The following is a 57671-nucleotide window of genomic DNA, read 5'->3' on the forward strand; positions in this document are numbered from 1 at the left end:
TATATTTGAAAACAGGATTAAACTATGAAAAATCTAATCCTGTAATTTTTAACTTACACACTTGATGGGAAAGTGTCGTTTTTATCAATTTTGTCAATCCTGCATTGGCAGGAATGATAAGCATTAGCGATTTATTTATTTACTAAAACAAATTCTCCTTTTTCTATTAAAGGAATAGCTTGCTTGTACTTAACCACTTTTTCTTCACCACTCATTACATTTTTAATAGTAACTCTTTCGTTTCTACCAATTTTTGGTTGTTCTCTAACCACAGTTTCCACTGGTTCCTGTTGTTGCTGACGCGAATTTTGAATGGCTTGTTCAGTAGTGTTTTGAACATCAGCTTTGCTGGTGTTTAATTGCTCTCTTTTTTGTTGACGAGCTTCAGAAATTTGATTCGATTGTTGAGGTAATTCCCCTTTAAATAAGAACGATAATACTTCTTTATTAATTTGATCTACAGTTAATTTAAACAATTCAAAAGCTTCGAATTTATAAATTAATAAAGGATCTTTTTGTTCGTAAGATGCATTTTGAACAGATTGTTTCAACTCATCCATTTTACGTAAATGCTCTTTCCAGTTTTCATCAATAATCGCTAAAGTGATGTTCTTTTCAAAGTCAGTTATTAAAGATTTCCCTTCACTTTCGTATGCTTCTTTTAAGTTGGTAACTACTTGTAAAGATTTAATTCCGTCAGTAAAAGGTACTACAATTCGTTCATATCTATCTCCTTCATTTTCGTAAACATCTTTAATAACAGGTAGTGCTAAAACAGCATTTCTTTCAATTTTTGCTTTGTAATGTTCTGTAACAATATCGTACAATTTGTCTGTTAATTCTTTTTCAGATATTTTATTGAACTCATCCTCAGAAAAAGGAGAAGTCATCGAAGAAAATTTGATCAATTCAAACTCAAAATTCTGAAAATCTTTGGCGGCTTTATTACTGTTGATGATCGATTCGCAAGTATCATAAATCATATTTGCAATATCTACTTGTAAGCGTTTACCATCTAAAGCATTACGTCTTCTTTTGTAAACAAACTCACGTTGAGAGTTCATAATATCATCATACTCTAACAAACGTTTTCTAATACCAAAGTTGTTTTCTTCAACTTTTTTCTGAGCTCTTTCAATAGATTTGGTAATCATAGAATGTTGAATAACTTCACCTTCTTGTAAGCCCATTCTATCCATCATTTTGGCAATTCTATCAGAACCAAACAAACGCATTAAGTTATCGTCTAAAGCTACGTAAAATTGAGAAGAACCAACATCACCTTGTCTTCCTGCACGACCTCTTAACTGTCTGTCTACACGTCTAGAATCGTGTCTTTCTGTACCAATAATCGCTAAACCACCAGCTTCTTTTACTTCTTTAGATAGTTTAATATCTGTTCCACGACCAGCCATGTTTGTTGCAATAGTTACTACACCAGGTTTACCAGCTTCTGCAACAACATCTGCTTCACGTTTGTGTAATTTTGCATTTAAAATATTATGAGGAATTTTACGCATTTGTAACATTCTACCCAATAATTCTGATATTTCTACAGAAGTTGTACCAACTAAAACTGGTCTTTTTTGTTCAACTAATTTTACAACATCTTCAATAACGGCATTGTATTTTTCGCGAGCAGTTTTGTATACTAAATCTTCTTTATCTTCTCTTGCAATTGGTTTATTTGTCGGAATTTCTACAACATCTAATTTATAGATTTCCCATAATTCACCAGCTTCTGTAATCGCAGTTCCTGTCATACCAGAAAGTTTACGATACATTCTAAAATAATTTTGTAAAGTTACAGTTGCAAAGGTTTGTGTAGCATCTTCAATTTTACAATTTTCTTTTGCTTCTATGGCTTGATGTAATCCGTCTGAATAACGACGACCATCCATAATACGACCTGTTTGCTCGTCTACAATCATTACTTTATTATCCATTACCACATATTCCACATCTTTTTCAAAAACAGTATATGCTTTTAAAAGTTGATTCATAGTATGGATTCGCTCGCTTTTTATGCTAAATTCTTTGTATAATTCTTCTTTCTGAGCTGCTTTTTCTTCTTTGCTTTTCTCAGAATTATCAATTTCTCCAATTTTTACGCCAATATCTGGTAATACAAAAAAGGTATCGTTGTTCGTTTTTTCTGATAGATGTGCAATTCCTTTATCAGTTAAATCAATTTGATTATTTTTTTCTTCTACAACAAACCATAAATCTTCATCTATTTCTGGCATCAACTTGTTGTTGTCTGCCATATATGTATTTTCCGTTTTTTGTAAAATCTGCTTAATACCTTCTTGCGATAAAAATTTGATTAAAGCTTTGTTTTTAGGTAAACCTCTGTAAACTCTTAATAATAAAAAGCCTCCTTCTTTTTCGTTACCTTCTGCTAATAATTTTTTCGCTTCAGCTAAAACTCCAACCAAATGCTTTTTTTGCAAACTAACTAAATCAGCAACTAAAGGTTTTAAATCGTTGAACTCGTGTCTGTCTCCTTGAGGAACAGGACCAGATATAATTAAAGGTGTTCTTGCATCATCAATTAAAACAGAATCAACTTCATCAATAATTGCATAATTGGGTGCTCTTTGTACTAAATCGTCTTTAGAACTCGCCATATTATCACGTAAATAATCGAAACCAAATTCGTTATTTGTACCATAAGTAATGTCTGCATTGTAGGCTTTTCTACGTGCATCTGAGTTTGGTTGATGAAAATCGATACAATCTGTAGACAAACCATGAAACTCGAAAATAGGAGCCATCCAAGCTCTATCACGTTTTGCTAAATAATCATTTACGGTAACAACGTGAACTCCATTACCAGTTAAAGCATTCAAATACACAGGTAAGGTAGAAACCAATGTTTTACCTTCTCCTGTCATCATTTCTGCAATTTTACCTTGGTGTAAAACAGAACCACCAATTAATTGTACATCATAATGAATCATGTCCCAAGTAACAGGTTTACCTGCTGCATCCCAAGAATTTGCCCAATACGCTTTATCGCCTTCTAAAGAAATGTGTTCGTTTTCTGCAGACAATTCTCTATCAAAAGGTGTTGCTGTAACTTCTATTTCTTCGTTTTCTACAAAACGTTTTGCAGTTTCTTTAATTACTGCAAAAGCTTCTGGCATAATTTCAGCTAAAGTAGCTTCAGAAATGGTATATGCTTCGTCTTTTAAAGCATCTATTTCTGTATAAATATCTTCTTGTCTGTCTATATCTGCATCTTTAGCTTCTTGTTCTAATGCAGTAATTTTATCGTCTAATGCTGCAGTAGCTGCTTTAATTTTGTCTTTAAAGGCTTGTGTTTTTGCTCTTAATTCATCGTGAGAAAGTTGAGAAAGTGCAGTTTCAAACTTCTTTACGTTTTCTACAATTGGTTGTAAAATTTTTAAATCTTTTTGCTGCTTGTCTCCTACAAAAAGTTTAATTACTGAATCTAAAATACCCATTTATTTGTATGTTTTTTAGTTATTTAGAATAACTATGTTTGTTTAGTTAAATTTTAATTTTATCAATCAGAAAAGTATATTCTTGATTAAAAACAAAAAAAAAGCCTCTTTAGAGACTTTTTATATTATTTTGTTTTATTTAGTATTCATCCTCATTCCAAAGATAATCATCTTCTGTGGGATAATCTGGCCAAATTTCTATGATAGAGTCGTAAGCATCACCTTCATCTTCAATGTCTTGTAAGTTTTCTACAACTTCTAAAGGAGCTCCAGTTCTAATTGCGTAATCTATTAACTCGTCTTTGGTTGCTGGCCAAGGTGCATCTGCTAAATAGGATGCTAATTCTAATGTCCAATACATTTCTTACTGTTTAATTTTGTGCAAAAATAATTTTTTTACGGAATTATGCAAGTCTTTTTTAAGAAATATACAATGAAGTTAATGTTAATTTTTATTACTAGCTGTTAGTCAGTATTTTGTATTTGTAATAAAAGTTAAAAATACTTCAATAATCGATAAAAAAAGAACTTAGTTATTGTTTTGTAGGAATCCATTTAATTTCCTCTACTGATAAGTCTTTAGACAACTTTCGTGCCAACACAAAAAGAAAGTCAGAAAGTCTGTTTAAGTATTTTAAGATGTCATTATTAATAATTTCTTGATCGTTTAACTCAACAGAAAGGCGTTCTGCTCGTCTGCAAACACACCTAGCAACGTGACAGAATGACACTGCTTGATGACCACCAGGTAAAATAAAATGGGTCATTTGTGGGAGTGTTGCATCCATTTTATCAATCTCCTTTTCTAAAAACTGTATCGAATTTTCATCAACTTTAGGAATATTTAAACGCTCTTTGCCCGATTTTAAAGTTTCTTTTTCTGGAGGTGTAGCCAACATAGCACCAAGCGTAAACAAATCGTTCTGAATTTTTAACAAAATTTCTTTAATTGTATCACTTATTTCTTGGTCTTTTATTAATCCAATATAAGAGTTCAATTCATCTACAGTTCCGTAACTTTCTATGCGTAAATTGTATTTTTTTACTCTAGAACCACCAAAAAGTGCTGTTGTTCCAGAATCGCCCGTTTTTGTATATATTTTCATTTAGAATGCGTTTCAAAATTTAAAGTAGCTAAGTTACAAAGTTTATCTTGTAGTAGTTTGTTAAACTCGTATTCTAAAATGTTCTTTGGCTTGTGCTGTTCTAAAAAATATCAATCCGAAATAAAATAAATCAATAGTTACAATGCCTTCTGTATTTGATATAAATTGGTGCCAATCTTCTAAAGAGGTTTTTGTTTGATGAAGATGATCCACCAAAATAATATGTTTAGCATCAAAGCCAGTGGTGTTTATTTTTTTTAATTCTTTTGTTTTGTTGATGTACAATAATTTATAAGTATTCCTTTTTTTTGAGAACTGAACAACATCAAAATCAATAGTAGCAATCTTAAAATAAATTAGAATTTTAGATAGTATTCTTTTTTGTTTTTTTGATAATTCTTTGAGTTGAGGATAAGCATCAAAAGAAACTATTTTTGTTTTTTTTTGATACAATCCTTTAGTAACAAAAGAAAATACAAACGGAGAGTGAACTCCATGTTGATTTGTAGATTTTAATAGAAATTTAAGGTAAGATAAAGTAGTAAAAAACATTATATTTTAAGTGATGTTACACGAAATTAGTTTTATAAATTGATTAAATTCGCCTGAACAAACATACATAAATCTAATGATATGATTCCAGAAAATGAATATGCACCTTACTACAAACAATACATTTTGCCTATAGGAAAAAATGGCAAATCTTTACTCGATAATTTGTACGATACTCAAAAAGAGTTCGAAAATACCTTGAGATATGTACCCAAAGAAAAAGGAGATTTTGCCTATGCAGAAGGCAAATGGACGTTAAAAGAATTGGTGCAACATGTTATAGACACAGAACGTGTTTTTTGTTATAGAGCTTTAAGTTTTGCAAGAGGAGATAACACTGTTTTGCCTGGTTTTGATGAGAATTTTTTTGTTGATAATTCTGGTGCAAATAAAAGAGAGTATTATGATTTGTTAGACGAAATGGATGCTTTAAGAATCAGTACAATTCATCTTTTTGAAAGTTTTTCTGATGATATGTTGTTAAAAATTGGTGAAGCTTCTGGTAACAAAATGTCTGTTAGAGCTTTAGGATTTCTTTTTTCTGGACATCAAATGCATCATTTAAATATAGTTAATGAAAGATATTTGTAAGTTTGCAGAAATAATTTGATAAAATGGATTTACCAAAATTTTTATTGGCAGATAATAGCCAATTTCCTGAAGATATTTTTGTATTGCATACAGAATTTCCACGTTTTATGATTAATCTAAAAGATGATGAAGTAGAGTGGTTCGAAGATTTAACTGGAGAAAACGAAGAAGATATTGCCACAGAACTGGCAGATTTAATGGATAAAGTTGGTGAGTTTTACGATGCTGAAATGAAGTTATACGAATAAAAAAAATGCCTAAATTAGTATTTAAACTAATATTAGGCACCAACTAACCAACCAGTTGTTTATTCTTTAAGCTTTTAATTTTACAGGTATTCTGTAAATCTCACCTTTTTTTGTTCCTTTTACTTTTACTTTTTTGTAGTTTAATTTTGTTTTTACAAAAGAACTAAACTCATCTACTTTAGAGTCTACAGAAACAATAACTACTTCATTGTCGTTGTTAATCATAAAAGCGATTTCAGCAGAAGTTGTGTCTTCTAATTCTACTTGAATTTCAGTACCTAACATAGAAACAATTTCGGTTCTTAATTTGTTAGAGATTTTTGATTTTGCTTTACCTTTTTCTGTTTCTGTAGCAGTTGCAGAAAAAGTGGTTGCTAAACTAATTGCAATAATGGCGATAATAGATTTTAAATTTTTCATTTTAAGTGTGTTAAGTTAAACGATACATAGAAAAGACGCTCTATCTTTAAAAACGTTTCACTAAAAAAATGACTTTAATAAACTCTTAACATATTTTGCGGGTTCTTAACAATTTTTAACTAAAATATTAAGAATTACTAAAAATAGATATAATATAACGTGTAAGTTGTTGCAATAAGAAACCTATTTATACTTCCAAATTTTTTTGATTTTGTTTTTATCCCTCATAATTTTTGTACCTAATAAACCTTCCCATAAAAATAAACCTGAAATTTTTTCAATTTTACTTGTTGGTACCTGAAAGGTTTCTAAAGCTTCATCTGTTGCTTTGTTTGGTATAATAAAAGACCAAATATGTAAAGTGCCTCTGTGATTTTCAGTTAGTATTGATTTAAAATAGGAGTGAGGTATAGGTAATGTTACACCAGTTTCTTTTTTAGATTCGATAACTTTAACCTCAGTATCAAACAAAAAAAGAGGGCCAGAAATAACATAGGTTTCTAAAATGTTTTTATTACTGTCTAAAACACGAACGGCATTTTCTAAACGTTTCCAAATTCCTTTATTAAAAGAAGGTACTTGAGGCGTCATATTCGATAATAAAAAAGTTTCGCTATTTTGAATTTGGGTTTCAAACTGATTTGCGCTAGCTACTAAATGGCCTCTGTTATAACCTGAATTTACATAATCTGCCAAATCTGCTCTAAACATTTCTGGAATTCTGTAATCGGGTCTAAAATTATCTATTCGTTCTATATCTGTTCTGTCTTTGTCTATAATTTCTAAAGCCCATTTTGCTTGTCTAAAATAATAGGAGTAACCTAAAACATAATGACGATTGTATAAAATTTGATCTGCAGCAGGCACTCCATATCTAGTTTCGCGTTTTAAATTTGCTTGAGTTATCATAGCTAAAGTTTTAACAATTAGTTAGATGACCAATATAATTTTAATAAATGAAACTAAAAACAGGAAAAACCTTATTTCTTTGCTTTTTCTACCAATTCTAGTTTTTCAAGAGAAGTTTTGGTAGTAAAAATTCCATAATTGATGGTTACGCTCTTCTTGTCTATTTTATCTATGGTTCCTACAGAATTAGAGTCAATAATTCTAACTCTGTCATTAATTTGGTAAACATATTCAGATTTTTCTTTGGCTATTTTAGCGGCTTCAATCTTTTTTTCTTTTCTAACTTCTACAACCTTTTCTAAAACCTCTTTTTCTACTTTTTTAATGGTTTCTTGCACTTGTTTAGCAACAACTTTAGCTTTTTGTTTTTGCGCTTTGGTTTTGGGTTTTATAGGGTTTTTCTTAATATGTTTTACTTTTTCGTCTGCAACCCATTTGTTAAAATTAGCATTGAGCTCTTTTTTGTTATTGGTCTGAAAGTATTTGTTAAGCAATTCATTTGTTTTTCTACCAAGAGAAAGCATTTTCTGGTTTTGATCGTATAATTCTTGAAAACCCGCCAATTTATCTTGAATTTTTTGCTCTTTTTCTTGTAAACTGTCTAAATGTTCTTGTCCTTTAGATTTTTGTTTTTCTAAGTTATCAGAATTTTTCTGTAGTCTATTTCTTTCTTTTTGTAGTTTAGAAATGGTTTTATCTAAACGTACTTTTTCGGTTTCTACTCTCTTTTTTGCTTTGTTGATTAAACTAAAAGGAATTCCGTTTTTCTGAGCAACTTCAAAAGTAAAAGAACTACCTGCTTGGCCTATAAATAATTTGTATAAAGGCTCTAAAGTACGTTCATCAAACTGCATATTGGCATTGGTAACATTCTCTAATTCGTTGGCTAAAACTTTTAAATTTGAATAGTGAGTTGTTATAATTCCGAATGCTTTTTTATGATAAAATTCTTCTAAGAAAATTTCGGCTAAAGCACCACCTAATTCTGGGTCTGAACCTGTACCAAATTCATCGATTAAAAACAAAGTATTGGCATTACATTTTCGTAAAAAATAACGCATGTTTTTAAGACGATAACTATAAGTACTTAACTGGTTTTCAATAGATTGATTGTCTCCAATATCTGTTAAAACTGTATCAAAAATATAGGTTTCACTGCGTTCATCCACAGGAATTAAAATTCCACTTTGCACCATTATTTGCAATAACCCAATGGTTTTAAGCGTAATACTTTTTCCACCAGCATTTGGTCCTGAAATAACAATAATTTGTTGCTTTTCGTCTAATTTTATAGTCTGCGCAACTGTTTTAAGATTTTGTTCTTTATTTTTTTTCCATAAAACAGGATGATATGCATTCTTAAAAAATATTTTTTTATTGTTCGATATTTTTGGAAGAATAGCATTCATTTCTAATGCATATTTGGCTTTGGCACCAATGGCATCTGTATGAATTAAAAATTGAATATATTCATTTAACAACGAAACAAAAGGACGAATTGTTGTAGCTAAAGCACGTAATATTTTTACAATTTCTTGTTTTTCTTCGTACACTAAGTTTTGATATTCTCTGCTGTACGCCAATGTTGCTTGTGGTGCAATATAAACGATGCTACCAGATTTAGAAGATCCTAATAAACTACCAGCAACTTTTCTTCTGTGCATTGCAGAAACTGCTAAAACTCTTTGATTGTCTACAATGGTTTCTTTAATATCATCTAAATAACCAGCAGCAATAGATTTGGTTAATGCAGATGTAAAACTAGCTCCAATTTTACCACGAACATTGTTAATGTCTCTACGAATTTGTTTTAATACAGGTGATGCATTATTTTTTACTTCACCAGAAATATCAATAATTTTCTTTATTTCATCATCTATAAAAGTGGTGAATTCTATTTCTTGTGATAAAGCATAGAAAGTTGGAAACTGAATCTGGAATTTCTTAAAAAACTTAATCAGTTCATTTACAGTTAGTGATGTTGTAGCTATCTTTAAAAAAGCGTCTGTTTCTATAAAACTATTTTCTATGGCCAATCGTTTTACACTTTCTATAATATTGTCAAAACCATGATTAGGAACTCTATTTTCGCTTTCGAAAGAAGATAAATATTCGTCTACCAAATGCAGTTCTTTAAATAATTCTTTTCGATTTTGAATCGGTTTAGTTTCAAAGATTTTTTCTTTACCTAAACTAGAAATACAAAATTCTGATACGTGTAATAAAACCGTAGAAAATTCTAAATCTTGGAGTGTTTTCTCTGAAATGTTAGTTCTCAATATTGTATTTTTGAATTCTTTTTTAAATGCGCTTATCACTAATAATAACAGCAAAAATAGGAACTATGGAAGTAAAAATAGCTGATTCTTGGAAAAATATCTTACAAGTAGAATTTGAAAAGCCTTACTTTAAAGAATTAACAGATTTTGTAAAATCTGAGTATAAAAATTATACTTGTTATCCAAAAGCAAACGACATTTTTGCTGCTTTTAATTATTGCGATTTTCAGAATTTAAAAGTGGTTATTATTGGTCAAGATCCATATCATGGGCCAAATCAAGCCAATGGATTGTGTTTTTCTGTGCAAGACAATGTAAAACATCCACCTTCTTTAGTTAATATTTTTAAAGAAATTTCTTCGGATTTAAGTGAAGAATATCCACAAAGTGGTAATTTAGAAAAATGGGCAAAACAAGGAATTTTGTTATTAAATGCAACACTTACTGTTAGAGCGCACAAAGCTGGCAGTCATCAAAAAAAAGGATGGGAAACTTTTACAGATGCTGTTATTCAACAAATTTCTGATCAAAAAGAAAACGTCATTTTTTTACTTTGGGGCGGCTATGCCAAGAAAAAAATAAAACTGATAGACACCAAAAAACATCAAATTTTAACCTCAGGTCATCCATCTCCATTAAGTGCTAATAGAGGATATTGGTTTGGTAATCAGCATTTTTCTAAAACGAATCAGATTTTAGAAAAGCTAGAAAAAACTAAAATATTATGGTAGGTAAAATTGTCTGATTGTAATAAGGCAATAAAATAGCTTCTAAAAGATCTTCTGTTGTGTCTTCATAATCTACGTTGATAATAGTATCAGAATGAATCCATTTTGCAATTTTTGTAATCCTTTTTTTGCTCAATTTTTTTAAAACAGGTACTCCCATTTCTTTTAAAGCTAGTGCATTACATTTTTGTTCGTACTGATTTTTCATCGGAATTACCATTAATTTTTTTCTTAAAAATAATGCTTCAGAAGGAGTTTCGAAACCAGCACCACAAAGCACGCCACTAGAAGAAGCCATACTTTTTATAAAATCGAACTCGTTAATTGGATAAATCGTAATGTTTTTTCTAAAAATTAAACTGGTAGTTTCTTTAGAAAAAATGTGCCATTTTACAATAGGTATTTGAGATAAAATTTTAGCAATTTTATCGTGATTATAAGAAGGCAAGTATACTGTAAAGTGCCCTTTGTCTGTTGTTTTTTTATGACGAATTTTTTTTCTGATAATTGGGGTAAATGTAGCAGGACTATAGGTTTTAAAATGAAAACCAAATTTAACTCTTGCTGGGGCATAGTGTTTTAAAATCAGTTTTTCTACAAAGTGTTTGCTGTATTTTGGAGCAGCTTTGTCTGAAACCGCATTTTGATGACTTAAAGAAACTATGTTAACATTATTCATTTTTGCAGCCCAAGCAGAAACTGGCTCAAAATCATTTAAAACCAAATCGTATTGTTTTATAGGTAGATTTTTAATTTCATTTAAAAATCTAGAAAGCTTCATTTTTTTATAGCTCGCCCAAAAATCGATTCCGCCTTTTTTGCCAAAAGTATAATTTAATCCGTGCAATTTGTATTTAATAGGATGACCTAATTCTAGTGCATTTTCGTTACCACTAATTAAAATATCTAAATCTCCTTTTTCTTGTAGAATAGGTATAATTTCTTTGGCTCTAGTTATATGCCCATTTCCTGTACCCTGTATTGCATATAGTATTTTCATTGAAATAATTTATGTTTTTCTAATATCGAATTCTTTTAACAACTCATTAAAAAGTATGTCGTTTTCTTTTTCTTTATTTTTTTTCTTATCTTTTTTTGTTTCGGTAATCTCAAAACCTAGGGCAATAGAATCTGTAGCATATTCGTACAAACTCCATGTTTTATTGTTGTATTCTAAAGCAGTTAGGTTTTCGATCCAATCACCAGAATTTAAATAGACAGTTTCGCCTTTATGGTTTTTTATTTTTCTTATTTCTGGTTGATGAATATGACCACAAACCACATAATCGTAAGCATTGTCTATGGCAATATCTGAAGCAGTTTTCTCAAAATCATTGATAAATTTTACAGCACTTTTTACACTGTTTTTTATTTTTTTTGAGAGTGATAATTTTCCATAACCTAAAAGTTTGCTTACCCAATTGATAAAAGTATTGATAACAATAAGTAAATCGTAACCTTTACCACCTAATTTTGCCAACCATTTAGAGTGTTTCATAGTTACATCAAAAACATCACCATGAAAAATCCAGGCTTTTTTGCCATCGAGATTTAAAATTAATTTATTTAAAATTTTGAAATTCCCAAGTTGAAAACCTCTAAATTTTCTAAGCATTTCATCATGATTACCAGTAATGTAAAATACTTGCGTTTCTTTAGATAATAATGATGTTATGTGTTTGATAACATTCATGTGCGATTTAGGGAAAAACCGTTTTTTAAATTGCCAAATATCAATAATATCTCCATTAAGAATAAGTGTTTTTGGCTGAATGGTTTTTAAGTAGTTTAAAACTTCTTTTGCTCGGCAACCATAGGTTCCTAAATGGATATCAGAAATTACAACTAATTCTACTTTACGTTTTTTAGTTTTTTTCATTTTAAGAAGATCGTTACAGAAGCTTGGCCAACTATTTTTAGAAGAGATAACAAGTTTTTAGCTTGATATTTAATATACATAGAATTTATTTGCTCTTGGTTTAAACAAATATAAAAGTGCAATGTATTTTTAGGGTAAAATTAAAATGAATAAAAAGTAATTTTAACCTTATGATAAGGTTTGGTAAAAGTTAATAAATTATTAATTACTAGTTATTTACGAATTGGTATTAAATAAATAAATCCACTTTTAAAGTGGATTTATTGAATTTGAAATTAAGAAACAAGTTTATTTAAGTTAAATCTACTTGCTGTAATGTTGTTTGGTTACTTATAATATTGTCTGCTAAACCACAAGAGCTAGAAGTGCTTCTGCAAGAAGAAAAACAAATAATTCCTAAAATACAAATTACAATAAATACTGCTTTTTTCATTTCTTTTCTATTTTCGATTCTAAATGTACATATTTTTTATGAAATCTCCTGAATTTTTCTTCTTATCAATAACGTTAAACTTTACCATTTTATTTTGAATACGGGTAATTAAGTTTTTTGTTATTGGTTTACCAGCATTCCATTCTGTTATTTTTAACCAACTTTGGATGTCTTCTAATTGTTGCTCATATCTAATAGACAGGGTTTTATCTATATTTTTAATTTTTTTAAAGTCTTTGGTTTCGTTATTTATGATGTCTAATACCTTTTTAACTTCATTAAAATTATTTTCTAAAACTTCGTTTCTTACAGCAATTACAAAACAAGGCCAAGGAGTAGGGCAGTTGTCTATTCTTCTAAAAGTACCATTATCTACAAAAGGTTTTGTGGTAAAATGTTCCCACATAAAATAATCGGCTTCTCCATTTGTAAGAGCTTCAATACCACCATCTAAATTTTTAATTACTTTAAATTTAAGTTTAGAAATGTCCCAACCTTGGTTGTATGCATTTACAATTGCCATTAAATGAGAACCAGAGCCAAACCTACTTATTGCAATAGTTGCATGTTCTAAATCTTCTATTTTTTTAAATGATGAATTAGCCCCAACATGAATACCCCAAATTAAAGGAGTTTTTACAAATGTTTGTACAATTTTAGAAGGATTACCATCTGAAATATCTTTAATAATACCTTCTGTTAAAACTATAGCAATATCTACAGAACCATCTCTTAAGGCTTTGCACATTTGACCTGTGCCACCATAAAAATCTTGCCAACGCAAATTTATATTGTGCTTATTGTATTCTTTGTTTTTAAGTGTTATGTACCAAGGATAATTAAAATGCTCAGGAACTCCACCAACTTTTAAGTCAGTCATTTAATCAACTAATTTATCTAATGTGTATTCTATTAAATCTGCAACAACTTTTTTAGGGTTTTTACTAAAAGTACCATTGGCTCTATTTGCAATAATTGCATTCATAGATAATGCTTTATGCCCAAGTAATTTAGATAAACCATAGATAGCAGAAGTTTCCATTTCTAGGTTTGTAATTCTGTTGCCATTAAAATTAAAACTATCAATTTTATGGTTTAAATCATTGTCTTGTAAAGCCAATCTTAAGATTCTACCTTGAGGACCATAAAAACCACCAGCAGTTGCAGTAATACCAGTAAACGTTTTATCAGAAGTTAATTTGTTTTCTAAAGTTTTACTGTTTGCTATAACAATTGGGGCTGCTTTTTTGGCACTCCAATTGGTTTGTGTTACAAAAGCATTTTCTAATTCTGGATTAGAAATTGTACTTATTTGATAGGAATGCAACAATCCGTTTAAATCTAATCCGTGAGAACTGATTACAAAAGAATCTACAGGAATATCTGCTTGTAAAGAACCAGAAGTTCCTACCCTAACAATATTTAAAGAGGTTAACTCTTCTTTAGGCTGCCTTGTGATTAAATCGATATTAACCAAAGCATCTAATTCATTTAAAACAATGTCTATATTATCTGGACCAATACCTGTAGAAATTACAGATATTTTTTTGTTTTTGTATGTACCCGTTGTTGTTTTAAATTCTCTTTTTTGTGTTGTAAAATCTATAGCATCGAAGTGTTTTGTAACTTTATCTACTCGATCTTGATCACCAACAAAGATGATATTTTTTGCAATATGTTCTGGTCTTAAATTCAAATGATATATGCTACCATCAGGATTTAAGATAAGTTCAGAAGGTTTAATAGGCATTTAAGATGTAATTTGTAACAGTTTATTAGTTTTATTATTAAATAAAAAACTGTATTTTTTAGAACCACCAAGATAAGAAATATCATTTCTTAATTGGCCATAATAATTAATTTGATTTTCTAAAACTTCTTTTCCTGTATTGCTTAAACGCACAGGATTAAAAGAATGGAAAAGTTTTCTTAATTCGTTAATTTTATTTTCGTATTGTAAATCACCAAAACCATAGACTTCTTCTTTACTTAAAAGTTGCCCAATTAATTCTTTTTTTGAGGATGCATTTTGGTTAAAAGCAGTTTTAATAATTGTGTTTTCTACTTTGTTTAATCCATTTTCAATGGATGGAAAACGTTGTAAATGCGCCTCTATAGCAGAAGCTAAATATTGAAAAGGAGACATTGGGTTGAACTTGTAAATAGTTTCTAAACGCAAAGGAGAATCTGAACAATACAATTGCCAGATGTAATCTGCATATTCTATATCATCTTGAGTAAGTTCCATTCTATTTTTAAAATGGCTATGAATTTGCTTTTCGCTTAATTCTGGCAAACCAAACATTCTTTTAGAATTGCCTACTTTACCACTACAAACCAAAGAAATATTGTGTCCTTTTCTATAACGTTTTAACCAACTGATTACAGCAATCATATTAATTTGACAAAACAAATCGTGCTCAAACCACAAAACAATTTCGTTTTGTGTTTTTTCGTTACAAAGATTTCTGTATTCTTTTATAGTATAATCTATAAATTTTTGTTTGCTTACTTTGTAAGAAGATTTAAAAAAATCGAATCGGTTTTTCCAGAAAGATTCACTCCCCACATCTATGGTGGTTTTTCCTTCGCACAACATCTCTCTCCAAGTAATAAATTCTCCTTTATAATTTAATTTTTTAAGATAGTTCGTTGTACTATCACCATTTGTAATGTGTAATATTGAGCCCCCCATAATTGAAAAAAAACGTTTTTATATAGTTTAGTTAGTTGTTTTGTTACAAATTTATCCGCCAACGCGTTTTACTTTAAATCCTTTTTCTTTTAGCATTTCCATTATTTTATTTCTATAATCACCTTGAATAATGATTTTTTCATCCTTAAAACTACCTCCAACAGAAAGTTTTGTTTTAATTTCTTTTGCTAAAATTTTAAAATCTGATGTAGCACCAGTGTATCCCTCTAATATTGTAATGGGTTTGCCTTTACGCTTTTCGTATTTACATATTATAGGGTCGTTTTGTAACCAAATATTTGGTTTTTTAACTTCTGGTTCTGGTGTTTCTTTATGCTCTGGAAACAGATTTTTTAACTGATCTTTTAAATCCATTATTTCTTTAATCCTAACTCTTTTAAACGTTCATCTAAAAACTCTCCAGCTGTAATGTCATCGAATTTTTTAGGGTTATTTTCGTCTATACAATTTTCTAAAACATTTAATTTCATGTCAGAAACTGGATGCATAAAGAACGGAATAGAATAGCGAGATGTACCCCACATTTCTTTTGGAGGATTGGTAACTCTATGAATTGTAGATTTTAATTTGTTATTGCTATGTCTAGATAACATATCTCCAACATTTATCATTAATTCATCTGGTTCAGCCATGGCATCAATCCAATCTCCATTATGGTTTTGAACTTGTAATCCTTTTCCTTGAGCACCCATTAATAAGGTAATCAAGTTTATATCTCCATGAGCAGCTGCTCTTTCTGCTCCTTTTGGTTCTGTTTCTATTGGCGGATAATGTATAGGGCGTAAAATACTATTTCCGTTTTTGATGTATTCATCAAAATAAACTTCATCTAAACCTAAATGTAAAGCCAAAGAACGTAAAACGTATTTAGCTGTTTTTTCTAACATTTTATAGGTTTCTTTACCAACTTCGTTAAATTTTGGTAATTCTTCTACCATTACATTTTCTGGATATTCGTTAGCATATTTTGAGCCTTCCTCTACATATTGCCCAAAATGCCAAAATTCTTTTAAGTCTCCTTCTTTTTTGCCTTTAGCAGACTCTTTACCAAAAGAGACATATCCTCTTTGTCCTCCAATTCCTGGAATCTCGTATTTTTCTTTTATTTCTGTAGGTAAATCAAAAAAATTTTTAATTTCTTTATATAAACTATCCACTAAATTATCATCTAAAAAGTGTCCTTTTAAGGCCACAAAACCTATGTTTTCATAGGCATGTCCAATTTCATTGATAAATTTTTGTTTCCTGTTTTTATCTTCCGATAAAAAATCAGCCAGATTTACGCTAGGTATTTTATTCATTATTAATGAGCTTTTTTAAAAGCAGGGTTTAAAGTTACAAAAAAAAGGTTTCGTTAATTCGTAAAAATATGAGAGCTATTTTTAATATTCAATTTTTTAATGTTAAAAAAATGATGATTTTATAATAATTATTTTTTTGAAAACGGAATTAAGTAAGATAAAGTATAGTTAAATCCGAACCCTGTTCCACTTTCAAAAATTCGGTTAAAACCAGGAGCGTATAAAGTTTTAAAGTTTTCAGGCTCTTTGGCACTCATTAATACTTTGTAAGAAAAGCTTGCGCTCATGTAAAAATTAGTAAAGGTTTCTACTTTAAAACCGAACATAAACTCGGTCCAATGTGCATTTAAGTTGGTTGTTGTACCATCTGTTATAGTACTTGTAGGAAAGTATGGAGAGCCATTGTCTTCGCCATTTACAACATTGGGAGTATAACTGTTTAAGGTTTGGTCAAAAACACTAAATCCGTATCTAAACCCCATAAAAACTTCGTTATTCATATCTAACCAATTTTCATAGGCATTGTAATTAAAACCTAATCTAATATAGCTACCTTTTGCTGTGGAGTTTGTATAATCTTCTACATTGTTTTCTTCTTCAAAACCAAGTTCTGCTGCTATAAATAATCTTTTCGATATTCGATAATCACCAACAATTTCTAAACCATTGTTGTAAAAACCGTCTACAGCTGCTTTTATAGGTTTGCTAATATCTACACCAATACGAATTCCGTAAGGCGATTTATATACTATAGAATCTTTAGATGTGGCTTGCTCTTTTTCTTGATCTTGAGAAAATGCATCAACAACAATTAAGAGCAAAAAAATATTAATGAAATACTTGAACATGTGCTGCATTTTGGTTGTCTATTGTTGTTTCTACTTGCGTAATTTCTGTAATCCAAGAATTGTTTGAAGAAAAACTAACGTTGTTAAATATTATTCTATATCCACAAGAACGAGAAACATATTCGTTTGCTGGTGTATAATCAATGGTAAATTGTTCAACCACATTCCCTTTAGATAAATTGTAAATGGTTTGATTTGTAGTTGTATTTAAAGGAATAACCAAAGAATCTGTAGATATATTTTCGAAAATACTGTCTTTTGTACCAGACCAAACATAAAGTTCATCTGCGGTTTTTGTGTTGCTTATATCTGTGGCATCATAAAATCGTAGAATTAACTTGGGTGTTACTGGATTTTGTATACAAAAATCGTCCTTTTCACAGGCAGAAATTATCATAATTGATAAAAAAAGAAAGCCAAATATTTTTCGCATAAATTATTCTTCTACTTCTACAATTCTATTAATGGCTTTTGCCAACTTAAAATCTAATTCTGTTACGCCTCCAACATCATGAGTTGTTAGAGAAATGTCTAAAGTATTATAAACATTTGTCCATTCTGGATGATGATTTAAGGCTTCGCATTCAAATGCAATTCTATTCATAGCAGACATACAATCTTTAAAATTATCGAATTCAAAATCTGTATGTAAAGCATTATCATAATAATCCCAATCAGTTAGGTTATCGATTCTTTTTTCAATTTCTGAGGTTGTTAATTTTTTCATGTTGGAGGTTTTATTTGTTGCTAAAATAGTTTCATTTTCAGAAATATGCCTAAAACTTAAGAAATAATTCCCTGTTTTAACATTTCTCAAACAAAACCACAGTCTCAATATGACTTGTATGTGGAAATTGATCTACCAAACTAATTTTTTTAATGTTATAACCAGCTTCTCTTAACAATTCTGTATCTCTTGCTTGGGTTGCAGGGTTACAAGAAACATAAACCATTCTGTCCGCATTTAGGTTGATGATTTTTTGTAATGTTTTTGGTACAATTCCTGCTCTTGCAGGGTCTAAAATTATTGTTTTTATTTTGTTTTTATATTCTGGGTGATGTGTTAAAAACTTACCCACATCTGCTGCATAAAATTTAAGACCTTCAATGTTATTTCTCTTTGCATTTTCTTTAGCATCTTCAATAGCAGATGCTACAATATCTACACCAACAATTTTTGCATTATCACTTTTTGATGCTACAATTTGCCCAATAGTTCCTGTACCACAAAATAAATCCATAACAACAGTATTGTCTACTTTAGATTTATCTTCTAAAACATAATCCACTACTTTAGAATATAGTTTTTCTGCGGATTTAGGATTTGTTTGAAAAAAACTTTTCATGCTAATTTCAAAGTTTAAACCTAAAAGCTCTTCAACAATTTTGTCTTTTCCGTAAACTAACTCAATACTTCCAGAAGTGGCAAGAGTTCTATCTCCAACTTCATCGTTTATTGTGTGTAATAAACCAGCAACTCTATCACCAAAAAGATCCACTAAAAAACTAGCAAATTTATTTAAATTAAATTTTGGTAAATCGTAAGAAGTAGTTACTAAATTGAATAATAACTCATTAGTTTTAAACGATTTTCTAACTACAAAATACCTAAAAAAACCTTCCTTTTTTGGTCCATGCCAAGGAGCTAAACCAGTATCGAAACAATATTTTCTGATGGTTTTTAAATGGTCTTCAAATTCTTTATCAAATAAACCAGAATCTTTTTCTAGATTATCTCCCATCCACCAAACACCACGTCTTTTAAAACCTAGTGTAAATTCGTCTTTATCTCTTTTTGCAATTCTATCATAACCAATTGCAGAAAAGCCATATTCCATTTTATTTCTGTAATGAAATACGTTTGGTGATGTTATAAACTCATCAAACAAATCCTCAATATTTTCTACTTTTCCAATTCTTTTAAAAAGAGATAAGGTGCTTTCTTTTTTATATTGATGTTGTAATTCAATAGGTAATTGAATGTAAGGAGCCCCAGGGATATCTTGAAAAGGAACTTCAATTTCATCTTCTGATGGTGCTAAAACATCAATTAACTTAGCTTCAGCATATTTTTTACTCGATTTTTTTATCTGAGCTTTTACCAACTGCCCAGGTAAAGTATTCGGAACAAAAACCACAAAACTGCCTTCATCAGAATGGATTCTTGCAATTCCTTTTCCGCCAAAAGCGTAATCCTCAATCTTTAATTCTAAAATTTGATTTCTTTTTACAAATTTGTTTCGTTCTCTACGTGGCATTTTCATTGGTTTATAAGGATGCAAAATTAGACAAAATATAATTTCTTTAAACAAAAAAGACTACCCAAAATGAGTAGTCTTTAATATTAAAAATTAAAACGGTTATTGTTTTGCTTCTTGTTGTGCTTCTTTAATCATTTCTTCATTGGCAACAATGGCAAATTCTACACGTCTGTTTTTGCTTCTACCTTCTGCAGTTTCGTTAGTTGCAATAGGATCGTTAATACCTAAACCTTTGGTTTTAAAACGAGAATTATCTACACCATTTGCAGCTAAATAATCTCTTACTGAATTTGCTCTTTTTTCTGATAATACTTGGTTGTATTCTACTTTACCTGTACTATCTGTGTACCCGTAAATTACAATATTTGTGTTTTCGTAATTGTTTAAAACAGGGATTAATTTATCTAAATTAGCTTTTGCAGTTGGTGTTAATGTAGATTTATTGGTGTCAAAACGAACAGCGTTTTCGCCTAAAGTTAACATAATACCTTCTCCAACTCTTTCAACTTCTGCGCCTGGTATTGCTTCTTGAATTTCTCGTGCTTGTTTGTCCATTTTATTTCCAATAACACCACCAGCAACTCCACCAATAACACCACCTAAAACTGCACCCAATTCTGAGTTCTTTTTGTTACCCACATTATTGCCAATTACGGCACCTAAAATAGCACCTGCTGCAGCTCCAATTCCAGCTCCTTTTTGAGTATTGTTTGCGTTTTTTGTTGCTTCGCAAGATGTTAATGTACTAGACATGATAACTAAAACGACTAAACTATATATAATTGATTTTTTCATTGTATTTGGTTTTTAATTTTTTTGAAAAGAATAAGTGATATTTTTAGTACTTCCTGCAACATTAATTGTATCAACTAAATCGAAACTTGTTTCTGTTACATTAGTAATGGTTAAAACAAAACCATTATTTACTTCTTTGGCTTTGTAACCATTTAAAAACTTTAGCACAAATTTACCTTCTTTGTTTAAGTACCAAGTAATAGGTGAACTGTAATCTTTACAAGAATTATTTGCATTATTTAAAGCCATTTCTCCTTTATTATTATTCGAAATAAAGTTCCAGTTACTGTTTATAAAACATTTAGAATCTGCCAAGTAAAACGATTCTACTTTAATATATTCAGAACCAGGATAATTTACAGAGGTAATTGTCCAGTTTCCTTTTAAGATGCGTTCAGTTTTATTATCAACTTTAGTATTAACAACAGAAGTTGATTTACAACTAATCACTGTAGCTAAGAATAATAAAAATATTAAGTTTTTTTTCATAATTGTGTTTAATTAGTGAATTTCAAATTTTATTTTTTTGCAGGATGTAAATTTAAGACACATTATAAATTATACGTCACATAAAATGATAATAATTTTATAAATTTTTTATTTCTTATGAAAAATTAAATAAAGTTGAAAAAAATAGTATTTTTGTAAAACTTCGGGGATGATTTCTTTCCCACGCTGAATTTTCAGTACTCACTGAAAGGATAAAGGTAGAACAGGAATGGTTATTTACTCGTTAATCGAGTTTAATTATTTATTAATTTATTTAAAAACTTAAAAACTGTTTTTAAATATAGTTTTAGTGCAAACTAAAACATAAACTATTTTAAAATGACTGTTTTAGACAAATTAACTTCGCAACAAGCGATTGAATTAGAAAACAAGTATGGTGCCCACAACTATCATCCACTTCCTGTAGTATTAAGTAGGGGAGAAGGAGTATTTGTTTGGGATGCAGAAGGTAAAAAGTATTACGATTTTTTATCAGCTTATTCAGCTGTAAATCAGGGGCATTGTCACCCTAAAATTGTAGATGCTATGGTGAATCAAGCAAAAACATTAACCTTAACTTCTCGTGCTTTTTACAATGATATGTTAGGGAAATACGAGAAATTTGCCACAGATTTATTCGGTTTCGACAAATTATTACCTATGAATACTGGCGCAGAAGCAGTAGAAACTGCTTTAAAGTTAGCCAGAAAATGGGCATACGAAGTAAAAGGAATTGATGAAAATAAAGCAGAAATTATTGTTTGCGAAAATAATTTTCATGGAAGAACCACCACAATTATATCATTTTCTAATGATCCTGTTGCCAAGAAAAATTTTGGTCCTTACACAAAAGGATTTATAAAAATTGAATACGATAATTTACAAGAGTTACAAGAAGCCTTAGAAAACAACCCAAATGTTGCCGCTTTTTTGGTTGAGCCAATTCAAGGAGAAGCTGGTGTTTATGTGCCTTCTGAAGGTTATTTAAAAGCGGCAAAAAAATTATGCGAAGATCATAATGTTTTGTTTATCGCAGATGAAGTACAAACAGGAATTGCCAGAACAGGTCGTTTATTAGCTACTTGTGGTAATTGTTCTTGCGAAAATAAAAATTGTTCAGGAACTCCAGAAGTGAAACCAGATGTTTTAATTTTAGGTAAAGCGTTAAGTGGTGGTGCTTATCCTGTTTCTGCTGTTTTGGCAAATGACAATATCATGAATGTAATAAAACCTGGTAATCATGGTTCTACATTTGGTGGTAATCCTATTGCTGCAGCTGTTGCAATTGCTGCCTTAAAAGTTGTTGCTGATGAAAAATTAGCCGAAAATGCTGATAAATTAGGCGAAATATTTAGAGCTGAATTAACAGAATTCTGTAAAAACAATCATTTAGTTGAATCTGTTAGAGGTAAAGGTTTATTAAATGCAATTTTAATAAACGATTCTGAAGATAGTTCTACAGCTTGGGATATTTGCATAAAATTAAGAGACAATGGTTTGCTAGCAAAACCAACACATGGTAATATTATTCGTTTTGCACCACCTTTGGTGATGAATGAAGCACAATTAAGAGATTGTATTGATATTATTAAAAAAACAATTACTGAGTTTAATTAATAGATTGCTTTGTAATTTAAAAATTACAAGTACAAATTGGCCACAAAATCGCAAAAAAATATTCGTGATTTTGTGGCTTCTTTTTTCTATTTTTGATAAAAAAATAATTTATTATGCATAGTCCTTTAACACAATTAGAGCAACTTGTTTTAACTTCTAAGTCTAAAACTTTTTTAAGAGAAATTTCTAAATGGACCTTTTTCTTTTCTATTATTGGGTTTATAGGAATCGCTTTTTTAGTAATTGGAGCTGTTTTATTAGGTACAGTTTATGCACCAATGTTAGATATGATTGGACAACAACAAGGTGTTGCTTCTATAAGTTTAGGGCTAATGATTACCTATTTAGTAATGGCTTTATTATATTTTATGCCAGTATTGTATTTGTTTAAATTTTCTAGAAAAATGAAATTAGCGTTAGCAAATAAAAATGACGATATTTTAGCTGATGCTTTCGAGAATTTAAAATCGCACTATAAATTTATTGGAGTATTAACAATTATTATGATTTCTTTATACGTGCTTATAATTGGGTTTTCTTTAGTAGCTGGTTCTTTACTGTAATTAATATAAAGCTTTGTTGTTGCTGTTGTAAACTTTTATCCATTTAAAAAAAACACCAGACATATACTTTTATATTCTTCGGATATTGTGTTTTTTAAAATCCATAGTAACTAAATCATACAAAAGAAGAATTTTCTTCTAATTTTTATTCATAGTTTTATTGATTACACTCTAAGAAAATTTGTTGGTAATTTACTTTTTCTGTTGATTGTTTTTTGTAGTATCTATTTTCTTTTTACCAAATAGATTCCCTAAAACTCCTTTAATTTTATCAGAAGTGTTTTCTTTTGTTTCTGTAGAATCTTTATCGTTTTTGTTAATATTTAACAAGTTATTTAATTTGTCTTTTCCTTGATTTAGTAAACTTTGTTTTTGTTTTTCTACCAAATCATTTATTAAATTAGAAGTTGCATCCTTAATATTTGTAGAAAAATTAGGACTTGTAAAACTACCAGTTAAATTTGCTTTTACAGGCACACTTTTTACTTCTGCTGCATCTTTAGGATTTAATTTAGATAGCAAACTAGTAACTTCAGAACCTAAGTATTTTACAGGAACATCAAACAGAATATCGTAATTTATAGATTGATCAAAACTATGATTTCCAGAAATTTCTATGCCTATATCTTTATATTTTAATGGAATTGGTTTTACGTTTACGGTTCCGTTTTCGAAGGATAAAAAAGCATTTATTCCGTCTAAATTTAATTTATCAGCATCTAAAAAAGAAACTTTACTACTCAATAAACTTAATACTTTAGAGTTACTTGCATTTAATTTTGGGTCTAATAATTTACCAAACAAATCACCAGTTATGGTTTTTAAATTCGGAGTCATATCTTCATTTAAATTACCTGCAACTTTAATTGTAGAATTAAAATTACCCTGAATTGTATTTGCAATTGGTGCAATAGATTTTAGCATTTCTAAATTAGAGAAAGACTGAGCTACACTTAATTGATCTAGTTTTAAATCAACATCAAAAGTAGCTGTATTACCTTTTGTAGAAACCTTACCATCAAAACCAATTTTACCACCAAAAACATCCGTTTTTAAATTCTGAAGATTTACAGCTTCGTCTTTTACATAAATAGTACCTGAAACGTTTTTTAAAGTAATATCATCATACACCACATTTTTGGCATTTGCTACAAACTTGCAATCTAAAAAAGCTGGAATTTTAAGTTGTGCATTTTCATTGTTTGTAGTTGCTGTAGAAGTTTCACCAGTTAAAAAATCTGCAACTTTAAAGTTGTTAGAATTTAAATTGAAATTCCCTTTTAAAACTTCTTTATTAAAAAGAAATCCGTAGAAATTATCTAAATTTCCTTTTACAGAAATATCAGAATTCCCAGTTTTTGCATCAAACTCATTTAATTTTATAGTGTTGGTATTAAAACTAACTTCGGTTTTATTGATTAAAAATGCGTTTGCAACATCTTCTCCATCATATTTAAAGTTATTTACACTAATTGTACCTGTATTTTTAATGTTTTTATACAAACCTTTTTCTACAGAATTCATATCGAAACTTGTAGAAACATCAGCATTTAAAATTCCAGCCAATTCTAAATCTGTTGGTGCAGGATATACTTTACCAATGTTTTCTAAATTAATTTTTCCTTTTGCACTTAAATTTATTTTGGGGTTTGTAGTTAAGTTGGCAATATTTCCGTTTGTAGCAAAAACATCTTCATCAATTTTAAAAGTAAGTTGATCTATGTTTACGTAAGTGTCTTTTGTAACACCACTATTGTTGATGATTTTTGCATCAATATTTATATTTTTTACAGCTTTTGGTAAATCGTCATATTTAAACATGGCATTTTTTGATGAAAAAGAAATATTAAAAGCAGGAATTTTATCCTCTGACAAAATACCTTTTACAGTTCCATTTAAATCGAAATTACCTTCTGTTTTTATGGTACTTAAATTACCTGAATATTGTTTTGGTAAAAGTGCTAATAGGTTTTTAAATTCTGATGTTGGCGTTTTAAAATTGATGTCATATAGCTGATTTTCATCAATTAATTGAATAAAACCATCAAAATTTAATGGCAATTGATTTATATAACCTGTATTTTCTTTAAACGTGTATTTGCTGTTTTTTAAATCGATTCCTAAAACAGCATCTAAAGAAATGGCAACATCGTGTAAATAATTTGTTTTTGCCATATCTAAAGAAAGAATTGCCTCTGTTTTGGTGTTTAAATCTAAAACATCTTCAGCAAAATTTCCATTTCCTTGATGGTTGATGTTTTTTAATTGTAGCTTTAAATCAGAACTTCTGTCAATATAATTAAACTCCATATTTTCGAGTTCATATTCTTGAATATCAAAAGAAAAAGAATCGTTACTAGCTGTTGTAGCTGTTTCTTCTGTTTTTATAGCAATATTATAATTACCTATATTTTGCTCATTAAAAATGATGTTTACTTGTCCGTTTTTGGTTGCAATACTATTTAGTTCTATAGTTTCATCTGCTTTTTTAAAGAGTTCAGTAATTTTCATACTAAAATCTAAACTTTCTGCTTTAAACAAAGTATCTCCTTTAAATTCGGCTTTATTTGCAACTACAATATCATTTACATTAATGCTTGCTAACGGAAAATTTCTAAACAAACTTAAATCGGTTTCTTTAAAAGTTACAGTTGCATTTATGTTATTGTTAATGGTGTTAGAAACCATTTGTACAATTTTATCTTTAAATAAAAACGGAACAGAAAAAAGCCCAATTACTAGAACGAATAAAGTTATTAAACTCCATTTTAATATTTTTTTTCCTAAAGGCTTTTTCTTATTCTCCATTATAAATTGTATTTTTAATCCTAGTACAAAGTTAATCGAATTATAAAATCATTTTTGTTGATATGATGTTAAATGTAGCTCAAATAATAGTAAAAAAAATATCCAAATACTTTCTTAAAGAAAATATTTGGATATTATATAATTTGGTAAAAACTTAATTTTACTGGTATTCTTCCATTCGTTTATTAAACTCTTCCATAAAAACATCCCAATCTGTAGTTGCAATACTATAGATGCTGTATACAAAATAAAGTCCGTTAATACATAAAGCAACTAATGCAAAAGTTTTTGCAGTTGTCATTGCTTTTACTTCTTCTGCATCATATTCATCTGGGTATTCAGTGGCTTCTTTTAATTTTTTATTGGCAATTAAAAAAGAGGGTAAAGCTAATAGCACTCCTAACCCTGCAAAACAACAGCATAAAAGACTTATAGAAGATAATACATAGATTAAGGTGGTGTTTAATTTTTTCATTTGGTTTTAAAAATTGATTTTTATTAGATAATTAATTATCATAATTGATAAATTAAGGTAAGCTAATCTACTAATTATTTTTTTTGAATGTTTAAACTGGAGTTTAAAATTTACTAAAATGAATAAAAATGTACCCAAAAGAGTATAAACTGCAGGATACATCTTAAAAGCATCAATAAAATTACCATTTAGTAATAATAAAAAAGATCTCTGAAAACCACAGCCCAAGCATTCTAAACCAAAAAAGGTTTTGCTTAAACAGGGTAACATATAATCTTCTAAATGTAAGTGCATTTTTATTTAAACATGTTCATTCCAGGTATGTTTGGCATTCCGCTTTTTGCAGCTACAGCCATTTCTGTTTCATTAATTTTAGAAGCTTTTTCTATGGCTTTATTTAAAGTGATAATTAAATAATCTTCTAATTCTTCTGCATCCGACAGTAAAGAATCATCAATGGCAATAGATTTAATGTTTCTATTTGCTGTTAATGTAACTTTAATTTTACCATCTGCAGAAGTTTCATCAATTAAAACAGAATCTAACCTAACTTTGGTTTTTTCTACTTCTTCTTGAGCTTTTTTTAGTTTATCCATCATTCCTGATAAGTCTCCAAACATAATTTTTCTTTTTTCAATTAGTGCACACAAATTTACAAATTCAATAGGATTTGTATCAATCAAAAAGCAGAAAAATAATTGTTTTCACTTTAATATTAAGTCTTACTTTTGCTTTCGCTTTTAAAATGTGATAAAATGATGAAAAGTTCAGATGCAAAACCACCAATTGCAGAAAAACAACCCAAAGAATTAAAAAAACATGATGATGTAAGAATTGATAATTATTTTTGGATGCGTTTGTCTGATGATCAAAAATTATCAGAGGTAAAAGATGAACAAACTCAAAAAGTTATCGATTATTTAGAAGCAGAGAATACCTATTATGATAAAATAACAGAGTATTCGAAATCTTTTCAAGAAAAATTATTTGAAGAGATGAAAGGCAGAATTAAAGAAGACGATTCTTCTGTGCCTTATAAAAAGAACGGTTATTATTACATTACACGTTTTGAAATTGGGAGTCAATACCCAATTTATTCAAGAAAAAAAGGCAATTTAAATGCCAAAGAAGAAATTATTTTTAACGTAAATGAATTTGCAAAAGGTTTCGATTATTATCAATTAGGAGGTTTAAATATTTCTTCGGATAATAAATTGGCTGTTTTTGCAACGGATACTGTAAGTAGAAGACAATATTTTTTAAGAATTAAAAACCTAGAAACAGGCGAGATTTATAAAGATATTATAGATAATACAACAGGCGGTTCTGTTTGGGCAAATGATAATAAAACATTTTTTTACACCAAAAAGAATCCTGTAACATTAAGAAGTGAAAAAATTTTTAGACATGTTTTAGGTACACCAACATCAGAAGATGTAGAGGTTTATCATGAAAAAGACGAAACTTTTGGTACTTATGTTACCAAATCTAAATCAGAAAAATACATTATTATTGGTTCTTACAGTACACTTTCTACAGAAGCTCAATATTTAGATGCAGACAATCCTACAGGAGAATTTACGATGCTACAAGAAAGAGAAAAAGATTTAGAATATAATGTAGCGCATTACAAAGATCATTTTTATTTGTTAACCAATAAAGACAATGCTACTAATTTTAAGTTGATGAAAACTTCGGTTGCTAAAACATCAAAAGAAAATTGGGTAGATGTAATTCCTCATAGAGAAGATACTTTACTAGAAGATTTTTCAATTTTTAAAGATTATTTGGTTCTTGAAGAACGTACCAATGGTTTAAATAAAATTAGAATAAAACGTTGGGACGAAAAAGAAGACTATTATTTGCCTTTTGATGAAGAAACCTATTCTGCAAATGTGTATGGCAATCCAGAATTCGATACAGATATAATCCGTTATTCTTATAATTCGTTTACAACTCCAAGTTCTGTAATCGATTTTAATATGGCAGATAAAACCAAAGATGTTAAGAAAGAACAAGAAGTTTTAGGCGGAAAATTTAAAAAAGAAAATTACAAAAGTAAAAGAGTTTGGGCAACAGCCAGAGATGGAAAAAAAGTAGCCATTTCATTAGTTTATCATAAAGACACCAAGCTAAATGAAAATACACCACTTTTACAATATGCTTATGGTTCTTATGGTTATACTATTCCTGATAGTTTTTCTACAACACGTTTAAGTTTATTAGATAGAGGTTTTGTGTATGCATTAGCACACATAAGAGGTAGTGAATATCTTGGACGTTCTTGGTACGAAGATGGTAAAATGTTAAACAAGAAAAATACTTTTTACGATTTTATAGATTGTTCTAAGTTTTTAATCGACCAAAAATACACATCAGCCCAGCATTTGTATGCAATGGGTGGCTCTGCAGGAGGGTTATTAATGGGTGCAATTGTAAACATGAACCCTGAATTGTATAATGGAATTATTGCAGCTGTACCTTTTGTTGATGTAATTTCTACCATGTTAGATGATTCTATACCTTTAACAACAGGTGAGTATGATGAATGGGGAAACCCAAATGAAAAGGAATATTACGATTATATAAAATCGTATTCTCCTTACGATCAAGTAGAAGCCAAAGATTACCCAAATATGTTAATTACCACAGGTTTCCACGATTCTCAAGTGCAATATTGGGAGCCAGCAAAATGGATTGCAAAATTAAGAGATTTAAAAACAGATAACAATATTTTAATGCTGCATACCAATATGGAAGCAGGTCATGGAGGAGCATCAGGAAGATTCGAAGCCTTAAAAGAAACCGCAAAAGATTATACTTTCTTTTTAGCTTTAGAAAATAAATTAGAAATCTAAGAAATTAAGGTTTAAAATCAATTTTATTATTCAATAAGGTTGTGTATTTTTGTGCCTTATTAAAAATTAAACATTTTACACCCGAAAAGTAACAATCTGCAATTACTAATAGATTTGTTATTCTTATAAACTTTAAAAATGTTTTACTTTTTAAAATGTTAAAATGATTAGAAATCAAGGAATTAGCAATACTATATTAGATTTAGTAGGAGAAACACCTATGGTAAAACTCCAAAGAACAACTAAAAAACTAAAAGGTAGTTATTATGCTAAGTTAGAGGCCTTTAATCCTGGATTGTCCCAAAAAGACAGAATAGCGCTTCACATCGTAGAAAATGCAGAAAAAAAGGGAATACTAAAAAAGGGAGCAACCATTGTAGAAACTACTTCAGGTAATACTGGATATAGTTTGGCAATGATTGGTTTAGTAAAAGGCTATAAATGTATTTTAGCAGTATCAGATAAATCATCTCAAGATAAAATCGATTTGCTAAAAACAATGGGAGCAGAGGTGCATGTTTGCCCTGCAAATGTTCCAGCAGCAGATCCAAGGTCTTATTACGAAGTTGCTAAAAGTATTCATAAAAAAACATCAAATTCTGTTTATATAAATCAGTATTTTAACGAATTAAATATTGATGCGCATTACAGAACTACTGGTCCAGAAATTTGGGAGCAAACTCAAGGTAAAATTACCCATTTAATTGTAGCAAGTGGTACTGGAGGTACAATTTCTGGTACAGGAAAATACCTAAAAGAGCAGAACCCCAATATTAAAGTATTAGGTGTAGATGCAATAGGTTCTGTATTAAAAAAATACCATGAAACTGGTCAATTAGATTTAAATGAAGTAGCACCCTATAAAATAGAAGGTTTAGGTAAAAATTTAATTCCTACAGCAACTAATTTTGATGTTATTGATATTTACGAAAAAGTAAGTGACAAAGATGCCGCTTTTGCAGCAAGAGAAATTGTGAATAAAGAAGGTATTTTTTGTGGATACACATGTGGTGCTGTTTTACAAGCAGCTAAACAATACGAAAAGCAAAATTATTTTAATGAAGATAGTTTTGTAGTTTTAATTTTTCCAGATCATGGTTCTAGATATATGAACAAAATTTACGATGATTCCTGGATGAAACAACAAGGATTTATATAAAAACATAGATTTTCTTAACAATTTGATAAACTGCAAAAAAAGCGGTTAATTTGCACCACGTTAGAAAATCAAAAATACAGAAAATGACGAAAGATTTATTTGATAGAATTATAGAAGATAAAGGACCTTTAGGAAAATGGGCAGACCAAGCAGAAGGATATTATGTGTTTCCAAAATTAGAAGGGCCAATTTCTAATAGAATGTCTTTTAATGGTAAAAAAGTTGTTACATGGAGTATTAATGATTATTTAGGACTAGCTAATCATCCTGAGGTTTTAAAAGTAGATGGAGAGGCAGCTTTAGAACATGGAATGGCATACCCAATGGGTGCTAGAATGATGTCTGGGCATACACCTTTGCACGAACAATTAGAACGTGAATGTGCAGAATTTGTAGACAAAGAAAAAGCATATTTACTAAACTTTGGTTACCAAGGTATTATGTCTGCTATAGACGCTTTGGTTACTAAAAATGATGTTATTGTGTACGATATGGATACACACGCCTGTATTATAGATGGTGTACGTTTGCATTCTGGTAAACGTTTTGTTTACAGACATAATGACATGGAAAGCTTTGAGAAAAACATTAAACGTGCAAAAAGAGTTGCAGATAAATCTGGAGGTGGAATTTTAGTAATTTCTGAAGGTGTTTTTGGAATGCGTGGAGAGCAAGGTCGTTTAAAAGAAATTGTTGCATTTAAAAAAGAGTATAATTTTAGACTTTTAGTTGATGATGCTCATGGTTTTGGAACACTTGGAGAAGGTGGTAGAGGAACAGGTTTTGAACAAGGTGTGCAAGATGATATAGACGTGTATTTTGCAACTTTTGCAAAATCGATGGCTGGTATTGGAGCTTTTTTAGCAGGTGATAAAGATGTAATTCAGTTTTTACAATATAACTTAAGATCGCAAATGTTTGCAAAATCATTACCTATGGCAATGGTTAAAGGAGCATTAAAACGTTTGGATATGATTAGAACAATGCCAGAATTAAAAGAAAAATTATGGCAAAATACTAATGCTTTACAATCTGGATTACGTAATGCTGGTTTCGATTTAGGAACTACCCAAACTTGTATTACACCAGTATTCTTAAAAGGTGATATACCAGAAGCTATGGCTATGGTAAATGATTTAAGAGAAAATCATGGAATTTTTTGTTCTATAGTTGTGTATCCTGTAATACCTAAAGGATTAATTATTTTAAGATTAATACCAACAGCAACACATACGCAAGAAGATATAGACGAAACTATTATCGCGTTTTCTGCAATTAGAGAAAACTTAGAAAACGGAACTTATAAGGAAATAGCTGCTGCAAAAATGTAGCAGCTATTTAAATTTTACTTTACTTTATTTTACTGTTGCTTCTATTTGATCTAATAAATCTTGAGGATCAAATGGTTTAAAGATAAATCCGTTCATTCCACACTCGCTAATTTTGTCTTTTACTTCCATAAAAACCGAAGCAGAGAGCGCAAGAATTGGAATATTTTTATTAAACTTTCTTATTTCTACAGTGGCTGTATAACCATCCATTACTGGCATTTGTATATCCATTAATACAACATCGTATTCGTTTTCTTTTAGCTTTTCTACAGCAACTGCTCCATCATTAGCAACGTCTACAGTAAGTTTGGCCTTTTCTAAAATTTGTTTGCCAACCATTACATTAATTAGATTGTCTTCTACTAACAAAACTTTTTTACCTTCAAAAGTATAGGTTTTCTTTTTAACGGTTTTTTTAAGTTCTTTTTCTGATGCGATATCTAATTCAACTTCAAAATAAAAACGACTTCCTTTATTAATATCGCTTTCAATTTTAACATCAGAGCCCATTGTATTTACAATACTTTTTACAATTGGTAAACCAAGACCTGTACCACCATATAATCGATTGGTGTTTGTAGAGGCTTGTGTAAAAGCTTCCCATATTGTTTCTTGTTTGTCTTTAGGTATTCCTATACCTGTATCAATAATTTCTGTTAGTAAGGTTAATGATTTTTTTCCTTTCTGATTTATTTTTTTAATTCTTAGCGTAACACTTCCTTCGTCTGTAAATTTAATTGCATTAGTTACCAAATTATTTATAACTTGGTTAAATCGAACAATATCTAACCAAACTATAGGTATATCTTCATCAATTTCTAAATTCATGGTAATTCCTTTTCGCAAACAAGAAGCTTCGTGTATTTTTTTAATCTGTTTTGTAGCGGTTAATAAATTTGTAGGAATATTGTCTAACTCAATAGTAGTAGATTGCATTTTGCTAAAATCTAACACATTGTTTAGTAAATTTAAAAGAATTTTACCAGAGTAATTAAGCGCTTCAATATTTTGAATTTGATCTTTTCTGGGATTATTATCACCTAAAATATGCGAAAGCCCAATTACAGCATTTAATGGAGTTCTAATTTCGTGACTCATAGTACTTAAAAATTCTGACTTTGCATTAGAAGCTTCTATTGCCTCTAATTTTTTCTTTTCAATTCTTTGAAAATACCTTGTGTTTAGAATTAAAAAATAGATCAACTGAAAAATTACCAAACCAATAGCACTGGTTACAGCTATAGGATATATTAATTCTTTAGCAATGGCTGGATCTAGTTTTCTATACGTGAATAAATTAAAGTCAGTTATAAAGAGTAAAGTCCATAGAACTAGTGGTATTAACGTAAATAGCAGTACTAAAACTCTTTCTCTTCTAAAAGAAAAAACAATAAAAGGTAGTCCAATATTAAACATGTAAATAAATTCTACACTACCATATTTACCAACATAACAAGCAATAACACCAATTCCAAAATTACTTGCTAATAGATAAATTATTCTGGCATAGTTAAGAATGCCTTTTTTAGCAATAATTGCAGCTATAAAATACACAACAACGTTAAAAATGTTGTAATTTCTTAACCAAGAAAAATTTAAATAATCGGCTATAAAGACAGTAAGTAATGATAGGGCAGCGTGTATTATTGCTAGTCTAAAAACTAGATTTATTCTTCTTTGAGAATATTTTGTTGTCATATAATTTAACTGTTTATGCTTACTTCAATTTGATTTAATAAATCTTCAGGTTCAAAAGGTTTAAAGATAAAACCATTCATTCCGCTTTCGTTTATTCGATCTTTAACTTCCATAAAAACAGAAGCAGAAAGTGCTAGAATAGGAATCTCTTTATTAAATTTTCTAATTTCAACAGCAGCTTCATAACCATCCATAATTGGCATTTGAATATCCATTAAAATGGCATCATAATGGTTTTCTTTTACCTTATTTACTGCTGCTAAACCATCATTAGCAACATCAACTTTAAGTTTTGCTTTTTCTAATATTTGTTTGGCCACCATTACATTTATTAAATTATCTTCAACTAATAAAATAGTTTCGCCATCAAAATTATGCACTTTTTTTTCTGTAGTTTTTTGATATTCTTTTTCAGAGGCAATTTTTAAATCTAAATAAAAATAAAAACGACTTCCTTTGCCTAATAGACTATCAATTTCTACATCAGAATTCATAGATTGTACAATGCTTTTAACAATAGGTAAACCAAGACCTGTACCACCATACAAACGATTGGTAGAGGTAGAGGCTTGTGTAAAAGCTTCCCAAATAGTTTTTTGTTTTTCTTTTGGTATACCAATGCCTGTATCTATAACTTCTGTAAGCAAAGTTAAAGAATCTTCAGTTTGATTTTTCTTTTTAATTCTTAAAGTAACACTACCTTTATCTGTAAATTTTATGGCATTGGTAACTAAATTATTAATTACTTGGTTAAAGCGAACTATATCTAACCAAACTATAGGTATATCTTCATCAATATCTAAATGCATTACAATACCTTTTTTTAAGCAAGATGTTTCGTGTATTTTTTTTATTTGTTTTGTTGCAGATAATAAGTCTGTTGGTATATTGTCTAGTTGAATTTTAGTGGATTGCATTTTACTAAAATCTAAAACATTATTAAGTAAGTTTAATAATATTTTACCAGAATAGTTTAACGCTTCTATATTCTGTTCTTGATCTTTTCTTGGGTTATTATCACCTAAAATATGCGAAAGCCCAATTACAGCATTTAAAGGTGTTCTAATTTCATGACTCATGGTGCTTAAAAAATTAGATTTTGCGTTAGACGCTTCTATGGCGTCTTCTCTATAATTATGAATGGTAGAAAAATTTAGAAAATTTAAATGTGAATAATAAAACAACTGAAAGGTAACCAAGAATAAGGTCATTATTATAGAAACAGGGTAAATGAATTTTGTGGCTTGTTCTACATCAATTTTAGTTTCTACAATTAAGTTAAAATTGGTAACATATAAAGATGCCCAAAGTATAATTGATAGAAGAGAAAATAAGAATATAAAAATCTTTTCTCTGTTAAAAGAAAATATCATAAACGGTAAACACATTGGAAACATAAACATAAATTCCATACCACCTTCTTGACCAATATAAGAGGCAGATGTAACAATACCTATATTTAAGATGATTAGGTATATGATTCTTGATTCAATTAAATTACCTTTTTTAGAAAAGTAGGCAGCTAAGAGGTAAAAAGAAATACAAACTGTGTGAAGCGATACTAAATTGTCTAATTTTAGGCTTAATGCTATAAAGATATATACCACACTAATTACCGAAGTAATTAATGATAAAGTAAATACCATTTGTGTACGCCTTAGGGAGAAATCGGCCATTGTTTACGTTATAAAACCTAAATATACAAAAAACTAAAGACAAAAGCCAAAACTTTTAGCTATCCTTAAAAATACATTTTATAAAATATATGGTAAACTAAAAAAACTTCTATAGAATAGAAGTTTTTTTGCGGAATTCATAGATAAAATTGAATTTAATTTAAGATTATCTATGTGTTTTTTATTTAAATTGATTTTAAATTAATAAGACTAATTAACAGCCATTAATTCTACATCAAAAATTAGGGTTGCATTTGGTGGAATAACCCCTCCAGCACCAGCAGAACCATAAGCTAAGTTAGATGGAATTACAAAACGAGCTTTATCACCCACTTTTAATAATTGAATACCTTCATCCCAACCAGAAATTACCTGACCTACACCAACGTTAAAATCTATAGGTTGTTTTCTTTTGTATGATGAATCAAAAACAGTACCATCTAATAATTGTCCTTTATAATGTACAGAAACTTTTGCTCCTTTGGTAGCTTGTTTTCCATCACCTTGTTGTAAAACTTTATAACGTAAACCACTTGTAGTTTCATCATAACCAGCTGCAACTTTATCTAACATTGCTTTTTGTGCAGCTTTTGCTTCAGCTTCACGTTTTTCTCTAGCTCCTTCAAAAGTTCTAAAAGCCTCTACAGCATTAAAATTCTCTGCATCATCACCAACTCTAATAATTTCAACAGACATTTCATCACCTTGAGCAACAGCATCTACAACTTCTTGACCCTCAATTACAGAACCAAAAACAGTATGTTTACCATCTAACCATGGAGTAGGAACGTGGGTAATGTAAAATTGACTACCATTTGTAGCAGGTCCAGAATTAGCCATTGCTAATTTACCAGGAGCATCGTGTTTTAAATCTGGATGAAATTCATCATCAAATTTATAACCTGGGTTTCCTGTTCCTGTTCCTTGTGGGCATCCACCTTGAATCATAAAATCTGGAATTACTCTATGGAATTTTAATCCATCATAATAAGGAGTTCCTTGCTCTTTAGAAGAGTTTTCTAAATTACCTTCTGCTAAAGCAACAAAGTTACCTACAGTTCCAGGTGTTTTTTCGTGTTCTAATTGTACTAAAATATCACCTTTAGGTGTTTTGAATTTTGCGTATATACCGTTATTCATTTTTTAATATTTAATCGTTTTTATTGATGTTTTACTGAAAAGAAATTCAGCATAAATTATTTTTTAGCATTTAATATTGATAAACTATAAGTTAAACCAATGTTTAAATTTGTTGAATTGACATTTCCATATGCAGATATATACTGCCCTCCAGAAACTTGAAAAGATAAATCGTTATTGTAATGATAGTTAATACCCGCAGTTGGTCTTATTAAAATTCCTTCTCCAGTATCAACTCCTGCACCACCTGCAACTCCCAATGAAGTTTCTGCAAATAAAGAAAATTTATTATTTATAAATTTATTACTACGAATTCCCAATCCAAAAATTCCATGTGCATAACCACCAGATTCGCCTTCGTATGCAAATGAAGCTTCACCAGAAAGATAGAGTCTTTTGTTAATATCGTACATAACTTTTAGAGCAATTAGTTGTAAATCTAATGGTTCTCCAAATGTTTTAGCTACTTTAAAATAAGATTGATTTTGTACGCCAATATGAATACCTTTCGTTTTAATTATTGAGGCTTTTTTATTGGTAAATGGATCAGTGGTTCCTCCACTTAAACCATAATATTTTAAACTAAAACCAGCTGTATAAGCTTCGAAAGTTCCACCAACAGCTCTATGATAACCACCATGAGCACTAATTCCAAAATTTTTGGATAGTTTAACATCAAAACCAGCATTTGGGTAAACAGTTAATCCATTTTCTGGATAAATTCTTCCACCAGCAGCACCAATTCCCATTTTAGCAAAAAAGTTTACGTATTTGGTTTCAATAAAGTTTTTACCAATTCCGAAAAACACATCCATAAAACCAGCTTCTAAACCACTATACATAGCATCTACATGTGCATAAATAAAAGTGTTTTGTGTTAAATATCTTTGGTACTCAAAACCTAAAAGGCTTAATGTTTGTGTTAAAGGTGTCGCATCATTAAAAACTGCAATACCATCATTTCTTGAAGATCCAATTGGAAAGAAATAATCAAAAGTAACTTGTTGTACATTTTTTACAGCCGGTTTTTTCCAGAATTCATCGTCATTATCATTATTAACAATAAAAGATTTTTGAGCATTTGCGTAAGAACTGGTTCTTAAAGTGGTAGGTATTTCTATAAAAAATGAAACATTATCTCCACCTTGTATGCCTGTAAAAAAATCTACATTTCCATATTGAACTCCAAAGGAAAAGCCTTTTGCGTTGTATTTTAAACCTGCATTTGTATATAATAACCCACCACCATTTACCAAACTTCTAAATCCTCCTCCTCCACCAAAATGAACATTGGCATCAAAAGATAAGTTTTTGTAAATAGGAAAATTTACACCCAAATTTACCCCTAACGTAAATAAACCACCTTGATCTCCATAAGCAGCTCCATGAAATCCAGCTCCTGTATACAACCAATCGTTTAATAGAATGTTGTAGTTTAATCCCCAAAAACCCATATTAGGATCTAAAGTATATGAACTACCATCACCATAAGTATACACCAAGTCTGGTTGATCTATTAAAATATAATTTAAACGTATTGAATTGTGAAGTTCTTTTCCTTTAATATCATTCAAATTAAATTCTTGAGCAAAGTTATTGAAGCTTAAAAAAATGATTCCTATCAAAAAGAATTTCTTCATGTTTCTAGTTTTTAAATTCACTGGTAAAATGTAATTTTACTGTTGGATATTTGCTCTGAGTCATTTGAATTGTAAAAGCAGAATCTGCTAAAAATACCAATTGACCTTGTTTGTCTTTGGCTAAATAACGTTGTTTTACTCTTTTAAAATCTTTAAATTCTTCGTTTTTTGGATCTTCTGGCTCTACCCAACAAGCTTTGTGAACATTTAAATTTTCGTAAGTACATTTTGCACCATACTCGTGTTCTAAACGATATTGAATAACCTCAAACTGTAAAGCACCAACTGTACCCACAATTCGTCGTCCATTCATTTCTAAGATAAATAATTGAGCTACACCTTCGTCCATTAATTGATCTAAACCTTTGTATAATTGTTTAGATTTCATTGGATCTGCATTGTTTACATACCTAAAATGTTCAGGAGAAAAACTAGGAATTCCTCTAAAATTCAATTGTTCGCCTTCTGTAAGTGTATCACCAATTTTAAAATTTCCAGTATCGTGTAAGCCTACAATATCACCAGGAAAAGATTCGTCTACAATTTCTTTTTTCTCTGCAAAAAAGGCATTCGGACTAGAAAATTTTACCTTTTTTCCATTTCTTACATGTAAATAAGGTGAATTTCTTTTAAAAGTACCGGAAACCACTTTTATAAAAGCCAATCTATCTCTGTGTTTAGGATCCATATTTGCGTGGATTTTAAACACAAAACCGGTCATTTTTTTCTCTTTAGAATCTACTAAACGTTCTTCTGCTTTTTTAGGTTGAGGCGAAGGTGCAATTTCGATAAAAGCATCTAATAATTCTTTAACTCCGAAATTATTTAAAGCCGAACCAAAAAATACAGGTTGTAATTCTCCTTTTAAATATTCTTCTTGATGAAAAGGAGGATAAACTTCGTCTATCAATTCAATTTCTTCTCGTAAAGTTTCTGCAGCACTTACACCAACAGCTTTATCTAAATCAGGATTTGATAAATCATCAAACTCAATACCTTCTGAAATAGTAGTTTTTTTATCACCCGAAAAAAGATTTAATTTCTTTTCCCAAATATTGTAAATCCCTTTAAAATCGTAACCCATACCAATTGGGAAACTCATAGGTGTTACTCGTAAACCTAATTTTTGTTCAACTTCATCTAACAAATCAAAAGCATCTTTACCTTCTCTATCTAATTTATTGATAAAAACTAGCATTGGAATACTACGCATTCTACAAACTTCAACTAATTTTTCGGTTTGTGGTTCTACACCTTTGGCAACATCAATAACCACAATAACGCTATCTACAGCTGTTAAAGTTCTAAAAGTATCTTCTGCAAAATCCTTATGACCAGGAGTATCGAGTATGTTTATTTTTTTATTTTGATAAATAAATGCCAAAACAGAGGTAGCAACAGAGATCCCTCTTTGTCGCTCAATTTCCATAAAATCGGAAGTAGCTCCTTTTTTTATTTTATTATTTTTTACGGCACCAGCTTCTTGAATGGCACCACCAAATAATAATAATTTTTCTGTTAATGTAGTTTTACCAGCATCTGGATGCGATATGATTCCAAATGTTCTTCTACGTGCTATTTCTTCTAAAAAACTCATCTACAAAATTTGAGGTGCAAAGATAGGTTTTATGTTGAAAATAGACACTAATTTCTGGAATTTACACGTGTAGTTACTTTAAATTGATATTTTTAAGTTGTAAATAAAGATTTTTTTTAACCTTTTACTCTAAAATTTCAATGGTCATTTGTATATCGTTAATAGGCCATTCATCTACACCAACTTTTACTTTAGATATTTTATCCATGGTATCAAACCCAGATATAACTTCGCCAAAAACGGTGTGTTCATTATCTAAATGATGAGCGCCACTTCTTTTATGCACCATGTAAAACTCGAAGGGACTAGATAATTTATCTGGATTGTTTTCCCATTGTCTGGCTGCAGCTAAAGCTCCATATTTGTGTGTTCTATGGCTTCTAAATTCGGGTTTCATTAAGTAATTACCATACTTTCTGCGTTGTTTTTGGGTGTACATATTATCAGAATTACCACCTTGAATTACAAAGTTTTTTGCAACACGATAAATAACAGTGGTATTGAAATATTTAATTTTTGTTAAAAAAATAAAATTGGCTCTGTGTACAGGTACATCTTCGTAAAGTTTTAGCTTTATGTTGCCGAATTTAGTTTTTATAATAACTTTTGTTTCTGGGTTTTGTTTGCCAAATTCTAATAAAAAAGCTTCAGTATTTTTGCTATTTAAACTATCCCAAGGTTTAATGATTTTCTCTTCTTCTTTTTGCTGAATCGTTTTTTTTGTTGGTGTATTTTCTATTTTGCTTTCTTTTTTTTGAGAATCGCATTGATAAAAAGAAATAAGTAGAGTTAGCAAGAGTAATCGTAAAAAAAGCTTCACTTTAAACAGGTTTTATAATGCTCAAATATAAATCATCAGAATAAAAGAATAGAAAAATGTAATGGTTTTATTAAAAATTTAAGTAAAAATACTATTCTGATATCTTATATTTGCAAATATGGAGGAATTGGTAGTTTTAGTTGATGAAAAGGACAAACAATTAGGTTTAATGCCTAAAATGGAAGCACATGAAAAGGCCGTTTTACATCGTGCTTTTTCTGTATTTATTTTTAATGATAAAGGAGAATTGATGTTGCAACAAAGAGCAGCTCATAAATATCATTCGCCATTATTATGGACAAATACTTGTTGTTCTCATCAAAGAGATGGAGAAAGTAATGTAGAAGCTGGTAGAAGAAGGTTGCAAGAAGAAATGGGTTTTACAGCCGATTTAAAAGAAGTTTTTTCTTTTGTTTACAAAGCTCCTTTTGATAATGGCTTAACAGAACACGAATTTGACCACGTAATGATTGGCAGTTATAATGATAAACCGAATATTAATAAAGATGAGGTTGCTAATTACAAATGGATGCAGTTAGAAGAGGTTAAAGTAGATATCGAAAATAATCCTGCAATTTATACTGAGTGGTTTAAAATAATTTTTAAAGAATCTTATCAAAAATTAACAAATGCCTAAAGTTACTGTTCATAGAAAAGCACATTTTAATGCTGCTCACAGATTATACAGAAAAGATTGGTCTGATGAAAAAAATTTTGAGGTTTTTAGTAAATGCAGTAATCCTAATTTTCATGGGCACAATTACGAATTAATTGTTTCTTTAACTGGTGAAATCGATGCAGAAACTGGCTATGTGTATGATTTAGGTGTTTTAAAAAATTTGATAAAATCTGAAATTGAAGATGCTTTCGATCATAAAAATTTAAATATAGAAGTGGTTGAGTTCAAAAACTTAAATCCAACTGCCGAAAATATTTGTGTAGTTATTTATGATAAGTTAAGAAAACACATTCCTAATCAATTAGATTTAAAAATTACACTTTACGAAACTCCAAGAAATTTTGTTACGTATTCTGGAGAAGTTTAAACTAATTGGCTGCTAAAATATTTTCGTTTTTCTTGAGTTTTTCGAATCCACCATGTATACTATTGTAGTATTTTATAGATTTTGCTAATTTATTGTAGTTGTAGTATGTAAAATTGGTGAAATTAATTTTTCTAAGTAAATCTTTATTGCTTTTCTGCAAACTATCAATAAAAATTCTTTCGCCTTTTTTAATAGAATTATATTTTAACCACCCACCCATAAACATTGTTTCAGAAGAATAAATGATAGATATTTTTGGCATATTTTTAATGTCTGCTAAATATTCTAATCTTTCGTTTGCAAAATTAAATCCGTTTTTAGGATTTGTAACATAAACATGTAAAAGCAAACGATCTACGTAATTAGATATTTTTTTAATTTCATGCTTATAATATTTTCCAACATAAGCTTCTACAGTTACTTTATGGCTATTTTCTTTAGCCAAAGCTTTCATGGTAGCCAAAGATTTTAAAAAGAAATTAAAAGTTGTTTTTCTATTACAAGCTTCGCCATTAGTTTTTAAATAGTTTTCGCAATAATAGCCTCCGTTTTTATTGGCATCTTTTTTCCAATATTCATATTCTAAATTGTAAGTATCAAACCTTTCAATTGGGTTAATTCTAGACATGTTATAAGCGTGAATTGCATTTATAAAAAATGCGCCACTTTCTCCAGAACCGCCAACTCCTTTTAAACCATAATTTATTTTTGCTTTAAAAATAAATCGAGCTAAAATGCTGTTTTTGTTTTTGTCTGCAAGCGGATAAGTTTTGTTGATTTTGTGTAAATCATAAAGAATAATTTTATCAAAACCATTCTGTACAGTAAACTCTAATAAGTTGTTTTCTTTTTTTTCGTTACCAAGAATATCGTAAAACTGATCTACATATAAGATTCTGTGAGATCCATAAGATTTAAATATAACAAATAACGTAATTACTAGAAATCTAGGGAATTTCCATTTCATACTTAAAGGGGATTTTAAGGGATTTATGAAAACAAACCTACAACTTTTTTTTAAAATACAAAGTTATCAACACATTTTCTTGAAAAATGAAGTGCTATTTTCTTGTGTAAATCAAAAATTTGTTTGCTGATTTTTAACGTATTAGTTTCTTGTATAATAAAAATAACTAATCGATTTTTCTAAAAAAGAATACGTGTGATAGCTAAAACCATCTAAATTGATGTTTTTAGAATAACTAGAATTGTTAAGATTCATTAAATTAAAAAAATCTTTTTCTCCACGTTCTAAGCTATTCGATTTAAACCAATAGCCCATTGCGTTCATACGAGTTGAGTATAATATGGATGTTTTAACCTTGCTGTTAATTTTAGCTAAATGTGCCAAATTCTTTTTGGCAGATGCGAAAGAAACTTTTGGGTTTTTACCTGAAGTTTGTATAATTAATCGATCGCAATATTTAACAATATTGGCAACTTCATTTTGAGAATAGTACCCCAGATAAGCTTCAATTTTAATATCGTGAATGTTGTTTTTAGATAGGTTTTTTAGTTCTTTTAAATTATCAATAAAAAAAGTGTAAGAACCATTTCTGTTACAAGGTATTTTGTTTTCGTTGAGATAGTTAATGCAGTAATACCCATTTTCTCCAGAAGCATTTTGAGACCAATATTCATACTCAAGATTATAAATATCAAATTTTTCTTCTGCTCTGTTTCTAGAATTATTGTAAGGATCTATTCTGTTGGTAAAAAAAGATGCGCATTCTCCAGAAGCACCAATTTTTTGTATGCTAAATTCACTTTTCGCTTTGGCAATAAATTCAGCCAAAACATTATTTTTTCTTGGGTCAGAAAGCGACCATTTTTTATCAACTTTATTCAATTGATAAAGTATAAGCGTCTTAAAATTATTTTTTTTAGCAAATAACAGCAGTTTGTCTTCTTTACCTGGACTTCCTAAAATATTTACAAAATCGTCTACATATAAAGTTCTATGATTACCATAAACACAAGCCGTAATCAATACATAAAAAACGATAAGAGTAACTTTTTTCAAACTTGAATATTCTTATTTTAAGTGATAAAAAATTGCGCCGTAAATTTAATAAAAAAGATACCAAACTTATTGAACTAATTATTTTTGTAAAATTTTAAACTCAATTTCAAAGTTAAATGATTTTAAATAAATCAGATTAATTCTATTAACCTTAAATTTGTACTTTAAATACAAAGTTTTTAAAACTTGTAAATATAATTTTATGAAAGTAATTGCAATGATTCCTGCACGTTACAGTGCATCTCGTTTTCCTGGTAAATTAATGAAAGATTTGGCAGGCAAACCTGTAATTTTAAGAACTTACCAAGCTGCTTTAAATACCAATTTATTTGATGAAGTGTATGTTGTTACAGATTCTGATGTAATTTTTAAAACCATTCAAAATGCTGATGGAAAAGCAATTATGAGTAAAAAAGAACACGAATGTGGTTCTGATAGAATTGCAGAAGCTGTTGCAGATATTGATGTAGATATTGTAATTAATGTTCAAGGAGATGAACCATTTATAGATGCTGTTTCTTTAACAAAATTAATTCAAGTTTTTAAAGATGATGCTCAAAAAGAAGTAGATTTAGCATCTTTGAAAGTAGAAATTACAGATGTAAAAGAGGTAGAAAATCCGAATAATGTTAAAGTAATTACAGATGTAAATAATATGGCTATTTATTTTTCTAGAAGCGTAATTCCTTATCACCGAGATAAAAATATCAACGTAAAATATTACAAACATAAAGGAGTTTATGCATTTAGAAAACAAGCTTTAATCGATTTTTATAACACACCAATTACACCTTTAGAAGCTGCAGAAAAAATAGAAGCCATTCGTTATCAAGAAATTGGTAAAAAAATTAAAATGGTAGAAACTTCAGTAGAATCTGTGGGTATAGATACACCAGAAGATTTAGAAAAAGCAATAAAAATTTTAGATCAACATGAATAAAAATATAAAAGTAATTGCCTTTGATGCTGATGATACGTTGTGGGTAAATGAAACTTATTTTAGAGATGCAGAACATCAATTTGCAAAACTATTATCAAAATACGAAACCGAAAATAAAATAGACCAAGAACTCTTTAAAAAAGAGATCGATAATTTAAAACTTTATGGTTATGGAATTAAAGGTTTTGTTTTATCAATGGTTGAATCTGCTTTAGAAATTTCTAACTATCAAATACATCCAAAAGTTATTGAATCGATCTTAAATATTGGTAAAGAAATGTTAGAAAAACCAATAGAATTGTTAGATGGTGTAGAAGATGTGCTAAAAAGTTTTTACGGAAAATACAAATTGATAGTGGCTACAAAAGGCGATTTATTAGATCAAGAAAGAAAGTTAGAAAAATCGAAATTGCTAAAATATTTTCATCATATTGAGGTAATGAGCGACAAAAAAGAAAAAGATTATAAAAAGTTAATCAAGCATTTAGACATAGATCCTTCAGAGTTTTTAATGATTGGTAATTCCTTAAAATCTGATGTTTTGCCATTGATTAAAATTGGTGCATCTGCCATTCATATTCCATTTCATACAACTTGGGTGCACGAAGAAGTTAACGATAATGAAAAATCGAACGCTTATAAAACACTTTCTAATATACAAGAGCTTACAGGTTTAATATGAGGTGTTTAGATATAGAAAATTGGAATAGAAAATCGCATTTTAATCATTTTAAAAGTTTAAAAAATCCATTTTATGGAGTTACTGTAAATGTTGATGTTACTCAAATTTATAAAAAATCGAAAGCAGAAAAACGCTCGTTTTTTGTGTATTATTTGCACGCTTGTTTAAAAGCATTAAATGGCATAGAAAATTTTAAATATCGAATTCAGGATGATAAAATTGCAATTATAGATGTAATTCATGCTTCTGCAACAATTGCTAGAAAAGATCATACATTTGGTTTTTCTTTTATTCATTTTGCAGATGATTTTGAAACTTTTCATCAAAATTTTTTAAAAGAAAAAGAAAGAATTCAAAATTCTATTGATTTATTCCCGCTTATAAATTCTGATGAATGTATATATTGTTCAGCCTTGCCTTGGTTTTCTTTTACCAGCCAAATAGAGCCAGAATCTGGGCAAAAAGACGATAGTATACCTAGATTAGCATTTGGTAAAACCTTTATAGAAAACAATCGACTTAAAATGCCAGTTGCTATAACTGTAAACCACGCATTAGTAGATGGTTATCATCTTGGTTTATTTTTTAAAGAATATCAAAGCCAATTAGATAAAAACAACTAAATTTGCGTTTTAAAACAAAAAGTAATGGCAAGTATAAAAAACTTAAAAAAAGATATTAATTACGTTTTAGGTGATGTTATAGAATACACATTAGATGTTTCTATTTTAAAAAACGAATCTAAAAAAGGAGAAGAGATTATTGATGAAGCGATTGAAACTTTTGACACATTAATTGCTAAAGTAAATGCAAAAAATGTAGAGAATAAAAAGGCGCATTACAAAGCAATAAATCAAGAATTAGAAACAGAAGCTAAAAACTTAGTAGAAAAAGTAAATAGCTTATAGTTTTTTAACAATTTCTAAACAAATTTATGACCAATATCAAATTTTGATATTGGTTTTTTTTTGTAAATTTGGATAGTATACTAAAACGATTTAGAATACGTTATTACATTATAATTAACATCCAAAAATATGGCTAGAGCAATGTTTGAGTACACAAAAACTGTACTAAAAAAAGTAAGTTTTAATTCAGATTTGTTTTGCAAAGAGTTAGAGAAAGCACTTACAAGGTTATTGCCTTATGAAGTAGATGAGCTAACAATTTGGTTGAAACAATTTACTGCAAACAAACCAGAGTTATACTCTTGTATGCATTTAATAAATTAAAAAAAATGGAAGCTGTATAGCTTCCATTTTTTTAATTTATTTTATTGTTCTCTCTATTCTTTATTATTTCTTTCTCTATGCTTATATTTTCGCATTAATTTTCTACCAAATTCCATTTCAGCAATTTGTAGTTTTAAAATTTTCTTGTAAGAAATTATACCCTGAATACTTTTGGTAAATTTTTCTTGAGAATCGTACAATTTTTTATCCGTAAGCAGTTTTAAAGAAACTAGCTTTTTAGCTTTTTCTTCGCTTATATTATTAAAATCTTCGTGTTCTTTCTCAACATCTTTAACACTTTTTTTATAGTTATTTCTAATTGAATATTGCGTTTTGATAAATGTATTGTAAACAGGCCAAAACTTTTCTGCTTCAGAAGTTGTAAGGTTCATTTGTTCTGTTAAATAAGCCACTTTTAAAGCTTTAATTTTTTCTCTTCCTTCTTTGCTCATTTGGGCATTTATAGAAATTGATAAGAAGAAGATAGAAATACATAAAAAAGTAATTATTTTTTTCATTTTCTAGTGTTTTAATTTAATTCGTTTAAAATTGAAGTATTGTCTATAGAGCTTATATAATCTTCTATACTTTCATCTTTAATTAGTGCGTAAGAAAACTCATTTACATCTAAAATATCTTCTGGTAAAATTTCTACAATATCATCTGTATGTATCGTGCTAACATCTAACCACTGTTCAAAATCGTCATCGGTTAAAACATCTAAATTACTAGTGTTTTTAGACTTAAACAGATAAGAATTTAAACCAATAAACAAGGCAATAGAAGCTGCTGCTGCAAAAGGAATTATTTTTAAAACGCTATCTTTTAAAGAAATTACCTTACTTTCTTTTTTTTCTTCGGATGAAACTTTTGCTAAAATATTATCTTCTAAACCAGAAAAATAAGTGTCAGGTACTTTAAATGATGTTTTTTTGATGAAATTTTCTTCAGAAATTTTTATAGAAATATCTTCTTCTAAATTATCAAAATAATTTGAAGGAGTAGAAAAACCAGGCTTTTTGCCTGCTCTTGATCTAATATATGCTTCACTATGTTTAATTTCGTTTTCCATTGTTATTTAGACCTTTAAAGTTTAAAAAGGTTTAATTGGTTTCTGTTTTTATATATTTTTCTATTTTTTTTACGGCATGAAAATATGAAGCTTTTAATGCGCCTACTGAAGTTTCTAAGATTTTTGAAATTTCATCATATTTCAACTCTTGAAAATACTTCATATTAAAAACCAATTGTTGTTTTTGTGGTAAAGTTGCAATTGCTTTTTGTAATACAATCTGAATTTCATCACCAGAAAAATACAAATCACTTTCTAGAGTACTTGCTAATTGTTGTTGATAATCAGAAATATCTACATTTCTTTCTTTTGCTCTTTTATTAATAAAGGTAATAGATTCATTAGTTGCAATTCTATACATCCAAGAATACAATTTACTTTCGCTATTAAATTTATCGATATTTTTAAATATTTTTACAAATGTGTTTTGCAATACATCATCTGCATCATCATGTACAATTACAATTTTACGTATATGCCAATACAATCGCTCTTTGTATTGAGTAATTAATACTCTAAAGGCTTTTTCTCTAGTTTTTGTATTCTGAAGTTCTTGTATTAGTGTAATCTCGTCTATCAAAAAAAACTACGTTTGTTGTAAGACAATAAAATACTAAAAAGGTTTAATATGGCTGCTAATAAAGTTTAATTTTTACGTCTAGATCTAGAATAACCAAATAATCGATTATGTTTTATTATTTCTGGTATGCCTTCTGGTAGCATTTCTTCCCAACCTTCTTTGCCTTCCATTATCATTTTTAAAACAGTTCTAGAAAAAATATCTAAAACATCTTTATTAAAATCTTTTATATCTAAAATTTTACCATTGATTTTAAAGAATTTGTACAATTCTTTCATTCTAGGATGTACTTTTAAATTTTTACTGTTCATATATTCACCAGTTTCTGGATCATGATATGGGTACATGTACACTTTTAAGTCCTTATGAAAAAGTTTACCAAAAGCTTCTAAAATACCACCACTTAAATCTCTATAATATTTCTCGTCAAAAATTTGAACAAGGTTAAAAACGCCCATTGCTAAGGCCATTCTTTCTTTGGTAAATTCGCTAAAATATTCTACCAATTTAAAGTATTGCTGAAAATTAGTAATCATTACATTTTGGCCTAAAGAACACAGTAATTCAGCTCTGTCTAAAAAGTCTCTCTCGTTAATTTTACCCTCTGCAGATAAATTACTAAGGGTAATTTCAAAAATAACCTGTGTTTTACTTTCTTCTACCTTTTTTTCTGCTAAAAACATTTTTTTAGATTGCTCAAACATATCCATATTAACTTTAGTAACAGGTCTAAAACTACCTCTTAAAGTTAAAATGTTTTTTTTATAAAGTACTTGTGCAGGTAATAAGTTGTTACCATCAGGCCCAAACATTACAGCATTTGTCATTCCATTTTTAAGTAATTGTAAACTCATTAAACGATTGTCTACATACATAAAACGAGGTCCTGAGAAATTAATCATGTCAATTTCTAGTTGATGATTTCCTAAATTATGATAAAAAGATTTTACCAATTCTTTTGGATTATCATTTAAATAAAACGCGCCATAAATAAGGTTTACACCCAAAATACCTAGAGTTTCTTGTTGCAAACGCGCATCAGTTTCTTTAAAACGAAGATGCAAAACAATTTCATTATAATCTTCTAATGGATCTAATTGAAAACGGATTCCTACCCAACCATGCCCTTTAAATTTTCTTGCAAAATCTATAGTAGTTACAGTATTAGCATAACTAAAAAATAACTTATCTGGATGTTTTTGTCTGCTTAATCGATCCTCCATTAAATCGATTTCGTGACCTAACATTTTTTTTAAACGAGGTTGTGTAACATAACGTCTGTCTTCTTCTATACCATAAATTGCATCAGAAAAATCTTTATCGTAAGCACTCATAGCTTTTGCTATTGTACCAGATGCAGCACCAGACCTAAAGAAATTACGAGCTGTTTCTTGTCCTGCACCTATTTCTGCAAAAGTTCCGTAAATATCTTTGTTTAAATTTATTCTTAATGCTTTATTTTTAGTAGTAGGTACACTACTAATTTCTTGATCTCCTTTCAAAGAAATTGCCATATCCGATTTTTTTTGTACTTAACAAATGTAATAAATAAGAATACAATCAGTCAATTTTTATGTTATTTTTGTTGTAATGAATTTAACCAAAAAAGTATTACATATAACCTTTTTAGGCACAGGTACTTCTCAAGGCATACCAATGATTGCAAGTAAAGATCCTGTTTGTTTGTCTACAGATGCCAAAGACAAACGCTTACGATCGTCGGTTTTAATTTCTTGGGATGATGTTTCTTACGTAATTGATTGCGGTCCCGATTTTAGACAGCAAATGTTACGCGAAGATGTACAATTGATAAATGGTGTGTTTTTTACACACGAACACGCAGATCATATAGGTGGTTTAGATGATTTAAGACCCTTTTGTTATATTTTAGGTGAAATGCCAATTTACTTAACTAAGAGAGTTTTAACTAGTTTAGAAAAACGATTTGAGTACATTTTTAGCAAAGAAAACAGATATCCAGGAGCACCAACAGTTTCTCCTTTTCTAGTAGATGATTCTCCTTTTTTGGTAAGTAACTTAAAAGTAACTCCAATTGAGGTAATGCATGGTAAGTTACCAATAACAGCTTATAGGTTTCAAGATTTTGCATATTTAACAGATGTAAAAAGTATTGCAGCGTCAGAAAAAGAAAAACTAAAAAACTTAGATGTTTTGGTGGTAAATGCATTAAGAATTCAAGAGCATTTTACTCATTTTAATTTACAAGAAGCGTTAGATTTTGTAAAAGAAATAGCTCCTAAAAAAACATATTTTACACACATTAGCCATAAACTTGGTTTTCACAAAGAAGTTTCTAAACAGTTACCAGAAAATGTCTATTTGGCTTTCGATGGTTTAAAAATTACAGTGTAGGTTTTTATAATTTGTTTTTTAATGTATATTTGTCTGCAAGGCTATTGTTTTCAGAACTTTAGTCATCGAATTTAAAAGATAAAAAGTTCTAATAAACCAAATAAAAGCATGTCACAAACTCCCGAACAAAATAATGAAGCAGCTTCAAATCAGCAAGTTGATTCTAGAATAGCTGCTGTAAGAGATCTAATTTTTGGAGAAAATATTCAAAAATATGATTCTGAATTTGCAGATGTTTACGAAAAAATAGAAGCTTTAAAAAAACAAAGTGATCATAATTTAGCTGAAGCGGTTACCAATCTTGAAAATAAATTGTCTGATTTAGAAAGCTTGGTTGATCATAAATTTCAAGATTTAAATGACGATTTAGACAAGAGATTAGCAGATTTAGATGATGAAAAAGCGGATAGAAGAAAATTAGGAAAAGCCTTAGAGAAGATTGCACAGATGCTGCAAGAATAGATGAAAAAAACGACTGTAAATCATAAAACAGACAATCGTTTTGAAATACTAAAAGAACTTTTATTAACCGATGATAGAAAAGAATTTGAATCTTTAAGTGCAAAATTTTTAGAAAAAACTGAAGTTAAAAAAGAAGTAAACCCTGTTATAGACGAAAAACTTGATGATTTAAAAAATAATTTTTCAAATCATTTTGGTGGTCATATTACAGAAGCTATAAAAGTTCAGATTAAAGAATCTCAAGACGAAGTTGTAGAAGCTCTTTACCCAATTATTGGTAAATTGATTAAGAAATTTATTGTCGCAGAAATAGCTAAACTTACAGAAACCATCAACGAAACCATTAACGATAAATTTTCAATTTCTCAGATCATAAAACGCTTATTTAAAGGAAAAAGAACAGATGCAGATGATGTTTTTCAAGAGGTTTTTGAACCTATAATAGAAGAAGTTTTTGTAATAGAGAAAGATTCTGGTTTGTTAAAAGGAAATTTTTCTAGAGGTAGTATTGCAGATAAAGACATGGTTTCTGGAATGTTAACTGCCATTAAATCTTTTGCAGAAGATGCTTTTTCTAAAGAAGGACAAGATTTAGAAGATATTAAATTTGAAACCTTTCAATTATCAATCCAAAATTTTAAAACCATCTACATTGCTACAGCCACATCTGGAATTTTAAACTCAGAATTTAAAGAACATCTTTTAGATGATATTAATACGCTGGCAGAAAGAGTTTTAATGGATAGAAGTTTTTTAGAAGATGAAGAAAGGTTAAATGAGTTGATTTTTAAAACGTTTATAAAATCCAAATAAATTTTTAAATGATTGCAAAAAAAGTTTTACTAGTTGGTAATTTTGGAGTAGGTAAAACTTCATTAATAAGAAGGTTTGTTTTAAACGAATTTTCAGAAGAATATATCAGTACAATAGGTGTTAGAGTTAGCACAAAAATAGTAGAACTTAACTCAGAAAAAATAAAACTATTAATTTGGGATGTTGCTGGTACAAAAGAAGATGAAAAAGTACCCAAAGCTTATTTTTTAGGAGCAAGTGCAGCAATGTATGTGTTCGATCTTTCTAGAGAAGAAACTTATTTAAATATAGAAAGTCAGGTAAAAACGGTTAAAGAATTATCTAAACTAGATTGTATTACAGTTGTTGGTAACAAAAAAGATTTGCTTACTTCAACAGAATTAGAACAAATAAAAAAAGTGATTAGTATTCCTATTGATTTGGTTACTAGTGCTAAAGAAGATGAAAATGTAGAAGACGCATTTATCACTTTAGCAAAACAATCCTTAAAATAAAACTTTTTGATACCCGAAAAAATTGAAAAAGCTTTTATAGAGCTCACTGTAGATAGCCAAGGAGTTATTGTAAGTCTTAATGCTGGTAAATTTGCAGCAAAAGAATTTGTATTACAAACGTCTATTTTTAATCCTTGTCCTTTTCTTTTTGGAACTTTAGAATTGCTTCCAGAAAACGAATCTTTTGTAATGGAAGGGCTAATAATCAATTCAGAAGAAATAGAATACAATGTAGATATTGAGTTGTTAAAAACTGGCGATAATATTTCTCTTTTAATCCATAATAGAACTAAAATTTATAAAACGATTATTCAGTTAAATCAAAATAGAAATGATTTGTTTTTTATGAAAAGAGAACTTTCAGAAAAAAATAATGAACTTGCTATTTTAAGAAAAGCATCAGACAAAGCTAACGAAGAAAAATCACGTTTTTTGGCGATGATGAGTCACGAAGTTCGCAATCCTTTAAATACAATTTTAGGATATACAGACATGATTTCTGATGAAAATTTAAGTGAAAAAGCAGCAGAATACGTAAAATATTTGGCAATAGCAGGTAAAAACTTAAAAGTTATTGTAGATGATATTTTAGATTTATCAAGAATTGAAGCAGGAAAATTAAAATTAGCGATAGAAGAAATCAATATAAAAGAAATTTTAGAAGGCACTTTTATCAATTATAAAAATCAAAATAAAAATCATTTAGTAGAACTAGAAATTCAGACATCAAACCAAATACCAGAAACTTTATTTGGAGATGGTGTAAGAATTACTCAGATTATTTCTAACTTGTTGAGCAATGCTTTAAAGTTTACCAAAACAGGAAAAATTTCGTTAACATCAGAAGTAATTTCTGAGAGTGATAAAACTACCGAAATTCGTTTTAAAATTACAGATACAGGTAGAGGGATGACTGCAGAACAAACTGTAGAAATTTTTGAGGAATATGGACAAACAGAGTTAGATGATAACAGAATTCACGGAGGTGCTGGTTTAGGGTTGTCTATTGTTAAGCGATTAATTGGTGCCATGAAAGGCTCTATTTCTGTAGCTAGCGAAATAAATGTTGGAACTACTTTTTCTGTAGAAATTCCTTTTCAAAAAGTTGTAAAAACTGCAGAAAAGAGTGTTGCAAAAACTACAGGTTTAGCTAAAATAGATTTAACAGATAAACAGATTTTATTAGCAGATGATGATCATTTAAATCAGAAAATAACTATTCATTTCTTAGAAAAAGAAGGTGCAAAAGTAACTGTTGTAAATGATGGGTTAGAAGCCTTAAATACCTTAAATAATATAGATTTTGATGCTATAATTTTAGACATTAACATGCCACAATTAACAGGCGAGGCTTTAATTAAACAAAGAGAAGGCTTTTATAAAAATAAACAAACTCCTATTTTGGCGTTAACTGGTAATGCTACGCAAGAATACAAAGATGGTTATTTAAAAATAGGTTTTGCAGATGTTGTTTTTAAACCTTATAAACCTTTTGAATTGATTGCAAAAGTGGAGAAACTATTTAAAATGGGGTATTAAATTTCTCTAAAACTATTGTTTTGGTTGATGTTTGTCATCCAAAGAAAAAATAAAAAAACGTAATTTTTTATAAACGTTCTTCAATCCAAGATTTAAAACTGTAGAAGTTTTGTGGTGCAACTCCATGACCTACAGGATATTCTGAATAAACACTTTCTAACTTTAACTTATCTAAAAAAGGTTTGGTTTTTCTAGCCCAATCTATAGGTAAAACTTGATCTACAGTTCCATGAGAACAATAGTAATCTGTTTGTATGTTTTTAGAAATTTCTGCAGGCAATAATTCCATATTAATATATCCACTTAAAGCAACAACATGATTTACTTTATTTGGATAAAAGAAACTTAAAGAATAGCTTAAAATTGCACCTTGACTAAACCCTAATAAAAAGGTTTTTTCTGTATTGGTGTTGTATTTTTTCTTTATGTCATCTATAAAAACAGCAATTTTATCAATGGATTCTTTGGCTTGTTTTAAATCTGAAAATTTACCATTTATTTCATCAAAATTTATAGCATACCAAGCATAACCTCCATAGCCCATTTCGTAAGGAGCTTGTGCACTTACAATCAATAATTCTTCTGGTAATTCTTCTGCAAAAGAAAATAAATCTTGTTCATTGCTACCATAACCATGCAATAAAATTAACAAAGGCGAATTTTCAGTTTTTATGGTAGGTTCTTTTATAATGTAGTTTAAACTCATGGTTTTTTAGATGCTTTGTGTTAGCTAGATAAAAATTAATTGAAATATAAAATATTAAGAAAAAGTAGCAAATTTAAATAGCTCTAAACCAATTTTGAAAATGCTCACCAACAACAGGTACTTCTTTTTCCTCTCCTTTAAAAGCTCCTATTAAAGAAATAATCCATAGAATAAAAGTTAAAGCTCCAATAATATAACTAGCAGAACTACCAAAAAATTTAAGAATAATTGCTCCGTTTAAAAACTGAATAATATTTAAACCAATCATTTGTCTAATATAAAAACTAGCAAAATAATTCTTTTTATTTATGTTCATTACAAATGCAATTACTAGGCCTACAATCCAAAAATGACTAATAATTGCAGCTGTTTTTCCTTCACTTACAGAGGTGTTTTCCATAATATTTATTTTAATATTAATTGATTGTTGGCGTAAACTCCGTAAACTTTTCCTTTTAATTTTTTGTTGATAAAAGGACTGTTTTTAGAGGTTGACAAAATTTGTTGTTTTGTAAAAACGATTTCTTCTTTTGGATTAAATAAAGTAATGTCAGCTTTATTTCCTTCGTTAATTGTGTAATTTTCTAAACCAAAAATAGCTTTAGGTTTGCTGGTTAAATTATCGATAAAATCTTCCAATTCTAATACAGAATTAATGGCTCCAAAAGCAGTTTCTAAACCAATTACACCATCTTTGGCTTGGCTAAATTCTACTTTTTTATGTTCTATATCAATAGGATTATGGTCTGAAGTAATAACATCAATAACACCTGTTTTAATTCCCTTTTGTAAAGCTTTTATATCCTTTTCTGTTCGTAAAGGCGGATTTGTTTTAAAATTGCTATCAAACTCATGCAATTCACTATCCGTTAAAGTTAAATGGTGTGCAGAAACACTACAAGTAACTTGTAATCCTTTCTTCTTGGCATCTCTAATTAAGTCAACAGATTTTGCTGTAGAAATTGTTGGGATGTGTAATTTGCCTCCTGTGTATTCTAATAAAAACAGATCTCTTACAATTTGAATATGTTCTGCCAAAGCTGGGCTTCCTTTTAAACCTAATTTGGTGCTATTTATTCCTTCGTTTGCAATTCCTTCTCCAGCAATCGCATTGTTTTTAGGAAAACTCAACACTAAACCATCAAAATTTTGAGCGTACAAAAGTGCAACTTTCATTAAGTTGTCGTTTTCTATAGGTTTGTTGTAATCTGCAAAAGCTATGGCTCCAGATTGTTGCATATCATACAATTCAGCCATTTCTATTCCTTTACTTTTTTGTGTTAAAGCAGCTATAGGATACAATTTTGTTGCAGAATTATTGGCTTTGTTAATTAGGTATTCAACATCCGATTTAGAATCGATTATAGGATCTGTGTTTGCATTAACAGCAATTGCTGTAAATCCACTTCTTGCAGCAACTTGCAAACCATTAGCTATGGTTTCTCTTTCTTCAAAACCAGGTTCTCCTAAAGAAACACTAGAATCAAACCAGCCGCAAGAAATATGTAAATTTTTTAAGGTAACAATTGTATAATCCTCTTTGTTTTCAATAGTATCTGCTATTTTTTCGAGTTTTCCATTACGAATTAAAACATCCTTTTTTTGAAGATGATAAGGACTAGTTGCATCTATAATTGTTGCGTTTTTGAGAAGCGTACTCATGGTTTATAGAACTTTAAAATAAAAATTTCTAAAAGCAAAGATACAATTGCTACAGCTAAAAACCATTTCCAAAGCCATTGAACTTCGTTCTTTTTGTTTAAATCGTTAAAAATACTTGCAACAGAAGAAGAGGCTTCTATATTTTTAAATTCTTTACTCAACGATTTTAAATCTAAAAAATTGAGTAAACTCTCTTCTTTTGGGGTGTTAAAAGCAATTGTTTGTAATGTGTCTTTTTTATTGATGATATGATAAAATCCTGTTTTTAAAGGATTGTCTTTTGTAGTAATGCTTACTTTATTTTGATGCGTTTCTTGACGAGGAATAAATGATGTATTGTTGTTTACAATGGATAAGATTTCATCTTTTTCTAAATTGGTTTCAACATCAATTTTATTTTCATCATCTAAATAATAGTATAATTTTTGATGCTGAAAACTCAGCTTTCCGAAATTGTAAAACACAGGAACTATTAATGGCGAATTTAAAAAATTACTGTTCTTTTTTGATAAAGCACTAGAGACCCAATACACTTTATTTTTATCAGAATTTATTTCACTTATAAAAGGAGTATTATTTTCTAAGGTTAAAATGTTACTGATATTTTTTGATAAAATAGGGTAGTGGCTTTGAACAATTGGATATTGAAAATTCAATACTTTTTTAGAGAATACATTTTTAAATAAAGGATGATTAAAATTGATATTCGTAATTTTTAAAGTATCTAAAATTTTTGATAGAATGCTAGAACTCGCAATTTTATTCAAAAATAAATTATAAGATGTTAAGTCAGATTTTAGATTGGGTATAATAACAATTGTGCCCCCTTTTTTAGAAAAATCAATAATACTTTTAGCTAGTATTTCTGGTATGTTTTCAAGCTCATTTAAAATGATAATTTGTTGCTTTGGTATAGAATTGTAATTGGTGTTTTGTAGGGTAGAAGTGGTAAAATTAAATTCTTCTTTTGTGTAAATTTTTGAGAGGTAATTAGCATTGTTTCCTATGCTTAAAACGTTTATTTTTTTTGTATTGTTTACAGTAAAATAAAAACTATTGTCAAAAGAAAAAGTGTCGCTAAAAGTGATGTCTATTTTTCCTAAAAATTCAGTAGTATTTGGTGTTTTAAAAACTAATGTTTTTTTAGTGTTTTTATTTATAGAAAAAGTCTGTTTGCTAATTAATTTTTCTTTGTTAAAAATAGCGATTGGAATATTTTTCTTGGCATTACCTTGGTTGTTTACGATAACATTTATAGTTAAATCTGTTGTGTTGTTATTGTTGATGAAAACACTGTCAATAGAAATGTTACTTTTTTTACTGCTTTCTAATTGAACTCCCGAAAAAGTGTTGGTTACATTTGTAAACTCATTTTTATAAGTGTTCTGAAAATCAGAAATTAAAATACTTTTATGTAAAGTGTTACTTTTGCTTTTATTTGTGCTGTTATTTTTAAGTAAAATAGACTTAAGATTTAATTTTTTAGACGAATTTGTAATCTTAAGCAGGTTATTTTTTAATGTTTCGTAAGAAATATCCGCAAAATAATCTGTATTTGTTTGTAAAGAATAGATATCTTTTTCAGATGCATTTTCAATAATTTCTTGTGCTGCTATTTTTAATAAATTTCCTTTTTCTCC

Annotated in this window: 61 protein-coding genes (1 of these 61 running past the window's edge); 20 read left to right on the plus strand and 41 right to left on the minus strand. The window is 29.1% G+C overall.

All coding sequences use genetic code 11. The features are described from left to right. Positions 1-131: 131 nt before the first annotated feature. The 4 genes from secA to ACWYN7_RS06820 all read right to left on the minus strand — a co-directional run bounded on the left by secA (position 132) and on the right by ACWYN7_RS06820 (position 5128). The gene (secA, locus tag ACWYN7_RS06805) at positions 132-3470 is read right to left on the minus strand and encodes a preprotein translocase subunit SecA (RefSeq protein WP_462859107.1); all 3339 of its coding nucleotides are present in this window, start codon (positions 3468-3470) and stop codon (positions 132-134) included. 139 nt (positions 3471-3609) lie between these two features. Further along, positions 3610-3831 (minus strand): DUF2795 domain-containing protein, encoded by a 222-nt coding sequence (locus ACWYN7_RS06810; RefSeq protein WP_015479930.1) that lies wholly within the window; start codon positions 3829-3831, stop codon positions 3610-3612. A gap of 172 nt (positions 3832-4003) precedes the next feature. Then, a complete protein-coding gene (locus tag ACWYN7_RS06815) occupies positions 4004-4576 on the minus strand; it encodes a cob(I)yrinic acid a,c-diamide adenosyltransferase (protein ID WP_462859109.1) in 573 nt (190 codons plus the stop codon). A gap of 60 nt (positions 4577-4636) precedes the next feature. Further along, positions 4637-5128 carry a hypothetical protein gene (locus tag ACWYN7_RS06820; RefSeq protein ID WP_462859110.1) on the minus strand — a complete coding sequence of 164 codons (492 nt, stop codon included), beginning with the start codon at positions 5126-5128 and terminating at the stop codon, positions 4637-4639. Between the two features lie 81 nt (positions 5129-5209). On the opposite strand from ACWYN7_RS06820, the gene ACWYN7_RS06825 reads away from it, so the two are divergent. Then, positions 5210-5719, plus strand: coding sequence for a DinB family protein (locus ACWYN7_RS06825; protein ID WP_462859111.1), 510 nt, complete (start codon positions 5210-5212; stop codon positions 5717-5719). A 23-nt stretch (positions 5720-5742) separates the two neighbouring features. Continuing rightward, a complete protein-coding gene (locus ACWYN7_RS06830) occupies positions 5743-5967 on the plus strand; it encodes a hypothetical protein (RefSeq protein ID WP_462859112.1) in 225 nt (74 codons plus the stop codon). 66 nt (positions 5968-6033) lie between these two features. Here ACWYN7_RS06830 and ACWYN7_RS06835 read toward each other — a convergent pair whose 3' ends face one another. From ACWYN7_RS06835 to ACWYN7_RS06845, 3 genes are all read right to left on the minus strand, one after another. Then, a complete protein-coding gene (locus ACWYN7_RS06835) occupies positions 6034-6387 on the minus strand; it encodes a hypothetical protein (RefSeq protein ID WP_462859113.1) in 354 nt (117 codons plus the stop codon). Positions 6388-6570: 183 nt separating this feature from the next. Then, the gene (locus ACWYN7_RS06840; RefSeq protein WP_462859114.1) at positions 6571-7296 is read right to left on the minus strand and encodes a DNA/RNA non-specific endonuclease; all 726 of its coding nucleotides are present in this window, start codon (positions 7294-7296) and stop codon (positions 6571-6573) included. Positions 7297-7367: 71 nt separating this feature from the next. Next, positions 7368-9575, minus strand: coding sequence for an endonuclease MutS2 (locus ACWYN7_RS06845; protein WP_462859115.1), 2208 nt, complete (start codon positions 9573-9575; stop codon positions 7368-7370). Between the two features lie 65 nt (positions 9576-9640). Between ACWYN7_RS06845 and ACWYN7_RS06850 the strand changes: the two genes are divergently transcribed. Next, positions 9641-10306 (plus strand): uracil-DNA glycosylase, encoded by a 666-nt coding sequence (locus tag ACWYN7_RS06850; protein ID WP_462859116.1) that lies wholly within the window; start codon positions 9641-9643, stop codon positions 10304-10306. Here ACWYN7_RS06850 and ACWYN7_RS06855 read toward each other — a convergent pair. The 14 genes from ACWYN7_RS06855 to ACWYN7_RS06920 form a co-directional block, all read right to left on the minus strand. After that, positions 10290-11303, minus strand: coding sequence for a glycosyltransferase family protein (locus ACWYN7_RS06855; protein WP_462859117.1), 1014 nt, complete (start codon positions 11301-11303; stop codon positions 10290-10292). The genes ACWYN7_RS06850 and ACWYN7_RS06855 overlap by 17 nt on opposite strands. A gap of 9 nt (positions 11304-11312) precedes the next feature. After that, positions 11313-12182, minus strand: coding sequence for a UDP-2,3-diacylglucosamine diphosphatase (locus ACWYN7_RS06860; protein ID WP_462859118.1), 870 nt, complete (start codon positions 12180-12182; stop codon positions 11313-11315). Positions 12183-12474: 292 nt separating this feature from the next. Beyond that, entirely contained in the window at positions 12475-12615 is a 141-nt protein-coding gene (locus tag ACWYN7_RS06865) for a hypothetical protein (RefSeq protein WP_462859119.1), read from the minus strand. A gap of 19 nt (positions 12616-12634) precedes the next feature. Next, on the minus strand, positions 12635-13495 hold the full coding sequence (locus ACWYN7_RS06870) for a substrate-binding domain-containing protein (protein WP_462859120.1): 861 nt from the start codon (positions 13493-13495) through the stop codon (positions 12635-12637). Next, positions 13496-14365 (minus strand): nucleoside phosphorylase, encoded by an 870-nt coding sequence (locus tag ACWYN7_RS06875; protein ID WP_462859121.1) that lies wholly within the window; start codon positions 14363-14365, stop codon positions 13496-13498. After that, the gene (locus tag ACWYN7_RS06880) at positions 14366-15310 is read right to left on the minus strand and encodes a DUF1835 domain-containing protein (RefSeq protein ID WP_462859122.1); all 945 of its coding nucleotides are present in this window, start codon (positions 15308-15310) and stop codon (positions 14366-14368) included. Positions 15311-15361: 51 nt separating this feature from the next. Continuing rightward, positions 15362-15685, minus strand: coding sequence for a translation initiation factor (locus ACWYN7_RS06885; RefSeq protein ID WP_462859124.1), 324 nt, complete (start codon positions 15683-15685; stop codon positions 15362-15364). After that, a complete protein-coding gene (locus ACWYN7_RS06890) occupies positions 15685-16632 on the minus strand; it encodes an isopenicillin N synthase family dioxygenase (RefSeq protein ID WP_462859125.1) in 948 nt (315 codons plus the stop codon). Before ACWYN7_RS06890 ends, ACWYN7_RS06885 begins: the two co-directional genes overlap by 1 nt. Positions 16633-16760: 128 nt before the next feature. Further along, positions 16761-17480 (minus strand): DUF6048 family protein, encoded by a 720-nt coding sequence (locus tag ACWYN7_RS06895; protein ID WP_462859126.1) that lies wholly within the window; start codon positions 17478-17480, stop codon positions 16761-16763. After that, positions 17461-17913: a DUF6452 family protein gene (locus ACWYN7_RS06900; protein ID WP_462859127.1), complete on the minus strand. Its 453-nt coding sequence runs from the start codon at positions 17911-17913 to the stop codon at positions 17461-17463. The genes ACWYN7_RS06895 and ACWYN7_RS06900 overlap by 20 nt, the downstream gene beginning before the upstream one ends. A gap of 3 nt (positions 17914-17916) precedes the next feature. Further along, entirely contained in the window at positions 17917-18207 is a 291-nt protein-coding gene (locus ACWYN7_RS06905) for a 4a-hydroxytetrahydrobiopterin dehydratase (protein ID WP_462859128.1), read from the minus strand. A gap of 76 nt (positions 18208-18283) precedes the next feature. After that, positions 18284-19738: a 23S rRNA (uracil(1939)-C(5))-methyltransferase RlmD gene (gene rlmD / locus ACWYN7_RS06910; protein WP_462859129.1), complete on the minus strand. Its 1455-nt coding sequence runs from the start codon at positions 19736-19738 to the stop codon at positions 18284-18286. Positions 19739-19840: 102 nt separating this feature from the next. Next, positions 19841-20536, minus strand: coding sequence for an OmpA family protein (locus tag ACWYN7_RS06915; RefSeq protein ID WP_462859130.1), 696 nt, complete (start codon positions 20534-20536; stop codon positions 19841-19843). Between the two features lie 12 nt (positions 20537-20548). After that, a complete protein-coding gene (locus tag ACWYN7_RS06920; protein ID WP_462859131.1) occupies positions 20549-21025 on the minus strand; it encodes a lipocalin family protein in 477 nt (158 codons plus the stop codon). 339 nt (positions 21026-21364) lie between these two features. On the opposite strand from ACWYN7_RS06920, the gene rocD reads away from it, so the two are divergent. Continuing rightward, positions 21365-22642, plus strand: a complete 1278-nt coding sequence (rocD, locus tag ACWYN7_RS06925; protein WP_462859132.1) for an ornithine--oxo-acid transaminase — start codon at positions 21365-21367, stop codon at positions 22640-22642. Between the two features lie 113 nt (positions 22643-22755). Then, positions 22756-23205: a DUF5362 family protein gene (locus ACWYN7_RS06930; RefSeq protein WP_462859134.1), complete on the plus strand. Its 450-nt coding sequence runs from the start codon at positions 22756-22758 to the stop codon at positions 23203-23205. A 192-nt stretch (positions 23206-23397) separates the two neighbouring features. Here ACWYN7_RS06930 and ACWYN7_RS06935 read toward each other — a convergent pair whose 3' ends face one another. From ACWYN7_RS06935 to ACWYN7_RS06950, 4 genes are all read right to left on the minus strand, one after another. Then, complete coding sequence (locus ACWYN7_RS06935) at positions 23398-26013, minus strand: AsmA family protein (protein WP_462859136.1); 2616 nt, start codon at positions 26011-26013, stop codon at positions 23398-23400. 160 nt (positions 26014-26173) lie between these two features. After that, a complete protein-coding gene (locus ACWYN7_RS06940) occupies positions 26174-26488 on the minus strand; it encodes a CCC motif membrane protein (RefSeq protein ID WP_462859138.1) in 315 nt (104 codons plus the stop codon). A 6-nt stretch (positions 26489-26494) separates the two neighbouring features. Continuing rightward, a complete protein-coding gene (locus tag ACWYN7_RS06945; RefSeq protein WP_462859140.1) occupies positions 26495-26782 on the minus strand; it encodes a DUF2752 domain-containing protein in 288 nt (95 codons plus the stop codon). Between the two features lie 2 nt (positions 26783-26784). Then, positions 26785-27108: a YbaB/EbfC family nucleoid-associated protein gene (locus ACWYN7_RS06950; protein WP_462859141.1), complete on the minus strand. Its 324-nt coding sequence runs from the start codon at positions 27106-27108 to the stop codon at positions 26785-26787. A 138-nt stretch (positions 27109-27246) separates the two neighbouring features. Between ACWYN7_RS06950 and ACWYN7_RS06955 the strand changes: the two genes are divergently transcribed. The 3 genes from ACWYN7_RS06955 to ACWYN7_RS06965 all read left to right on the plus strand — a co-directional run bounded on the left by ACWYN7_RS06955 (position 27247) and on the right by ACWYN7_RS06965 (position 31836). Continuing rightward, on the plus strand, positions 27247-29346 hold the full coding sequence (locus ACWYN7_RS06955; RefSeq protein WP_462859325.1) for a S9 family peptidase: 2100 nt from the start codon (positions 27247-27249) through the stop codon (positions 29344-29346). 163 nt (positions 29347-29509) lie between these two features. Next, a complete protein-coding gene (locus ACWYN7_RS06960) occupies positions 29510-30505 on the plus strand; it encodes a PLP-dependent cysteine synthase family protein (RefSeq protein ID WP_462859142.1) in 996 nt (331 codons plus the stop codon). A gap of 83 nt (positions 30506-30588) precedes the next feature. Next, positions 30589-31836, plus strand: a complete 1248-nt coding sequence (locus ACWYN7_RS06965; RefSeq protein WP_462859144.1) for an aminotransferase class I/II-fold pyridoxal phosphate-dependent enzyme — start codon at positions 30589-30591, stop codon at positions 31834-31836. Between the two features lie 24 nt (positions 31837-31860). Here ACWYN7_RS06965 and ACWYN7_RS06970 read toward each other — a convergent pair whose 3' ends face one another. The 6 genes from ACWYN7_RS06970 to ACWYN7_RS06995 all read right to left on the minus strand — a co-directional run bounded on the left by ACWYN7_RS06970 (position 31861) and on the right by ACWYN7_RS06995 (position 40407). After that, the gene (locus tag ACWYN7_RS06970; protein ID WP_462859146.1) at positions 31861-33534 is read right to left on the minus strand and encodes a response regulator; all 1674 of its coding nucleotides are present in this window, start codon (positions 33532-33534) and stop codon (positions 31861-31863) included. Positions 33535-33539: 5 nt separating this feature from the next. Then, a complete protein-coding gene (locus tag ACWYN7_RS06975; protein ID WP_462859148.1) occupies positions 33540-35210 on the minus strand; it encodes an ATP-binding protein in 1671 nt (556 codons plus the stop codon). Between the two features lie 210 nt (positions 35211-35420). Continuing rightward, positions 35421-36350: a peptidylprolyl isomerase gene (locus ACWYN7_RS06980; RefSeq protein ID WP_462859150.1), complete on the minus strand. Its 930-nt coding sequence runs from the start codon at positions 36348-36350 to the stop codon at positions 35421-35423. Between the two features lie 56 nt (positions 36351-36406). Next, positions 36407-37990 (minus strand): hypothetical protein, encoded by a 1584-nt coding sequence (locus tag ACWYN7_RS06985; RefSeq protein ID WP_462859152.1) that lies wholly within the window; start codon positions 37988-37990, stop codon positions 36407-36409. Positions 37991-37994: 4 nt separating this feature from the next. Beyond that, positions 37995-39587 carry a peptide chain release factor 3 gene (locus ACWYN7_RS06990; protein ID WP_462859154.1) on the minus strand — a complete coding sequence of 531 codons (1593 nt, stop codon included), beginning with the start codon at positions 39585-39587 and terminating at the stop codon, positions 37995-37997. Positions 39588-39711: 124 nt separating this feature from the next. After that, a complete protein-coding gene (locus ACWYN7_RS06995) occupies positions 39712-40407 on the minus strand; it encodes a peptidylprolyl isomerase (RefSeq protein ID WP_462859155.1) in 696 nt (231 codons plus the stop codon). A gap of 118 nt (positions 40408-40525) precedes the next feature. Here ACWYN7_RS06995 and idi point away from each other — a divergent pair, with 118 nt between their 5' ends. Both idi and ACWYN7_RS07005 read left to right on the plus strand, forming a co-directional pair. Further along, positions 40526-41044, plus strand: a complete 519-nt coding sequence (gene idi / locus ACWYN7_RS07000; protein ID WP_462859157.1) for an isopentenyl-diphosphate Delta-isomerase — start codon at positions 40526-40528, stop codon at positions 41042-41044. Beyond that, a complete protein-coding gene (locus ACWYN7_RS07005; RefSeq protein ID WP_462859159.1) occupies positions 41037-41453 on the plus strand; it encodes a 6-pyruvoyl trahydropterin synthase family protein in 417 nt (138 codons plus the stop codon). Before idi ends, ACWYN7_RS07005 begins: the two co-directional genes overlap by 8 nt. A gap of 1 nt (position 41454) precedes the next feature. Here ACWYN7_RS07005 and ACWYN7_RS07010 read toward each other — a convergent pair whose 3' ends face one another. Together ACWYN7_RS07010 and ACWYN7_RS07015 are read right to left on the minus strand one after the other, a co-directional pair. Further along, positions 41455-42420 carry a hypothetical protein gene (locus ACWYN7_RS07010; RefSeq protein ID WP_462859161.1) on the minus strand — a complete coding sequence of 322 codons (966 nt, stop codon included), beginning with the start codon at positions 42418-42420 and terminating at the stop codon, positions 41455-41457. Between the two features lie 141 nt (positions 42421-42561). Further along, entirely contained in the window at positions 42562-43476 is a 915-nt protein-coding gene (locus tag ACWYN7_RS07015) for a hypothetical protein (protein WP_462859163.1), read from the minus strand. A gap of 202 nt (positions 43477-43678) precedes the next feature. Between ACWYN7_RS07015 and kdsB the strand changes: the two genes are divergently transcribed. The 5 genes from kdsB (at position 43679) to ACWYN7_RS07040 (ending at position 46330) form a co-directional block, all read left to right on the plus strand. Then, complete coding sequence (kdsB, locus tag ACWYN7_RS07020; protein WP_462859165.1) at positions 43679-44416, plus strand: 3-deoxy-manno-octulosonate cytidylyltransferase; 738 nt, start codon at positions 43679-43681, stop codon at positions 44414-44416. Beyond that, the gene (locus tag ACWYN7_RS07025) at positions 44409-45098 is read left to right on the plus strand and encodes an HAD family hydrolase (RefSeq protein ID WP_462859167.1); all 690 of its coding nucleotides are present in this window, start codon (positions 44409-44411) and stop codon (positions 45096-45098) included. The genes kdsB and ACWYN7_RS07025 overlap by 8 nt, the downstream gene beginning before the upstream one ends. Next, entirely contained in the window at positions 45095-45721 is a 627-nt protein-coding gene (locus tag ACWYN7_RS07030; RefSeq protein ID WP_462859169.1) for a CatA-like O-acetyltransferase, read from the plus strand. The genes ACWYN7_RS07025 and ACWYN7_RS07030 overlap by 4 nt, the downstream gene beginning before the upstream one ends. A 24-nt stretch (positions 45722-45745) precedes the next feature. Then, entirely contained in the window at positions 45746-46006 is a 261-nt protein-coding gene (locus ACWYN7_RS07035) for a hypothetical protein (protein ID WP_462859171.1), read from the plus strand. 129 nt (positions 46007-46135) lie between these two features. After that, positions 46136-46330 carry a hypothetical protein gene (locus ACWYN7_RS07040; RefSeq protein ID WP_462859173.1) on the plus strand — a complete coding sequence of 65 codons (195 nt, stop codon included), beginning with the start codon at positions 46136-46138 and terminating at the stop codon, positions 46328-46330. Between the two features lie 53 nt (positions 46331-46383). On the opposite strand, the gene ACWYN7_RS07045 is transcribed toward ACWYN7_RS07040, so the two are convergent. From ACWYN7_RS07045 to ACWYN7_RS07060, 4 genes are all read right to left on the minus strand, one after another. Continuing rightward, positions 46384-46848, minus strand: a complete 465-nt coding sequence (locus ACWYN7_RS07045) for a sensor of ECF-type sigma factor (RefSeq protein ID WP_462859174.1) — start codon at positions 46846-46848, stop codon at positions 46384-46386. Between the two features lie 11 nt (positions 46849-46859). Continuing rightward, positions 46860-47402 carry a hypothetical protein gene (locus ACWYN7_RS07050; protein ID WP_462859175.1) on the minus strand — a complete coding sequence of 181 codons (543 nt, stop codon included), beginning with the start codon at positions 47400-47402 and terminating at the stop codon, positions 46860-46862. A 31-nt stretch (positions 47403-47433) separates the two neighbouring features. Beyond that, complete coding sequence (locus tag ACWYN7_RS07055) at positions 47434-47982, minus strand: RNA polymerase sigma factor (protein ID WP_462859177.1); 549 nt, start codon at positions 47980-47982, stop codon at positions 47434-47436. A gap of 65 nt (positions 47983-48047) precedes the next feature. After that, complete coding sequence (locus tag ACWYN7_RS07060; protein WP_462859179.1) at positions 48048-49496, minus strand: TonB-dependent receptor; 1449 nt, start codon at positions 49494-49496, stop codon at positions 48048-48050. 76 nt (positions 49497-49572) lie between these two features. Between ACWYN7_RS07060 and ACWYN7_RS07065 the strand changes: the two genes are divergently transcribed. The 5 genes from ACWYN7_RS07065 (at position 49573) to ACWYN7_RS07085 (ending at position 53663) form a co-directional block, all read left to right on the plus strand. Next, positions 49573-50355, plus strand: coding sequence for an MBL fold metallo-hydrolase (locus ACWYN7_RS07065; protein WP_462859181.1), 783 nt, complete (start codon positions 49573-49575; stop codon positions 50353-50355). A 108-nt stretch (positions 50356-50463) separates the two neighbouring features. Then, the gene (locus ACWYN7_RS07070) at positions 50464-50817 is read left to right on the plus strand and encodes a hypothetical protein (protein ID WP_462859183.1); all 354 of its coding nucleotides are present in this window, start codon (positions 50464-50466) and stop codon (positions 50815-50817) included. Beyond that, a complete protein-coding gene (locus tag ACWYN7_RS07075; RefSeq protein ID WP_462859184.1) occupies positions 50818-51630 on the plus strand; it encodes a cell envelope biogenesis protein OmpA in 813 nt (270 codons plus the stop codon). Between the two features lie 8 nt (positions 51631-51638). After that, entirely contained in the window at positions 51639-52124 is a 486-nt protein-coding gene (locus ACWYN7_RS07080) for a Rab family GTPase (protein ID WP_462859185.1), read from the plus strand. Between the two features lie 6 nt (positions 52125-52130). Continuing rightward, positions 52131-53663, plus strand: a complete 1533-nt coding sequence (locus ACWYN7_RS07085; protein WP_462859187.1) for an ATP-binding response regulator — start codon at positions 52131-52133, stop codon at positions 53661-53663. A gap of 67 nt (positions 53664-53730) precedes the next feature. Here the strand turns inward: ACWYN7_RS07085 and ACWYN7_RS07090 are convergent, their stop codons facing one another. The 4 genes from ACWYN7_RS07090 to ACWYN7_RS07105 form a co-directional block, all read right to left on the minus strand. Then, positions 53731-54369 carry an alpha/beta hydrolase gene (locus tag ACWYN7_RS07090; protein ID WP_462859189.1) on the minus strand — a complete coding sequence of 213 codons (639 nt, stop codon included), beginning with the start codon at positions 54367-54369 and terminating at the stop codon, positions 53731-53733. Positions 54370-54442: 73 nt separating this feature from the next. Further along, positions 54443-54769, minus strand: a complete 327-nt coding sequence (locus ACWYN7_RS07095; RefSeq protein WP_462859190.1) for a hypothetical protein — start codon at positions 54767-54769, stop codon at positions 54443-54445. A gap of 5 nt (positions 54770-54774) precedes the next feature. Then, positions 54775-56031 carry a dihydroorotase gene (locus ACWYN7_RS07100; RefSeq protein ID WP_462859191.1) on the minus strand — a complete coding sequence of 419 codons (1257 nt, stop codon included), beginning with the start codon at positions 56029-56031 and terminating at the stop codon, positions 54775-54777. Continuing rightward, positions 56028-57671: the 3' portion of a BatA domain-containing protein gene (locus ACWYN7_RS07105; protein WP_462859192.1), read on the minus strand. 306 nt of this gene lie beyond the right edge of the window; 1644 of the gene's 1950 nt are visible here — the last part of the coding sequence; its start codon lies beyond the right edge, outside the window — the gene reads right to left on this strand; the stop codon is at positions 56028-56030. The genes ACWYN7_RS07100 and ACWYN7_RS07105 overlap by 4 nt, the downstream gene beginning before the upstream one ends.

The sequence above is a fragment of the Polaribacter sp. M10 genome (assembly GCF_054968445.1).

Bases quoted from the DNA above. Each gene is read 5' to 3' on its own strand.
- secA (WP_462859107.1), bottom strand. From the start codon at position 3,470: ATGGGTATTTTAGATTCAGTAATTAAACTTTTTGTAGGAGACAAGCAG.
- ACWYN7_RS06810 (WP_015479930.1), bottom strand. From the start codon at position 3,831: ATGTATTGGACATTAGAATTAGCATCCTATTTAGCAGATGCACCTTGG.
- ACWYN7_RS06815 (WP_462859109.1), bottom strand. From the start codon at position 4,576: ATGAAAATATATACAAAAACGGGCGATTCTGGAACAACAGCACTTTTT.
- ACWYN7_RS06820 (WP_462859110.1), bottom strand. From the start codon at position 5,128: ATGTTTTTTACTACTTTATCTTACCTTAAATTTCTATTAAAATCTACA.
- ACWYN7_RS06825 (WP_462859111.1), top strand. From the start codon at position 5,210: ATGATTCCAGAAAATGAATATGCACCTTACTACAAACAATACATTTTG.
- ACWYN7_RS06830 (WP_462859112.1), top strand. From the start codon at position 5,743: ATGGATTTACCAAAATTTTTATTGGCAGATAATAGCCAATTTCCTGAA.
- ACWYN7_RS06835 (WP_462859113.1), bottom strand. From the start codon at position 6,387: ATGAAAAATTTAAAATCTATTATCGCCATTATTGCAATTAGTTTAGCA.
- ACWYN7_RS06840 (WP_462859114.1), bottom strand. From the start codon at position 7,296: ATGATAACTCAAGCAAATTTAAAACGCGAAACTAGATATGGAGTGCCT.
- ACWYN7_RS06850 (WP_462859116.1), top strand. From the start codon at position 9,641: ATGGAAGTAAAAATAGCTGATTCTTGGAAAAATATCTTACAAGTAGAA.
- ACWYN7_RS06855 (WP_462859117.1), bottom strand. From the start codon at position 11,303: ATGAAAATACTATATGCAATACAGGGTACAGGAAATGGGCATATAACT.
- ACWYN7_RS06860 (WP_462859118.1), bottom strand. From the start codon at position 12,182: ATGAAAAAAACTAAAAAACGTAAAGTAGAATTAGTTGTAATTTCTGAT.
- ACWYN7_RS06865 (WP_462859119.1), bottom strand. From the start codon at position 12,615: ATGAAAAAAGCAGTATTTATTGTAATTTGTATTTTAGGAATTATTTGT.
- ACWYN7_RS06870 (WP_462859120.1), bottom strand. From the start codon at position 13,495: ATGACTGACTTAAAAGTTGGTGGAGTTCCTGAGCATTTTAATTATCCT.
- ACWYN7_RS06875 (WP_462859121.1), bottom strand. From the start codon at position 14,365: ATGCCTATTAAACCTTCTGAACTTATCTTAAATCCTGATGGTAGCATA.
- ACWYN7_RS06880 (WP_462859122.1), bottom strand. From the start codon at position 15,310: ATGGGGGGCTCAATATTACACATTACAAATGGTGATAGTACAACGAAC.
- ACWYN7_RS06885 (WP_462859124.1), bottom strand. From the start codon at position 15,685: ATGGATTTAAAAGATCAGTTAAAAAATCTGTTTCCAGAGCATAAAGAA.
- ACWYN7_RS06890 (WP_462859125.1), bottom strand. From the start codon at position 16,632: ATGAATAAAATACCTAGCGTAAATCTGGCTGATTTTTTATCGGAAGAT.
- ACWYN7_RS06895 (WP_462859126.1), bottom strand. From the start codon at position 17,480: ATGTTCAAGTATTTCATTAATATTTTTTTGCTCTTAATTGTTGTTGAT.
- ACWYN7_RS06900 (WP_462859127.1), bottom strand. From the start codon at position 17,913: ATGCGAAAAATATTTGGCTTTCTTTTTTTATCAATTATGATAATTTCT.
- ACWYN7_RS06905 (WP_462859128.1), bottom strand. From the start codon at position 18,207: ATGAAAAAATTAACAACCTCAGAAATTGAAAAAAGAATCGATAACCTA.
- rlmD (WP_462859129.1), bottom strand. From the start codon at position 19,738: ATGCCACGTAGAGAACGAAACAAATTTGTAAAAAGAAATCAAATTTTA.
- ACWYN7_RS06915 (WP_462859130.1), bottom strand. From the start codon at position 20,536: ATGAAAAAATCAATTATATATAGTTTAGTCGTTTTAGTTATCATGTCT.
- ACWYN7_RS06920 (WP_462859131.1), bottom strand. From the start codon at position 21,025: ATGAAAAAAAACTTAATATTTTTATTATTCTTAGCTACAGTGATTAGT.
- rocD (WP_462859132.1), top strand. From the start codon at position 21,365: ATGACTGTTTTAGACAAATTAACTTCGCAACAAGCGATTGAATTAGAA.
- ACWYN7_RS06930 (WP_462859134.1), top strand. From the start codon at position 22,756: ATGCATAGTCCTTTAACACAATTAGAGCAACTTGTTTTAACTTCTAAG.
- ACWYN7_RS06935 (WP_462859136.1), bottom strand. From the start codon at position 26,013: ATGGAGAATAAGAAAAAGCCTTTAGGAAAAAAAATATTAAAATGGAGT.
- ACWYN7_RS06940 (WP_462859138.1), bottom strand. From the start codon at position 26,488: ATGAAAAAATTAAACACCACCTTAATCTATGTATTATCTTCTATAAGT.
- ACWYN7_RS06945 (WP_462859140.1), bottom strand. From the start codon at position 26,782: ATGCACTTACATTTAGAAGATTATATGTTACCCTGTTTAAGCAAAACC.
- ACWYN7_RS06950 (WP_462859141.1), bottom strand. From the start codon at position 27,108: ATGTTTGGAGACTTATCAGGAATGATGGATAAACTAAAAAAAGCTCAA.
- ACWYN7_RS06955 (WP_462859325.1), top strand. From the start codon at position 27,247: ATGAAAAGTTCAGATGCAAAACCACCAATTGCAGAAAAACAACCCAAA.
- ACWYN7_RS06960 (WP_462859142.1), top strand. From the start codon at position 29,510: ATGATTAGAAATCAAGGAATTAGCAATACTATATTAGATTTAGTAGGA.
- ACWYN7_RS06965 (WP_462859144.1), top strand. From the start codon at position 30,589: ATGACGAAAGATTTATTTGATAGAATTATAGAAGATAAAGGACCTTTA.
- ACWYN7_RS06970 (WP_462859146.1), bottom strand. From the start codon at position 33,534: ATGACAACAAAATATTCTCAAAGAAGAATAAATCTAGTTTTTAGACTA.
- ACWYN7_RS06975 (WP_462859148.1), bottom strand. From the start codon at position 35,210: ATGGCCGATTTCTCCCTAAGGCGTACACAAATGGTATTTACTTTATCA.
- ACWYN7_RS06980 (WP_462859150.1), bottom strand. From the start codon at position 36,350: ATGAATAACGGTATATACGCAAAATTCAAAACACCTAAAGGTGATATT.
- ACWYN7_RS06985 (WP_462859152.1), bottom strand. From the start codon at position 37,990: ATGAAGAAATTCTTTTTGATAGGAATCATTTTTTTAAGCTTCAATAAC.
- ACWYN7_RS06990 (WP_462859154.1), bottom strand. From the start codon at position 39,587: ATGAGTTTTTTAGAAGAAATAGCACGTAGAAGAACATTTGGAATCATA.
- idi (WP_462859157.1), top strand. From the start codon at position 40,526: ATGGAGGAATTGGTAGTTTTAGTTGATGAAAAGGACAAACAATTAGGT.
- ACWYN7_RS07005 (WP_462859159.1), top strand. From the start codon at position 41,037: ATGCCTAAAGTTACTGTTCATAGAAAAGCACATTTTAATGCTGCTCAC.
- ACWYN7_RS07010 (WP_462859161.1), bottom strand. From the start codon at position 42,420: ATGAAATGGAAATTCCCTAGATTTCTAGTAATTACGTTATTTGTTATA.
- kdsB (WP_462859165.1), top strand. From the start codon at position 43,679: ATGAAAGTAATTGCAATGATTCCTGCACGTTACAGTGCATCTCGTTTT.
- ACWYN7_RS07025 (WP_462859167.1), top strand. From the start codon at position 44,409: ATGAATAAAAATATAAAAGTAATTGCCTTTGATGCTGATGATACGTTG.
- ACWYN7_RS07030 (WP_462859169.1), top strand. From the start codon at position 45,095: ATGAGGTGTTTAGATATAGAAAATTGGAATAGAAAATCGCATTTTAAT.
- ACWYN7_RS07035 (WP_462859171.1), top strand. From the start codon at position 45,746: ATGGCAAGTATAAAAAACTTAAAAAAAGATATTAATTACGTTTTAGGT.
- ACWYN7_RS07040 (WP_462859173.1), top strand. From the start codon at position 46,136: ATGGCTAGAGCAATGTTTGAGTACACAAAAACTGTACTAAAAAAAGTA.
- ACWYN7_RS07045 (WP_462859174.1), bottom strand. From the start codon at position 46,848: ATGAAAAAAATAATTACTTTTTTATGTATTTCTATCTTCTTCTTATCA.
- ACWYN7_RS07050 (WP_462859175.1), bottom strand. From the start codon at position 47,402: ATGGAAAACGAAATTAAACATAGTGAAGCATATATTAGATCAAGAGCA.
- ACWYN7_RS07060 (WP_462859179.1), bottom strand. From the start codon at position 49,496: ATGGCAATTTCTTTGAAAGGAGATCAAGAAATTAGTAGTGTACCTACT.
- ACWYN7_RS07065 (WP_462859181.1), top strand. From the start codon at position 49,573: ATGAATTTAACCAAAAAAGTATTACATATAACCTTTTTAGGCACAGGT.
- ACWYN7_RS07070 (WP_462859183.1), top strand. From the start codon at position 50,464: ATGTCACAAACTCCCGAACAAAATAATGAAGCAGCTTCAAATCAGCAA.
- ACWYN7_RS07075 (WP_462859184.1), top strand. From the start codon at position 50,818: ATGAAAAAAACGACTGTAAATCATAAAACAGACAATCGTTTTGAAATA.
- ACWYN7_RS07080 (WP_462859185.1), top strand. From the start codon at position 51,639: ATGATTGCAAAAAAAGTTTTACTAGTTGGTAATTTTGGAGTAGGTAAA.
- ACWYN7_RS07090 (WP_462859189.1), bottom strand. From the start codon at position 54,369: ATGAGTTTAAACTACATTATAAAAGAACCTACCATAAAAACTGAAAAT.
- ACWYN7_RS07095 (WP_462859190.1), bottom strand. From the start codon at position 54,769: ATGGAAAACACCTCTGTAAGTGAAGGAAAAACAGCTGCAATTATTAGT.
- ACWYN7_RS07100 (WP_462859191.1), bottom strand. From the start codon at position 56,031: ATGAGTACGCTTCTCAAAAACGCAACAATTATAGATGCAACTAGTCCT.